Annotated in this window: 64 protein-coding genes, 1 pseudogene and 1 riboswitch (2 of these 66 running past the window's edge); of the genes and pseudogenes, 58 read left to right on the top strand and 7 right to left on the bottom strand. The window is 54.0% G+C overall.

Going from position 1 to position 55,174, the window contains the following annotated elements; genetic code table 11:
* The 22 genes and pseudogenes from JCR24_RS08865 to JCR24_RS08765 form a co-directional block, all read left to right on the top strand.
* Positions 1-738 carry the 3' portion of an acetamidase/formamidase family protein gene (locus JCR24_RS08865; protein WP_033025760.1) on the top strand. The gene continues 168 nt to the left of window position 1, outside the view, so the window shows 738 of its 906 coding nt (coding positions 169-906); its start codon lies off the left edge, out of view; it ends in the stop codon at positions 736-738.
* Positions 739-751: 13 nt separating this feature from the next.
* Positions 752-2,116, top strand: coding sequence for an APC family permease (locus tag JCR24_RS08860; RefSeq protein ID WP_238980476.1), 1,365 nt, complete (start codon positions 752-754; stop codon positions 2,114-2,116).
* A gap of 186 nt (positions 2,117-2,302) precedes the next feature.
* Positions 2,303-2,917 (top strand): PH domain-containing protein, encoded by a 615-nt coding sequence (locus JCR24_RS08855; RefSeq protein WP_238980484.1) that lies wholly within the window; start codon positions 2,303-2,305, stop codon positions 2,915-2,917.
* 160 nt (positions 2,918-3,077) lie between these two features.
* Entirely contained in the window at positions 3,078-3,956 is an 879-nt protein-coding gene (locus JCR24_RS08850; RefSeq protein ID WP_238980475.1) for an IS982 family transposase, read from the top strand.
* 429 nt (positions 3,957-4,385) lie between these two features.
* Positions 4,386-4,973, top strand: a complete 588-nt coding sequence (locus JCR24_RS08845; RefSeq protein ID WP_015375298.1) for a GNAT family N-acetyltransferase — start codon at positions 4,386-4,388, stop codon at positions 4,971-4,973.
* 980 nt (positions 4,974-5,953) lie between these two features.
* Positions 5,954-6,362, top strand: a pseudogene (locus JCR24_RS17545) (IS982 family transposase); the annotation flags it as partial.
* Positions 6,363-6,484: 122 nt separating this feature from the next.
* The gene (locus JCR24_RS08840) at positions 6,485-6,952 is read left to right on the top strand and encodes an NUDIX hydrolase (protein WP_370643323.1); all 468 of its coding nucleotides are present in this window, start codon (positions 6,485-6,487) and stop codon (positions 6,950-6,952) included.
* 69 nt (positions 6,953-7,021) lie between these two features.
* A riboswitch (cobalamin riboswitch) is annotated at positions 7,022-7,220 on the top strand.
* A gap of 141 nt (positions 7,221-7,361) precedes the next feature.
* Complete coding sequence (locus tag JCR24_RS08835; RefSeq protein ID WP_238980474.1) at positions 7,362-8,321, top strand: ABC transporter substrate-binding protein; 960 nt, start codon at positions 7,362-7,364, stop codon at positions 8,319-8,321.
* Positions 8,308-9,342 (top strand): FecCD family ABC transporter permease, encoded by a 1,035-nt coding sequence (locus JCR24_RS08830; protein ID WP_238980483.1) that lies wholly within the window; start codon positions 8,308-8,310, stop codon positions 9,340-9,342. Before JCR24_RS08835 ends, JCR24_RS08830 begins: the two co-directional genes overlap by 14 nt.
* Complete coding sequence (locus tag JCR24_RS08825) at positions 9,339-10,811, top strand: adenosylcobinamide amidohydrolase (protein ID WP_011231747.1); 1,473 nt, start codon at positions 9,339-9,341, stop codon at positions 10,809-10,811. Before JCR24_RS08830 ends, JCR24_RS08825 begins: the two co-directional genes overlap by 4 nt.
* Complete coding sequence (gene cbiB, locus JCR24_RS08820) at positions 10,808-11,782, top strand: adenosylcobinamide-phosphate synthase CbiB (protein ID WP_238980473.1); 975 nt, start codon at positions 10,808-10,810, stop codon at positions 11,780-11,782. Before JCR24_RS08825 ends, cbiB begins: the two co-directional genes overlap by 4 nt.
* Entirely contained in the window at positions 11,739-12,809 is a 1,071-nt protein-coding gene (cobD, locus tag JCR24_RS08815) for a threonine-phosphate decarboxylase CobD (RefSeq protein WP_081130565.1), read from the top strand. Before cbiB ends, cobD begins: the two co-directional genes overlap by 44 nt.
* A complete protein-coding gene (locus tag JCR24_RS08810; RefSeq protein WP_011231744.1) occupies positions 12,806-13,363 on the top strand; it encodes a bifunctional adenosylcobinamide kinase/adenosylcobinamide-phosphate guanylyltransferase in 558 nt (185 codons plus the stop codon). Before cobD ends, JCR24_RS08810 begins: the two co-directional genes overlap by 4 nt.
* Positions 13,360-14,148 (top strand): adenosylcobinamide-GDP ribazoletransferase, encoded by a 789-nt coding sequence (locus tag JCR24_RS08805; protein ID WP_011231743.1) that lies wholly within the window; start codon positions 13,360-13,362, stop codon positions 14,146-14,148. The genes JCR24_RS08810 and JCR24_RS08805 overlap by 4 nt, the downstream gene beginning before the upstream one ends.
* On the top strand, positions 14,106-14,738 hold the full coding sequence (locus tag JCR24_RS08800) for a histidine phosphatase family protein (RefSeq protein WP_014196225.1): 633 nt from the start codon (positions 14,106-14,108) through the stop codon (positions 14,736-14,738). Before JCR24_RS08805 ends, JCR24_RS08800 begins: the two co-directional genes overlap by 43 nt.
* Entirely contained in the window at positions 14,690-15,106 is a 417-nt protein-coding gene (locus tag JCR24_RS08795; protein ID WP_011231741.1) for a bifunctional adenosylcobinamide kinase/adenosylcobinamide-phosphate guanylyltransferase, read from the top strand. The genes JCR24_RS08800 and JCR24_RS08795 overlap by 49 nt, the downstream gene beginning before the upstream one ends.
* 14 nt (positions 15,107-15,120) lie before the next feature.
* Positions 15,121-15,699 (top strand): cob(I)yrinic acid a,c-diamide adenosyltransferase, encoded by a 579-nt coding sequence (locus JCR24_RS08790; protein WP_011231740.1) that lies wholly within the window; start codon positions 15,121-15,123, stop codon positions 15,697-15,699.
* Entirely contained in the window at positions 15,696-16,184 is a 489-nt protein-coding gene (locus tag JCR24_RS08785) for an ECF transporter S component (RefSeq protein ID WP_238980472.1), read from the top strand. The genes JCR24_RS08790 and JCR24_RS08785 overlap by 4 nt, the downstream gene beginning before the upstream one ends.
* On the top strand, positions 16,177-16,893 hold the full coding sequence (locus JCR24_RS08780) for an AIR synthase family protein (RefSeq protein ID WP_238980471.1): 717 nt from the start codon (positions 16,177-16,179) through the stop codon (positions 16,891-16,893). Before JCR24_RS08785 ends, JCR24_RS08780 begins: the two co-directional genes overlap by 8 nt.
* 113 nt (positions 16,894-17,006) lie before the next feature.
* Entirely contained in the window at positions 17,007-17,552 is a 546-nt protein-coding gene (gene sigX, locus JCR24_RS08775; RefSeq protein ID WP_011231737.1) for an RNA polymerase sigma factor SigX, read from the top strand.
* On the top strand, positions 17,530-18,624 hold the full coding sequence (locus JCR24_RS08770; protein ID WP_238980470.1) for a GerMN domain-containing protein: 1,095 nt from the start codon (positions 17,530-17,532) through the stop codon (positions 18,622-18,624). Before sigX ends, JCR24_RS08770 begins: the two co-directional genes overlap by 23 nt.
* Positions 18,625-18,908: 284 nt before the next feature.
* Entirely contained in the window at positions 18,909-19,721 is an 813-nt protein-coding gene (locus JCR24_RS08765) for a histidinol-phosphatase (protein WP_015375285.1), read from the top strand.
* Positions 19,722-19,982: 261 nt separating this feature from the next.
* On the opposite strand, the gene serA is transcribed toward JCR24_RS08765, so the two are convergent.
* From serA to JCR24_RS08750, 3 genes are all read right to left on the bottom strand, one after another.
* Positions 19,983-21,557, bottom strand: a complete 1,575-nt coding sequence (serA, locus tag JCR24_RS08760) for a phosphoglycerate dehydrogenase (RefSeq protein ID WP_012820732.1) — start codon at positions 21,555-21,557, stop codon at positions 19,983-19,985.
* Positions 21,558-21,778: 221 nt separating this feature from the next.
* Positions 21,779-22,282 carry an inorganic diphosphatase gene (locus JCR24_RS08755; protein ID WP_011231730.1) on the bottom strand — a complete coding sequence of 168 codons (504 nt, stop codon included), beginning with the start codon at positions 22,280-22,282 and terminating at the stop codon, positions 21,779-21,781.
* A 164-nt stretch (positions 22,283-22,446) separates the two neighbouring features.
* Positions 22,447-22,695: a ferredoxin gene (locus JCR24_RS08750; protein WP_011231729.1), complete on the bottom strand. Its 249-nt coding sequence runs from the start codon at positions 22,693-22,695 to the stop codon at positions 22,447-22,449.
* Positions 22,696-22,948: 253 nt separating this feature from the next.
* Here JCR24_RS08750 and JCR24_RS08745 point away from each other — a divergent pair, with 253 nt between their 5' ends.
* The 5 genes from JCR24_RS08745 (at position 22,949) to JCR24_RS08725 (ending at position 27,146) form a co-directional block, all read left to right on the top strand.
* A complete protein-coding gene (locus JCR24_RS08745) occupies positions 22,949-23,995 on the top strand; it encodes a YpbB family protein (RefSeq protein WP_014196220.1) in 1,047 nt (348 codons plus the stop codon).
* Positions 23,983-25,506 carry a RecQ family ATP-dependent DNA helicase gene (locus JCR24_RS08740; protein ID WP_238980469.1) on the top strand — a complete coding sequence of 508 codons (1,524 nt, stop codon included), beginning with the start codon at positions 23,983-23,985 and terminating at the stop codon, positions 25,504-25,506. The genes JCR24_RS08745 and JCR24_RS08740 overlap by 13 nt, the downstream gene beginning before the upstream one ends.
* Entirely contained in the window at positions 25,490-26,074 is a 585-nt protein-coding gene (locus JCR24_RS08735; RefSeq protein ID WP_011231726.1) for a CPBP family intramembrane glutamic endopeptidase, read from the top strand. Before JCR24_RS08740 ends, JCR24_RS08735 begins: the two co-directional genes overlap by 17 nt.
* The gene (locus tag JCR24_RS08730; RefSeq protein ID WP_011231725.1) at positions 26,071-26,601 is read left to right on the top strand and encodes a LysM peptidoglycan-binding domain-containing protein; all 531 of its coding nucleotides are present in this window, start codon (positions 26,071-26,073) and stop codon (positions 26,599-26,601) included. The genes JCR24_RS08735 and JCR24_RS08730 overlap by 4 nt, the downstream gene beginning before the upstream one ends.
* Before the next feature lie 98 nt (positions 26,602-26,699).
* Positions 26,700-27,146 carry a YpbF family protein gene (locus JCR24_RS08725; protein WP_011231724.1) on the top strand — a complete coding sequence of 149 codons (447 nt, stop codon included), beginning with the start codon at positions 26,700-26,702 and terminating at the stop codon, positions 27,144-27,146.
* Between the two features lie 25 nt (positions 27,147-27,171).
* On the opposite strand, the gene JCR24_RS08720 is transcribed toward JCR24_RS08725, so the two are convergent.
* The 3 genes from JCR24_RS08720 to JCR24_RS08710 are packed head-to-tail and all read right to left on the bottom strand — an operon-like array spanning position 27,172 to position 28,263.
* On the bottom strand, positions 27,172-27,741 hold the full coding sequence (locus tag JCR24_RS08720; RefSeq protein WP_011231723.1) for a manganese catalase family protein: 570 nt from the start codon (positions 27,739-27,741) through the stop codon (positions 27,172-27,174).
* Positions 27,742-27,775: 34 nt separating this feature from the next.
* Positions 27,776-28,036 (bottom strand): spore coat protein CotJB, encoded by a 261-nt coding sequence (locus tag JCR24_RS08715; protein ID WP_014196218.1) that lies wholly within the window; start codon positions 28,034-28,036, stop codon positions 27,776-27,778.
* Positions 28,033-28,263 (bottom strand): spore coat associated protein CotJA, encoded by a 231-nt coding sequence (locus tag JCR24_RS08710; RefSeq protein ID WP_238980468.1) that lies wholly within the window; start codon positions 28,261-28,263, stop codon positions 28,033-28,035. The genes JCR24_RS08715 and JCR24_RS08710 overlap by 4 nt, the downstream gene beginning before the upstream one ends.
* A gap of 103 nt (positions 28,264-28,366) precedes the next feature.
* Between JCR24_RS08710 and JCR24_RS08705 the strand changes: the two genes are divergently transcribed.
* The 13 genes from JCR24_RS08705 to rpsA all read left to right on the top strand — a co-directional run bounded on the left by JCR24_RS08705 (position 28,367) and on the right by rpsA (position 39,987).
* Positions 28,367-28,759 carry a hypothetical protein gene (locus JCR24_RS08705; protein WP_096224977.1) on the top strand — a complete coding sequence of 131 codons (393 nt, stop codon included), beginning with the start codon at positions 28,367-28,369 and terminating at the stop codon, positions 28,757-28,759.
* A 157-nt stretch (positions 28,760-28,916) separates the two neighbouring features.
* A complete protein-coding gene (locus JCR24_RS08700; protein ID WP_011231720.1) occupies positions 28,917-29,507 on the top strand; it encodes a genetic competence negative regulator in 591 nt (196 codons plus the stop codon).
* Between the two features lie 160 nt (positions 29,508-29,667).
* On the top strand, positions 29,668-30,939 hold the full coding sequence (locus tag JCR24_RS08695; RefSeq protein WP_011231719.1) for a Glu/Leu/Phe/Val family dehydrogenase: 1,272 nt from the start codon (positions 29,668-29,670) through the stop codon (positions 30,937-30,939).
* An 89-nt stretch (positions 30,940-31,028) separates the two neighbouring features.
* On the top strand, positions 31,029-32,021 hold the full coding sequence (locus JCR24_RS08690; protein ID WP_238980467.1) for a YpdA family putative bacillithiol disulfide reductase: 993 nt from the start codon (positions 31,029-31,031) through the stop codon (positions 32,019-32,021).
* Positions 32,022-32,238: 217 nt separating this feature from the next.
* Positions 32,239-33,210: an asparaginase gene (locus tag JCR24_RS08685; protein WP_238980466.1), complete on the top strand. Its 972-nt coding sequence runs from the start codon at positions 32,239-32,241 to the stop codon at positions 33,208-33,210.
* Positions 33,211-33,299: 89 nt separating this feature from the next.
* Positions 33,300-33,977: a glutamic-type intramembrane protease PrsW gene (prsW, locus tag JCR24_RS08680; RefSeq protein WP_238980465.1), complete on the top strand. Its 678-nt coding sequence runs from the start codon at positions 33,300-33,302 to the stop codon at positions 33,975-33,977.
* Positions 33,978-34,072: 95 nt separating this feature from the next.
* Positions 34,073-34,867, top strand: coding sequence for a spore cortex-lytic enzyme (gene sleB / locus JCR24_RS08675; protein ID WP_238980464.1), 795 nt, complete (start codon positions 34,073-34,075; stop codon positions 34,865-34,867).
* A gap of 15 nt (positions 34,868-34,882) precedes the next feature.
* Entirely contained in the window at positions 34,883-36,226 is a 1,344-nt protein-coding gene (gene ypeB, locus JCR24_RS08670; protein WP_238980463.1) for a germination protein YpeB, read from the top strand.
* Positions 36,227-36,380: 154 nt separating this feature from the next.
* On the top strand, positions 36,381-37,049 hold the full coding sequence (locus JCR24_RS08665) for a flagellar brake protein (protein ID WP_238980482.1): 669 nt from the start codon (positions 36,381-36,383) through the stop codon (positions 37,047-37,049).
* 52 nt (positions 37,050-37,101) lie between these two features.
* On the top strand, positions 37,102-37,281 hold the full coding sequence (locus JCR24_RS08660; protein WP_020754079.1) for a YpfB family protein: 180 nt from the start codon (positions 37,102-37,104) through the stop codon (positions 37,279-37,281).
* Between the two features lie 98 nt (positions 37,282-37,379).
* Complete coding sequence (cmk, locus tag JCR24_RS08655; protein WP_033004840.1) at positions 37,380-38,054, top strand: (d)CMP kinase; 675 nt, start codon at positions 37,380-37,382, stop codon at positions 38,052-38,054.
* A complete protein-coding gene (locus JCR24_RS08650) occupies positions 38,051-38,644 on the top strand; it encodes a lysophospholipid acyltransferase family protein (protein WP_011231710.1) in 594 nt (197 codons plus the stop codon). Before cmk ends, JCR24_RS08650 begins: the two co-directional genes overlap by 4 nt.
* 179 nt (positions 38,645-38,823) lie before the next feature.
* Positions 38,824-39,987: a 30S ribosomal protein S1 gene (gene rpsA, locus JCR24_RS08645; RefSeq protein ID WP_011231709.1), complete on the top strand. Its 1,164-nt coding sequence runs from the start codon at positions 38,824-38,826 to the stop codon at positions 39,985-39,987.
* 174 nt (positions 39,988-40,161) lie between these two features.
* Here the strand turns inward: rpsA and JCR24_RS08640 are convergent, their stop codons facing one another.
* Entirely contained in the window at positions 40,162-40,296 is a 135-nt protein-coding gene (locus JCR24_RS08640; protein ID WP_013144883.1) for a YpzI family protein, read from the bottom strand.
* A gap of 125 nt (positions 40,297-40,421) precedes the next feature.
* On the opposite strand from JCR24_RS08640, the gene JCR24_RS08635 reads away from it, so the two are divergent.
* The 18 genes from JCR24_RS08635 to aroB form a co-directional block, all read left to right on the top strand.
* Positions 40,422-41,018, top strand: coding sequence for a YphA family membrane protein (locus tag JCR24_RS08635; RefSeq protein ID WP_238980462.1), 597 nt, complete (start codon positions 40,422-40,424; stop codon positions 41,016-41,018).
* Positions 41,015-41,917 (top strand): YIEGIA family protein, encoded by a 903-nt coding sequence (locus JCR24_RS08630; protein ID WP_011231707.1) that lies wholly within the window; start codon positions 41,015-41,017, stop codon positions 41,915-41,917. Before JCR24_RS08635 ends, JCR24_RS08630 begins: the two co-directional genes overlap by 4 nt.
* Positions 41,907-42,092 carry a capping complex subunit for YIEGIA gene (locus JCR24_RS08625; protein WP_011231706.1) on the top strand — a complete coding sequence of 62 codons (186 nt, stop codon included), beginning with the start codon at positions 41,907-41,909 and terminating at the stop codon, positions 42,090-42,092. The genes JCR24_RS08630 and JCR24_RS08625 overlap by 11 nt, the downstream gene beginning before the upstream one ends.
* Positions 42,093-42,300: 208 nt before the next feature.
* Positions 42,301-43,611, top strand: a complete 1,311-nt coding sequence (gene der / locus JCR24_RS08620; protein WP_013144887.1) for a ribosome biogenesis GTPase Der — start codon at positions 42,301-42,303, stop codon at positions 43,609-43,611.
* Between the two features lie 450 nt (positions 43,612-44,061).
* Positions 44,062-45,096 (top strand): NAD(P)H-dependent glycerol-3-phosphate dehydrogenase, encoded by a 1,035-nt coding sequence (locus tag JCR24_RS08615; RefSeq protein WP_011231704.1) that lies wholly within the window; start codon positions 44,062-44,064, stop codon positions 45,094-45,096.
* Between the two features lie 181 nt (positions 45,097-45,277).
* On the top strand, positions 45,278-45,481 hold the full coding sequence (locus JCR24_RS08610) for a DUF2768 domain-containing protein (protein ID WP_011231703.1): 204 nt from the start codon (positions 45,278-45,280) through the stop codon (positions 45,479-45,481).
* A 17-nt stretch (positions 45,482-45,498) separates the two neighbouring features.
* Positions 45,499-46,221 (top strand): hypothetical protein, encoded by a 723-nt coding sequence (locus JCR24_RS08605; protein WP_011231702.1) that lies wholly within the window; start codon positions 45,499-45,501, stop codon positions 46,219-46,221.
* Between the two features lie 156 nt (positions 46,222-46,377).
* The gene (gene spoIVA, locus JCR24_RS08600; RefSeq protein ID WP_011231701.1) at positions 46,378-47,856 is read left to right on the top strand and encodes a stage IV sporulation protein A; all 1,479 of its coding nucleotides are present in this window, start codon (positions 46,378-46,380) and stop codon (positions 47,854-47,856) included.
* Between the two features lie 773 nt (positions 47,857-48,629).
* The gene (locus JCR24_RS08595; protein ID WP_008879623.1) at positions 48,630-48,902 is read left to right on the top strand and encodes an HU family DNA-binding protein; all 273 of its coding nucleotides are present in this window, start codon (positions 48,630-48,632) and stop codon (positions 48,900-48,902) included.
* A 128-nt stretch (positions 48,903-49,030) separates the two neighbouring features.
* A complete protein-coding gene (gene folE / locus JCR24_RS08590; RefSeq protein ID WP_011231699.1) occupies positions 49,031-49,597 on the top strand; it encodes a GTP cyclohydrolase I FolE in 567 nt (188 codons plus the stop codon).
* Positions 49,598-49,609: 12 nt separating this feature from the next.
* Positions 49,610-49,834, top strand: a complete 225-nt coding sequence (gene mtrB / locus JCR24_RS08585) for a trp RNA-binding attenuation protein MtrB (RefSeq protein WP_011231698.1) — start codon at positions 49,610-49,612, stop codon at positions 49,832-49,834.
* 115 nt (positions 49,835-49,949) lie between these two features.
* Positions 49,950-50,729, top strand: coding sequence for a heptaprenyl diphosphate synthase component 1 (locus tag JCR24_RS08580; RefSeq protein WP_031206406.1), 780 nt, complete (start codon positions 49,950-49,952; stop codon positions 50,727-50,729).
* Positions 50,730-50,733: 4 nt separating this feature from the next.
* Positions 50,734-51,438 (top strand): demethylmenaquinone methyltransferase, encoded by a 705-nt coding sequence (menG, locus tag JCR24_RS08575; RefSeq protein WP_011231696.1) that lies wholly within the window; start codon positions 50,734-50,736, stop codon positions 51,436-51,438.
* Positions 51,439-51,453: 15 nt separating this feature from the next.
* Complete coding sequence (hepT, locus tag JCR24_RS08570; protein ID WP_119877959.1) at positions 51,454-52,416, top strand: heptaprenyl diphosphate synthase component II; 963 nt, start codon at positions 51,454-51,456, stop codon at positions 52,414-52,416.
* A gap of 98 nt (positions 52,417-52,514) precedes the next feature.
* Positions 52,515-52,964: a nucleoside-diphosphate kinase gene (gene ndk, locus JCR24_RS08565; protein ID WP_031213038.1), complete on the top strand. Its 450-nt coding sequence runs from the start codon at positions 52,515-52,517 to the stop codon at positions 52,962-52,964.
* Positions 52,965-53,036: 72 nt separating this feature from the next.
* Positions 53,037-53,807 carry a CheR family methyltransferase gene (locus JCR24_RS08560; protein WP_011231693.1) on the top strand — a complete coding sequence of 257 codons (771 nt, stop codon included), beginning with the start codon at positions 53,037-53,039 and terminating at the stop codon, positions 53,805-53,807.
* Positions 53,808-53,906: 99 nt separating this feature from the next.
* On the top strand, positions 53,907-55,073 hold the full coding sequence (gene aroC / locus JCR24_RS08555) for a chorismate synthase (RefSeq protein ID WP_011231692.1): 1,167 nt from the start codon (positions 53,907-53,909) through the stop codon (positions 55,071-55,073).
* Positions 55,074-55,075: 2 nt separating this feature from the next.
* Positions 55,076-55,174, top strand: partial view of a 3-dehydroquinate synthase gene (aroB, locus tag JCR24_RS08550; protein WP_015375270.1) — the 5' end (the start) only. The gene runs 1,002 nt beyond the window's last position; only the first 99 of its 1,101 coding nucleotides appear in the window; it begins with the start codon at positions 55,076-55,078; the stop codon falls past the right edge of the window.

The raw sequence follows: 55,174 nt of genomic DNA, 5'->3' as shown, positions 1-55,174 counted from the left end.
AATCCGGCGACCGGACCGATCTATATTGAAGGGGCGGAACCCGGTGACATTTTAGCGGTAAAAATTGAACAGATTCGCCTCAAAGGACAGGGGGTCATGGCTGTCGGACCAGGGCTCGGGGTGCTTGGAGACCGGATTCCGCAGTTTGAGGCAAAAATGATTCCAGTAGAAGAAAACCGGGCTATATTTGACGAGCATCTTTCTATTCCATTAAATCCAATGATTGGCGTCATCGGGGTAGCGCCGAGCGGTGAGGATGTGTCGTGCGGGACGCCCGGGCCGCATGGAGGCAATATGGATACAAAGCTCATTACAACAGGGGCAACCGTTTACTTCCCAGTTTTTGTCAAAGGGGCGTTGTTCGCATTAGGCGATTTGCATGCGGCGATGGGGGACGGCGAAATCGGTGTGTCGGGCATTGAAATCCCGGGGGAAGTGACGGTCACCGTCCGGGTGATGAAAGGATATTCGCTCAACCATCCACTGTTGCAAAACGATGATGGCATTGCGACGATCGTCTCGGCCAAAACGTTGGATGAAGCGGTCAAACAGTCGGTTGAGGAAATGGTTGATTTGCTGTTGCCGCATACTCCGTTGACGCTGAACCATTTGACGATGGTGCTTAGCGCTGTCGGTCAGACACAAATCAGTCAAGTCGTTGACCCGCTCGTCACGGCGCGTTTCTTTGTACCGCGATTTGTGCTTGAAGCGTATGGCATCCGCCTGTTTGAGGATTGAGGAGGGAACGGCGATGGCGCAACTTGAAACGAACACATCGGTTGAGTCGCTCGGTTATAAACAGGAATTAAAACGGTCGCTCACATTTGTTGATTTGTTGATTTACGGAATGGTGTTCATGGTGCCGATCGCTCCTTTCGGCATTTACGGGTATGTAGCGCAAGGGTCAAAAGGGATGGTCGCCTTAGCATACTTAATCGGAATGGTGGGGATGATTTTCACCGCCTTAAGCTACGCCAGAATGGCCGAGGCGTTTCCAATCGCTGGTTCCGTGTATTCTTACGCCCAGCGGGGAATGAATGAATATGTCGGTTTTATGGCAGGCTGGGTCATTTTGCTTGATTACATTTTTGTTCCGGCTCTTCTCTATTTGGTCAGCGCTGCTGCCTTAGCCGATATTGTGCCGCAAGTGCCGATTTCCGTGTGGCTCATTCTGTTCATTGGCATGAATACGATCATTAATATTCTTGGAATCGAGATGACGGCCAAAGCGAACAAAGTGATTGTTGTTTTAGAGCTCATCGTCCTTGCAGTGTTTGTGATCACAGGAATGATTGCGATTATAAAAGGCGTCAATGGAGCGCAGTTTACGTTCAAACCGCTGTACGATCCTAATCATTTCAGCGCGGAGACGGTGATGGGGGCGGTGTCGGTGGCCGTCTTGAGCTTCCTTGGTTTTGATGCGGTGTCGACGCTGGCTGAGGAAACAAGGGACGGGAAATCATCGATCGGCAAAGCGATCATTTTCGCTTTGCTCGTTGTCGGTGCGCTTTTCATCGTGCAAACATGGGTCGCCGCTCTCATTTGGCCTGATTATACGACGTTTAAAAACGCAGATGTGGCGTTTTATCAGATTGCGGAGCTGGCAGGAGGACCATGGCTGAAATGGACAACGATCATCGCCACTGCGCTTTCATGGGGGATCGCGAACGCGCTCGTCGCCCAGGCAGCCATCTCCCGCATTTTGTACAGCATGGGTCGCGACCGTAAACTGCCCAGTGTGCTGGCTAAAGTGCATCCGAAATTTCAAACGCCATACGTCAGCACATTGCTTGTCGCTGTGATTTCGCTCATTGTCACGACGGTGTTCGCCTCACAAATTGATAAACTCGCTTCGCTTGTCAACTTTGGCGCCCTGACGGCTTTCCTCTTTTTGCATGTATCAGTGATGAACTATTTCTTGCGCAAACAAAAGAGTAACGATTATATTAATCATCTCTTGTTTCCGCTCATCGGTTTTGTTATCATCGGCTATGTATGGATGAACCTGGACCCGCTCAGCAAAAAGCTAGGATTGATTTGGATCGCGATTGGACTCGTTTATCTGGTCTTTTTGCGACTCACGAACAAAGACTCCCGTCTAAGCGGGGAACTGTAGTTGCTTGTAAGGCCTGACGCCGTCATAAAAGGCGTTGGGTCTTTCGTTTTTTGCCGACGATGAAACATTTTTTCGATCGCGGCGTATTACAGAATGAGGGTACGGCGCCTTGTTAAGGCAAAACGCCGTTCATCCGCCAATAGGCGGGCGCCGATAAAACGTGGAAGGAGCCGGAGGAACATGAGCATGTTTGGAAAAGTCGCCGCCGATGTGCTTGGGCTAAGCGACATCGGCTCGGTTATTCAGCCGAAAGACTACGACAAAGTAGATGCCGATGATTATGTGATGCACGAGGATGGAGAAAAAATCTATTTTCTTATCAAATCGAAATCGGATGAGTATTGCTTCACCAACCGCGCGCTCATTCATCTGGACGGCACGAGCGCTGCGAGCAAAAAACGGACGCTCCGCCGCTACGATTACTATAAGCATCCGATTTCCGACGTGTCGCTCGAAACGGCCGGGACGGTCGATTTGGACGCGGAAATCAAATTTAAAATCGGCCCGCACGCATACTCGATCGATGTGCATAAAAAGCATATCGAGGAACTGAAAGACTTGTATAAATCGCTGCTGGCGATCGCGGAGATTTGCCATGAAAACGAAACGAAGTTCAACTATGCGGAGCGGAGTTTGGAACTGGCGGCCAAGGTGTTGGCCAACATGCGCGGTGACGGCGCCAATGTGTCGGCGGATTTTCAAGCCGTGAATGAATACGCTTTTCGCTGGCTGACGGAAGCGAAAAAGAACTATACAGTCAAAGATTTTGGCTTTGTGTTTGACAAATATATTCAACAGTGACGAGATGAAGGTTGTATCGGGGAAAGACGCCGTGCCAGAGGCGAGGTATCTTTCCTTAACCCGTGGTGCTAGATAAACTTGAGCAAGCATAAAAATAGCCCTTGCTGGCGGATCTCCTGTAGAATGAAAGTGCGACCTGCCATTCGAAAGGAGAATCCCCATGCAAGAGCACTTTCATTTTACTACAGATCGAGCCAAGATTCAAAAGCAATATGCCGCCATTTTCGTTTTTGTTTCTGCCCAACTTTCATGCATTCAGGTGCATCTTCACCGTCGAAATCGCCATTTGGTAAAGCAAGAGGACGCTGTCATCATCGCCATTCATCTTTTAGGAAAGCTGCTCGGTTTTACATCCGAACGGGCATGGCATCGTTTTGTCACGGGAAATTTGTTCACAAACGGCTCGTTTCTTGAACGCTCCCGATACAACCGCCGTTGCCGGGCGCTTGGTTTCGCCATCAAATGGATCCGTCATGAGCTGGCAAAACGCGGTCAACATCATGCCTATGCCGTCGTTGACAGCTTGCCGCTCCCGTTGTGCCATACGGCAAGAATGCATCGCGTCAAACAATTTCAAGAGATGGCAGACATCGGATATTGCGCTTCCAAAAAGCAATGGTACTACGGATTGAAGCTGCACCTTCAAGTGACTGATCAAGGGCTGCCGATGGGATATGTTGTCACCGAAGCGTCTTGTCACGACCGGGTGGCCGCTGAAACCGTCATGACGCAAATTCCACATCCGTATAACTTCGGTGACAAAGGGTATATCAGCCAAACGCTGCGAAAGAAGCTGTACGAAGAGCACCGAGTCGCGTTTTGGACGCCCGTCCGAAACAATCAGCGAATTCGCCAATCGGATGCATGGAAACAATGGATGAAGCGAAAACGTAAAGTGGTGGAAACCGTGTTTTCGATTTTAGTCGATTCGTATCGGATCACCAAGATTCGCGCGAACTCGGTTTCTGGATTTGAAACGGCACTGGATGGTATTTTACTGGCTTACTCACTTGTTGTTCTCGGGCTAGTTGAGCGCTAGCGCTCAACTAGCACCACGGGTTTAAGGTATATAAGCTGTAATAAAGAATTTCCACGGTTTTGTATTAATGTTCAAGCCAGTATATAATGCGAGTATGCCGAGAGTCTGGTGGATAAACACTTTTTTGAATTATATAGATGCAATTTGAAGTTTTCACATTGGTAGCTTTTACTGAGCATTGGATCGACTGTCGAACGACCGAACAACACCGCTTTCAGCCCCATGTATGGGTCTGAGAAGCGGGTGGTTGTTCAGTCGTCCGTCATGCCTTGGCGTGACGGAGGCAAGCAAAGGCTTGCCCTCGACAGTCGAAAAATCGATAAGTGGCTTTTCTGTCAAAGATATGTTAAACGTTTTGGTTGCACCTATATAAGTGTTTTAAGACACAGAAGGAATATTAAAATATAGGTATAGAAAGGGTTGAGGAATTTGAAGATTAAAGATGTATTTGGGGATTTGCCTACACTTACTACTGAACGTTTAATATTAAGAAAATTAACGTTAGATGATGCATATGATTTATTTGATTATGCGTCAAATCCGGAAAACTGCAAATATTTACCTTGGAGACCTCATCATACCATTGAAGATTCAATTCAATTTTTAGAATTTGTAATTAAGTCTTATAAAGAAGGTAGTTTAGCTCCGTGGGGAATCGTTTCAAAAGCAGACAATAAAATGATCGGGACAATTGATATAGTTAAATGGTTACCCAATCATCATAAAGCTGAGATAGGTTTTGTTTTATCGTATAAGTATTGGGGGAAGGGATTAGCAGTTGAAGCGGCTAATAAAATCATTGAATTTGGTTTTGACAAGATGGAATTAAACAGAATTGAGGCATTTGCTATGATTGAAAATGTTCAATCTTTAAGAGTTTTACAAAAGTTAGGGATGCAATTTGAAGGGGTTATGAGAGAACATTGGTATATTAAAGGTAAATTTAGGGATATGGCTATATACTCTATTCTAAAACGAGATTATTTTAAATCAAGGAACGGGTTGCAAAACGCATAACGGATGAATAAAGGGACACAAAAAATCCACTCTTATTGGGAATCATATACAGTTACTAAAAAACTTCAAAGGGGTGACACTATCAAGAGTTCCAATTCTTTGATCGAATACACCGATGAAATCGATCCTCTTTTAGAGGCTTTATTTCGATGCATCGATCAACTTTTTTCTGGAAATACCTTATGTGGCGGGAAGATCACAGGTGTCTAAAAAGGTAATTGATTAAATGTTTATTTTGGAAAACGTGCTTTACGATCGATTCTTTGTAGCAGTTGATGAACATCTTCCGCTGTTTTTGCTATTTTTGATGTATTTATGAGTCTCTCATCTGTCCACCTTTTCAAGGACCAGCCGATGCTTTCAAAAGTAAGAATTTTCTGATGTTCATCATCATCTCTTAAACGATGTATGTGTTTAATCTCTGAAAGTGATCATGGTGGATGGTACGGCCCTTTGAAACATTCTTGTAGTATGATCTCCAAACAAAATGGGTCATTTCAACTCGGTATTACTAGTTTAAAGGTATAAAGAACGGTTGAACAAGTGAGAATTCTTTTTGTTTTCTCGATTAACCGCTGGAATAGTGGAGAAACAAAAGGTGCCTATGGTTATGTGATTGCTGTCTTCTTGAAAACTGGATTTGAAAAGTGTCTGTTTGATCTCCATAATGCGTTGAATGGGTATTTGATCAATTAAAGATTAACGGGGTAGAGCAGCCGCGTTGGTATAGATTTCATTGCTATCTGTTACATGTACAATTATAAATCATTATTGGAAATTTTTAATTTACACTCTATTTTTACCGCGTTATCAATTATAAGAAGAAGTTAAATTCTGAATATATATAAAAAGATATGTATTGCATGATGTTTAGTTACCCGTGGTGCTAGATAAAATCAGACGAGCATAAAAATAGTCCTTGTATGAAAATCTCCTTTTAAAATGAAAGTGCTCATCTAACATTAGAAAGGAGAAATCCCATACAAGAGCGTCTTCATTTTACAACGGATCAAGCGGAAATTCAAAAGCAATATACGGCGATCTTGTTCTTGGTATCAGCGCAACTGTCTGGCGGCTCTAAATGTATTGTAGCGCTGAAATCGTCATTTGTTAAAGCAAGGAAATGGGTCATAATCGCCATTCATATTCTTGGAAAGTTGTTTTGTTTTACTTCGGAACGAGCAGGGTATCAGTATGTCATTGGAAACTTATTCACTAGGGAGATGTTCCCTGAACGCTCTCGATATAACTGTTGTTGTCGGTTGCTCCGTTTTTCCGTTAAATAGAGTTTTTCTAATAGATCCGTCACCAACTAGCGAGGCACGGACAACATCATGCCTATGCTGTTGTGGAGATCTTGTCCCTCTTGCGCTGTGTCATCACGTGAGGCGTTAATGTTCAACTAGCACCACGGATTTTCCTTATTTTTTTCAAGATGGCAGTATAGATGGGGCAGCTGCTTTTTTTCTGCAGGAGAGGGCTAGGATCATTCCGCGATGTAGGAGGAGAGCTTGATGGATAAACACCAACAAGCCATTATCACCGTTTCAGCCTATATTACGAATGACACGGGAGAGGTTTTGCTTGTTAAAAGCTATGACCGCTCCGATACGTGGGAAATGCCGGGTGGACAAGTTGAACCGGGCGAGCCGCTCGATCGGGCCGTTCATCGTGAGGTGCATGAAGAGACTGGCGTTGACATCCGTCTCATTGGGGTCAGCGGCGTGTACTACAATGAAACTAAAAATATCATAAACATTGCATTTAAAGCGACATATGTGAAAGGAAACGTTTTTCCCCAGCCTGAGGAAATTCAAGAGGCGAAGTTTGTGTTGATCGATGAGTCGAATATTGATGAATATGTGACATGGCCGCATTTGAAATCGCGGGTGCTCGATGCGATGAAAAGGGGATGCTCTGTTCCTTATGAAGCATGGGTCATGAATCCGTCTCGATTATCTGCAAGAGTGGGAAGGTGAAGTGCTGTAAATTCATAGTTGTCAAATGCTAAACGCTGCATTATTATAAAAATGTCCATATCCCATAACTGAATCCATTCGCAGCAAGGCGCCGAAAAGGCTTAATAGGGAATCCGGTGGGAATCCGGAGCTGTCCCCGCAACTGTCAATGCGGACGAAATGAAATCGCCACTGTACGGACGGATGGCTTGCGCTGTTTTCCGTACGGGAAGGCTTCAGAGTAGGATGAAGCATGAGCCAGTAGACCTGCCTTGCTTGCCGCAGTTTCCGAATCTTCGGGGGGTGAGACGCGGAAACAGTCGCATAGGGCATTGTTGTGCCCATTGGCGGTCTGTTTCGCGCTCATTCCCAGATTTAGGCGGAATGGGCGTTTTTTATTGTACATACATCACTGAAGGGGGAATGACGGATGAAACGTTGGACATGGCCGGCGGTGGTGGCGGTGTTCTTCCTTCTGGCCGCCGTGCTGGTCGGCTGCAGCGGTGGAGCCAATAGCAACGCCCAGCCAGCGAAAAAAGAAGAACCGAAAACGGAACAAGCGGCGTTTCCGGTGACGGTGAAAGACGGGCTTGGCGAGGATGTCACGATCAAAGCGGAACCGAAAAAGATCGTCTCGCTCATCCCAAGCAATACGGAAATCGCCTATGCGTTGGGGTTGGGCGATAAGATCGTCGGCGTCAGCGATTTTGACAATTACCCGGAAGACGTCAAAACGAAAACGAAAATCGGCGGCATGGAATTCAACGTCGAGAAAATCATTTCGCTCAAACCGGATCTTGTCTTGGCCCACGCGTCAAGCGCCCATAACTCGCGCGATGGCCTCAAGCAATTGAAAGACGCCGGCATCACCGTGCTTGTCGTGAATGACGCGAAGTCGTTCGACGATGTGTATGCGTCCATCGACTTGATCGGCAAAGCGACCGGGACGACAGACAAAGCGAAGCAAGTGATTAAGGATATGAAAGAGAAGCTTGCGCAAATTCAAGAAAAAGCGAAACAAATCCCGGCGGACAAACAAGCGAACGTCTGGATTGAAGTGTCGCCGCCGCCGCAGCTGTATACGGCCGGCAAAGGGACGTTTATGGATGAGATGCTTCAAGTGATTTCAGCGAAAAACGTCGCCGGCAGCTTGGAAGGCTGGCCGATGGTGACGGAAGAAAAAGCCGTAGCCTATAAGCCGGATGTGATCATCACGACATACGGCGGAGCGAAGCAAGTGTTTGCGCGCGCCGCTTGGAAAGACGTGCCGGCGGTGAAAAACAAGCGGGTGTATGACGTCAACACCGACTTAGTAAGCCGCCCGGGTCCGCGCCTTGTCGAAGGGGTCGAGGAACTTGCCAAAGCCATTTACCCGGATGTGTTCAAGTAAAACGTGGATGTATATATTGGCCGTCACGGCGGCCATGTTATCGTTGCTCGTAGGGATATCGACAGGATCGCTGTCGATTCCCTTTTCTTCTATTGTCCGCATTTTGGCGGCTGAATGGTTCGGAGCGGCGCTGCCTCGCCACATTCCGGCTGATTGGGTGCCGATCGTGATGGCGATCCGCTTGCCGCGCGTCGTGCTCGCTTTTTTGGTCGGGGCGTCATTGGCGCTGGCTGGCGCGGCGTTCCAAGGGTTGTTGAAAAATGCGCTCGCCGATCCGTACACGCTCGGCGTCTCGTCCGGCGCCTCGGTCGGGGCGGTGCTCGTCATCTTTCTCGGCTGGCAATGGCCGCTCTTTGGCACGTTCACGTTGCCGATCGTGAGCATTTTATGCGGCATGGCGACGCTTGTCGCCGTTTTGGCGTTCACTCGCGCGGTTGAGCCGCAGCTGTCGGTTGAGACGATCATTTTAGCCGGCATTATCTTCGGCGCGTTTTTCAGCGCGTTCATTTCGCTCATGATCGCGTTGACCGGGGAAGAATTGCGGCAAATCATCTCATGGCTGATGGGGAGCGTCGCGATGCGCGGCTGGAAATACAGCGGGCTTTTGTTGCCGTTTTTTCTCATCGGCGCGGCGGTGCTTCTCGCCAACGGCCGCGAGTTGAACGCGTTTGCTTTTGGCGAGGCGGCGGCGCTTCATGTCGGCGTTGATGTTACGCGCCGAAAAGTCATCATTTTGACGGCGGCGGCGCTGCTCACCGGCGCGGCGGTGTCGGTGTCCGGGACGATCGGTTTTGTTGGGCTCGTTGTTCCGCATATGGTTCGGCTTGTGTGCGGGCCAAACTACCGGGTGCTCTTGCCGCTATCGCTCTTGTACGGCGGGGCGTTTCTTGTGCTTGCCGATGTGGCGGCGCGGACGATCATTGAACCGCGCGAACTGCCGATCGGCGTCATCACCGCGCTGATCGGCGCCCCGCTATTTGCCGTCTTGTTTTTCCGAAAAATGAAGCGAAAGATGGGATGATGATGCTTGAGGTGCGGGCCGTATCGCATCGGTATGGACCAAAGCAAGTGCTTGATCGTGTGACGTTTTCCGTGGAAAAAGGGGAGCTGTTTGGCATCGTCGGGCCGAACGGCAGCGGAAAAACGACGCTGCTGAAACTCATTTGCAAAGAGCTTCCGCTTGCCAGCGGTGAGATCAAGATTCATGGCCAGCCGCTTTTGGCGCTGTCTGCGAAGCAATGGGCGCGGTTTGCCGCCGTCCTGCCGCAGACGGCGGAGGCGGCGCCCGGCTATACGGTGAGAGAAACGGTGGCGCTCGGCCGTTACGCTCATCAGCGCGGCTTGTTTCCGACGTGGACGAAAGAGGATGAAGCGGCGGTTCAAGAAGCGCTTCGTGCGGTCGGCTTGGCTGACAAAATCGATGAGCCGCTTGAGCGGCTAAGCGGCGGCGAGCGGCAGCGCGCCTATTTGGCGCGGGCGCTTGCCCAAAAGCCGCAGCTGCTCTTGCTGGATGAGCCGACGAACCATATGGATGTGAGCGGCCAAGTCCGGCTTTTGGACCGGCTCGCGGAAGCTGCCCGCTCCCGCGATTTGACGGTCGTCGCCGTCTTTCACGATATGAACGTCGCTAGCTTATATTGCGACCGGGTGCTTGTGTTAAAAGAAGGAAAAACAGCGGCGCTTGGAACGCCGACAGATGTGATGACGCCGGCGCTGCTTGAGGAAGTGTTTGCCGCGCCGATTGTGCGTCTGGCTCATCCGGCGGCGGCAAAGCCGATGTTTTCGTTTGTGCCGAAAGGGAAACAAGAAGAATCGTCGGCCGGCGGGCTGCGTTTGTCCTTTCTTGATGACGCCGCTGTTCTGGCCTCCTGCCAGCCGCTTCGCGTCCTGTCCTCGGCATTGATCGGCGCTGGGTTTCAATGGGCGACCCATTTTGTCAACCGCCAAGTCGGGTTGGATTACGATTGCGGCGATGCGGAAGGAGACATGCGCCGCTATTTGGAGCAGCACGGGTTTTCGCCGGAACGAACGATCGGCATGATGACGGCGGTTGACGTCCATGATGCCGTTTGGCTTCAGAAAGAAGGGGAAGCGTTTTCGGTTGCAATCATGACGACCGCTGGCGTCGGCAATGCGGTTGATGCCGCTCGGGCGTGGCAGCATAAGCCGCTTGCGGCAAGGCCGGGAACGATCAATATGGTGATTGTCATTGACGGAGTGCTGACGGAAGCGGCGTTTGTCCAGGCGATGATGACAGCGACGGAAGCGAAGGTAAAAGCGCTCGCCGACTGTTCGGTTTGCGACCTGGAAACAGGGACGCTTGCCACCGGCACGTCGACCGATTCGCTCGCCGTGGCGGCGACGCAAACCGGGCGGACGTTTGCCTATGCCGGAACGGCGACGGAACTCGGGCGCGCGATCGGTCGGCTCGTGTATGAAGCGACGATCGAGGCGCTTGACCGCTACAAGCGGCGGAGGGGGCGGCGATGACGCATTTGTTGGCAATGACGTTGGCTTTGCTGTTGGATGCGCTGCTTGGCGACCCGCGCTGGCTGCCGCACCCTGTGCGCGGGATGGGAACGCTGATTGCGTGGTTGGACCGCCGCTGGAATCAAGGAACAAAGCGGCGGGCGAAAGGGGCGGCGGCCGTGGCGGTCGTGTTGGCCGCCGTCTACGGGTTGTCGGCGTTGGTCGTTTATGTGGGCTACGCGCTGTCCGTGTACGTGGGGGTGGCGATCGAGGCGGCGCTCATTTTCACCACCATTGCGACCAAAAGCCTCGCTGAAGCGGCTGAGGATGTGCGCCGGCCGCTTGAAGCGGGCGATCTTCCCGAGGCGCGGCGGGCGCTGTCGATGATCGTGGGCCGCGACACCGAGCGGCTCGATGAGGCCGGCATCACCCGCGCCTGCGTCGAAACGGTGGCGGAAAATACGAGCGACGGCATCACGGCTCCGCTCTTTTACGCGGCTTTGGGCGGCGCGCCGCTTGCCATGCTGTACCGAGCAGTGAACACGTGCGATTCGATGCTCGGCTATAAAAATGAAACGTATCGCGAATTTGGCTGGGCGGCCGCCCGGCTGGACGATGCGCTCAACTACATTCCGGCGCGGCTGACGGCGCTCGTGATGGTGTTGGTCTGCGGCGGCCGCCGCCTTCGTTTGGCGCTGTCGATCTTGTTTCGCGATGCCCGCCGCCACCCAAGCCCGAACAGCGGCTGGCCCGAGGCGGCGATGGCCGGACTGCTCGGCGTGCAGCTCGGCGGAACAAATACATACGGCGGCATTGTCTCTGAGCGGCCGACGCTCGGCGATCCCGATGTTCCGCTGCGCTCGGTTCATATTCGCCAGGCGGTCGGCATCATGATCAGAACGGTGCTCGCCTTTACGTTATTGCTGCTATGGATCGGGGGGATGATCGTTGCGTTGGCCGGCGCATGGGGCGAATCCGCTCGCGTTGTATGAGCAATGCGGATTGGCCCCTCCGAACGAATACATTGATTTCAGCGTCAATACGAACCCATATCGCCTGCCGCCGTCGGCTTGGCCGAACGGCGAGGAATGGATTCGCTGGGCTGGTGAGTATCCGGATTCGGAAGCGAAGGCGCTCAGGGAGCTCGTTGCCAAGCAGGAGCAGATTCGACCCGGACAAGTGCTGGTGACGAACGGGGCAGCGGAGGCGATTTATTTGTTGGCCGCGCTGCTTGCCGGCCGGCGCGTCGGCATCTTGGAGCCGACGTTTTCCGAGTATCGGCGCGCCTGCCTTGCTTACGGATGCGAAGTCAAGTCTTTGCTGGCAGAGGAAAGCCGCGGTTTTTCGTACGACATTGACCAAGCGGCGGCATGGGCGGCGGAATGCGACGCGGTTTTTTTCTGTCATCCGAACAATCCGACCGGAACCGTGATGCCGGAGCGTGATCTCCGCTCGCTCGTCGCTGCAGCGGACCAAGCGGGGACGTATATCGTGGTGGATGAGGCGTTCTATCCGTTTTGGCGCGGCGGATTTACAGCCATGCGTTGGCTGGATCGCTATCCGCGCCTCATTGTGCTTCGATCGTTGACGAAAATTCATCATCTGGCCGGCGTGCGCCTTGGTTATGTCGCTGCCGACGAGGCGGTGATCGCTTCGCTGAAAACGCATCAGCCGCCATGGAGCACAAACTGCATCGCCCAACAATTGGCGCTTCGTTTCATGGCGATGGAATCGTTTGTCAAGTGGACGAAAGAACGGATCGCCGCCGAGCGGGAGCGCGTGTTTCGGTCGCTGCCGGCCGGCCGGTATGCCGTCTCGCCGTCGGTCGTCAATTTTTACTTGCTGCGTCCGCTCTCCGGACGGACAGAGGATTTGTTTTTCTATTTATTGCAGCAAGGAATCGTCCCGCGGCATACAATGAATTTTCCTGGACTGGACGGACGTTACGTGCGGCTTGCGGTCAAAACGCAGGTGGAAAACGATCGGCTTCTTGAAGCGCTTGCGAGGTGGAGCGGATGATGGTGTTTGTCAGCGGCGCCGCGCGCAGCGGAAAAAGTGAAGCGGCGGAAATATGCGCCATCCGGCTTTCTCGCGGCGGTCGGCTTCACTATATCGCCACCGCGCAGGCAATGGATGAAGAAATGACGGAGCGCATCCGCCGTCATCAAGAGCGGCGCGCGGCGCAGGCCGCGCATTGGACAGTGTGGGAAGCCCCGTTCTCTTCTCAGGAGATTGCCGCTTCCTTGCACCCTGATGATGTTGTTCTGCTTGATTGCTTGACCACATGGCTCGCCCACGAGCTGTTCTTTGGTGAAAATTGGAAAACAGACGCAACCGCTCAAGCTGTTGCTTGCCGCATGCTCGATGAAGTGCGGGCGTGGGCGGATGCCTGCCGTGCGGTCGTGATTGTATCGAACGAGCTGTTTGCCGGGGGTGTTCCGGATGATCCTGGCACATTTCGCTACATGAAAACGCTTGGCTTGCTTCACCAACAGTTGGTCGCGGAAGCGGCGGCCGCCGCGGTCGTTGAATGCGGCCTTCTCCGCGTGAAAAAAGGGCGGTGGCCGGGATGAAGCAAGCATGGAACGGATGGCTGTTGGCGCTGCAGCTGTTTACCACGATCCCGATTCGGCGCTCGATCGCATGGAACGCCGCCCATGTCCGCTGGCTCGTGCGCTGTATGCCGCTTGCGGGGGCGCTGATCGGGGCGCTTTCGGCCGGAGTGTATGCACTCTTTTCCACGTTTTCATTCAGCTCGCCGCTTGTTTGGGCGCTTCTTCTTCTTTGGCTCGGCATTTGGATGGCCGGGGGGATGCACGCTGACGGCTTTATGGATGTGAGCGACGCGTTTTTTTCGTACCGCGACGTCAAGCGGCGGCAAGAGATCATGTCCGATCCGCGCGTCGGCGCGTTTGCGGTGTTGTCGCTTATTTGTTTGTTGTCATTTCGTTGGCTGTTTCTGTACGAATCGCTCCAGACAGGCATTCCGCCGGCGCTGTTCGCCGCCGTTCCGCTGTTGTCGCGGGCCGGGGCTGCCTGGCTTCTTTCCGTCGGCAAGCTGGCAAAGCCGACAGGAATGGCTGCATCGCTTCGCGAATATAGTTCATGGCGTGATGCCATTTGGGCGCTTGGACTCGCTTTTGTATTGCTTTCGCTTCTTTGTGCATCCACCGCCATTTCGGTGCAAACAGGGGCGGCGCTGGCTGCAGCGGCTGTCGTTTTGGCGGCGGCGGCAAAGCCGTGGGCGGAAAAACAGTTTGGCGGCATCACCGGTGATGTGCTCGGCGCGCTGATCGAAGGAGGAGAGACGGTGCTATGGGGCGTCATTTGGCTCTTACACTCATCCGTCATGGGATGACGGAACAAAACCGACGTCGGGCGTATATCGGCTGGACGGACGCGCCGCTTGCGGCCGCGGAGCGCAATCGGTTGTGCCGCTTGCAGCTTGAGCGGCCGTATCCGGTCGACTGCATGGTTACAAGCGACCTTCACCGCTGTCGAGAAACGGCCGCCTTGCTGTTTGGCGGACGCGGGGCAGATTGGTGCACCAGCCGTTGGCGCGAGCTTCACTTTGGCGCTTGGGAAGGAAAAACGTTTGCTGAGCTGGAAGCGGAGCCCGCCTACCGCCAATGGCTTGCGTCGCCCTTTTCTGCGGCGCCGCCCGGCGGGGAGCGTTATGCCGACTTTCAAGCGCGCATCAAACAGGCGCTTGCGGAGACGATTGCTTTCGCTGAGCGGGCGGGCGCCCGTCATGTGGCTGTCATCACCCATGGCGGCCCGATTCGCCTCCTGCTCGAGCAGTATGCGCCCGATGCCCGTTCGTTTTGGGAATGGGAGGTGCCATTTGCCGGCGGATATACATTGGAATCGACGATCGAGCGTTGGAAAGGGGGAGAGCGGTGCATTTCGTTATCGGTGGTGCGTTTCAAGGAAAACGAAAATGGGTGAGGGAACGGTATGGAATAAATGATGGAGTTCATATTGTATGGCATAACGGTTATGTGGAGCCGTATAGGCCGCCGGATGGCATCGAAACGGCAAAAACGGTCGTCTTTGACGGGTTGGAAGCCGCCATCCGCCCCCGTCCGGACCCAGACGAGTGGGAATCCTATTTCCGCGCTTGGCAGCGGTGGGAAGCGGCAGCGCCTAACCGCACGGTCGTTTGGATCGGCACCGATGTGACGCAAGGCGTTGTTCCGGTTGATCCGCAAGAGCGGCGCTGGCGCGACGCCGTGGGAATGTGCTACCAGCGACTAGCTTCCTTGTGCTGCCGCGTCGACCGGCTTTGGTGCGGACTGGCGGAGCAATTGAAATAAGGGGGAGAGGAACAGTGAAATTGTATACGCGAACAGGAGACCAAGGGAAAACGAGTTTAGTCGGCGGGCGCGTGGACAAAGACCATTTGCGCGTCGAGGCGTACGGAACGATTGACGAGGCGAATTCGTTCATCGGATGGGCGCTTGCGTTATTGGCCGGCGATGAACGGTTTCGCGACCTTTGCGCTGAGCTGCAAAAAATCCAGCACGAGCTGTTTGACTGCGGCGGCGACCTGGCCATCGTCAACGGCAAGCTTCCGTATAAGGTGACCGAGGCGATGGTCACATTTTTAGAAGAGCGCATTGATGCGCACGTGCAAGAAGCGCCGCCATTGCAAAAATTCATTTTGCCGGGCGGCTCCAAGGCGGCTGCGGCGCTCCATATGGCGCGTACGGTGGCAAGACGGGCGGAGCGGTGCATCGTTTCCTTGCAAAAAGCGGAGCCGATCAACGATGTTGTGCTCAAATATATGAACCGCCTGTCCGATTATTTGTTCGCCGCTGCCCGGGTCGTGAACGCGCGTTTAGGGGTGAAGGACATCGAGTATGAACGGAGCGCGATTGTGTTCCGCGACAAGGAGGAGAAACAATGAACCGCCGCTTGGCTTGGACGGCCGTTTGTTTGGCGCTTTCGGCGATCGGATCGTTCATCAAGCTGCCGACGTTTGCCGGCAGCATCGCTTTGGACAGCGCACCGGCGCTTGTCGCCGCCGGGGTTCTTGGCCCGCGCGCCGGAGCGGCGGTCGCTGGGCTTGGGCATTTGGTTTCGGCGTTGATCGGCGGTTTTCCGCTCGGCCCAGTTCATTGGTTTGTCGCTCTTGAAATGGCGGGGCTTGGCGCCCTGTTCGCCGTGCTGCATCGGCGGGGATGGAAAATCGGCAACGCTGTCGTCTTTTTCATCGGCAATGCGTTTTTGGCGCCGTTGCCGCTTGCCGTTTCGTTCGGCTGGCCGTTTGTTTTTGCCGTCATTCCGCCGCTTTCGGCAGCCGCGGCGGTCAACGTGTTGATCGCTTTGGCCGTCATGCCGGTTGTCGTCCGGTTGGCGGCGAAAGCGGGGGTGGAGGCGCCGCATGCGTGATGTGCTTTTCCTTCCGTTTGCCGACGGCATGGAGCTCGCCGTTGCGGCCGACGGTTCGGCGGCGGTCGGGGACAAGCCGGGCGATGCGGTGTCCGTCTCGGTGGATGTTGTTGCGTATTTTTCCGCCCGCGTTGCCTTGATGGAATTGTTAAGCGTCGGAGCGGAAGCGAGGGTCGTCGTGCTGCAAAACTTCATCGCTGATGACCGGTGGGAAGCTCTTTGCCGCGGTGTCAGGAGAACGTGCCGCGAGCTGGGGATCGATCTCCCGATCACCGGCAGCACGGAATCGAATTTTCCCACCGTGCAGTCGGCGCTTGGTGTGACGGCCATCGGGACGGTGGCCAACGAACGGAAACGAATCGGCATCACGCCCGAAGAGGCGAAGTTTGCTGTCATCGGCCGCCCGCTCGTCGGCCTGGCCGTGCTTTCGCATCCGGAATGGGTTGCGCCGCTTCCGCTGTTTGTTGAGCTTCTCGCCTCTCCGTCTGTTTATGAGCTCATTCCGATCGGTTCCAAAGGCATTTACTACGAATGGATGCAGCTGTTGGCCGCTAACGGCCGCCAAGGGCGGGCCTGCGCATGCCCGCTTCCGCTCTTTTCCTCCGGCGGCCCGGCGACGTCGGTGCTTGTCAGTTATGATCCAGATGGCGAACGTGAAATCAAAAAGCAAGCCGGCTCTCTCTTTTTTCCACTGCACGTCGAGTGGTAAAAGCCGGCTGCTTTTGGTGAAAAAATCATTCCCTTTTTCGCTCGGACCCGTTATCATGAAGATAATGGGATTTTTTTGTCGTGGTCCATGGAGGAGATAGGGGGAGAGAAACGATGGACCCCGTCTTTGAACAGTTGTATGAAAAGTACCATCATGATTTGTTTAATTTTTTATTCTACATGGTGCGGAATCGAGAGCAGGCCGAAGATTTGGTTCAGGAAGTGTACGTCAGAGTGCTGCGCTCATACAAACGATTTAAAGGGCAGTGCAGCGAAAAAACGTGGCTGCTGTCCATTGCGCGCCATGTGGCCATTGATTTTTTCCGCAAGCAAAAACGCCGACGCCAATGGGCTGGTTCGGCGGAATGGAGCGAGGAACAAATCGGCGCCGACGAGCCGATTCCTGAGGAAATGGCGATTCAAAAAGAGGAGATTCAGCTTATGTACCGTGGTTTGGCGCGCTGCACGGTTGATCAGCGGCTTGTGCTCGTCCTTCGATTCATCCAGTCGCTGTCGATCGCGGAAACGGCGGAAGCGCTCGGCTGGACGGAAAGTAAAGTGAAAACAACGCAGCACCGCGCACTAAAGGCGCTCAAGCAATATATGGAGGAAGAGGCAAAACAGGAGGGGTGGCGGTGTGAAAAAGCTCAATTGGAATGAGCGATGCATTGAACATGGCCTTGAACAGTTGCCCGTCATCAAAGACCGGCGCACGAAAGAAGAAGTGTATGTCCGGCTGGTGCGCGCTCAGCGGATGGCGCGCTGGAAGCGGCGTTGGCTCCCAGCGGTTGCATCGGCGGCCGTGCTTGCATTGGCGGTTTATGCCGGTCCGCATTTTATCGTTCCAACACGTTCGGACAAAAACGAGGCTTCCTCATCCCCTGTTCAGACGCTAGAGGCAGATGGCGCTTCCTCTCACCCAAAAGCGATGATGGCCGCCAGCGAACCGGCGAATGCAGTGGTGATTGCCTTGCCCGATGAGCGAATCGGCCAAGTGGTGCCAGTGTTTGTTCCCCTTCCTGGCCGTTTTGCGCCGAAAGAACGGCTGTCCGCGGCGCTCGGTGAGCTTGCCCGTTCCCCGTTGCGTGAGGCGTCCGCGTGGCTCGACGGTGTGAAGATGGCCCCGGCGGCAGGCGATGGGCGCGTATGGGTTGTTCGCGTTCCAGCGAGCCATCGCGTGTTTGCCGCCAGCCATGAGGAACAGCGCCTCTTTTTCGACGCGGTCATGGAAACAGTGCGGCAGATGGGCGGGCGAAGCATCCGCTTTTTCACTGGGGAGGAGGAGGGGCTCGATTTGCCAGTGTTGGGTCGTCTAAAAACGACAAAAATCAATGAGCAGAAGCGAATGTATTATCAAAACCGCTCCTCCTCCTTCGGCTATCCGGTGCTCATCCCGGCGCCAGGAAGCGCCCGCTCGTTTTCTGAGGCGCTCAAGCAGATGAAAAAATCGACGATCCATGGGCTTGAGCCGGCCATTCCACCAGGGGTGGAAGTTGATTCGGTCGATGTCGATGCGCGCCATGCGACGGTCCGGCTTCATTTGTCCGCTCGGCCAAGCGCGGAAGAAGCGGCGAGCATGGCGGAGGCCGTGCTGCTGACGGCGAAAGAGTTTGGGTTGCTTGACGTCACATTCGAATCGAGCGGGTTATCGACTCTTGGCCCGTATCCGCTTGGGAAGCCGATCAACGTGCCGGCCGGACCGAACGCCGCGTTGCTGGCAACCGGCCCGTAGCCGCCAGCGTGAGCTCTTAGCGGTTTTTTTGTTAATGTTGACGCGAGGCCGTTCTATCGGCGTTCGTTTTGACATAAGACATATATGGTGCGACATAGGCAAGGAGGGATGGAAATGGGCGATGTGATGAGACGCCTCTTGGCGGTGGCTGGCGTGGCGGTATGCGTCGGACTGTTGTTTCTTGTCGGCGCCAACGGATGATTGGATGAATATTCGCAAAACGGTTGTCCTTTCTTGCGGTAATGCGTTATAATGAGAAAAACAGCAGGAGAGGAGAAACGCCGATGTTGACCGATTACCATAACCATTTGGAACGAGGGACGTTGACGCTGGACTATTTGCGCCAGTTCACCGACGAAGCGGCGAAAAAAGGCATCCAGCATTTCGGCATTTCCGAGCACGCGTACCATTTTTACCAAACGAAAAACATTTTGTCCAATCCGTGGGTCGACGCGCGCCGCTGCTACGATATGGACGATTATGTCCGGCTGTTCCACGAAGCGTGGGATGCGGGCCTCGATGTGAAAATGTCGATCGAAATGGATTATACGCCGGGCAAACACGAGGAAATGGCCGCCTTTATCCGCTCATACGAGTTTGACTATGTCATCGGTTCGATCCATTGGGTCGACGATTTCGGCATCGACTTAGCCGAATATCGCCACGAGTGGGAACGGCGCGATTTGTACGATACATACCGCAAATATTTCGATCAAGTCGTGACGCTCGCCGAGTCGAATTTGTTTGACATTATCGGCCACCTCGATTTGGTGAAAATTTTTAAATACGTCCCGGAAGATGAGGAATTTTTGCTTGAACAATACGATCGGGCGACAACAGCGCTCGCCAATTCGAAAACGTGCGTCGAAATCAGCACCGCCGGGCTGCGCAAGCCGGTTGGCGAACTGTATCCGGATCCGCGCCTGCTCCAAATGTGCTATGACAAAGGCATTCCGATTGTGTTGTCGTCCGACGCGCACGTGCCTGAGCATGTCGGCGCCGATTTTGACAAGGCGGTGGAACTCGCCCGCAGTGTCGGCTACACCGAGCTGATGACGTTCTCGAAAGGGGAGCGGAAGGCGGTGCCGCTCGGCTGAACGGAACTGACAAAACACGAGGGTGTCCCAAAAGGATCGGGACACCCTTTCTTAGTATGTAGGCGTAAAACAATCATGAAGAAACGATGCATTGTGTTTGGTTTAAGGAAAAACAACCTTTTGGGTCATGATCATCGCCTTTTCGCAAGAGGGAACTATACGATGCGAATGGCTGCTGTGGGGCTTGCTCGAACGAAAAACGCAGGCTCCTTTCTGGGAAGGCCTGCGTTTTTTGTATGATCTGCCCGCAGAAGCGGGTGGTTACGCTTCGAGCCGCTTCACCGTTTCGATGTCATCAATTTGCGCCAACGCCTGCAATACCTCATCATCAACCGGTTTGTCAAGCGATAAGATCATCATCGCCTTGCCCCCCGCTTCTTGGCGGCCGACTTGCATGGTGGCGATGTTGACATCGTGCGCCCCAAGCACGTTCCCGACTTTGCCGATCATCCCCGGCCGGTCTTGGTGCTGGATATACAGGAGATGGCCTTCCGGGGCAAAGTCGATGGCGACGCCGTCAAAATGGACGATGCGGTCGCCGTAGTTCGGCACGTGCGTCCCTTTGATGGTGAACGTTTTGTTTTCGCCATGGACGGTGAGCGAAATGCAGTTCGCATAGCCGTGCGTTTCATCGGAAAATTTTTCGCCGTATGTGATGCCGCGCTCTTTGGCGACCATGGCGGCGTTCACCTCGTTGACGGTTGAGGCGACGCGCGGCCGCAGGAAGCCGGCGAGCAGGCTGCGGGTGATGTACGTCGTCTCCAGATCAGCGACCGTGCCGGCGTAGGTGACCGACAGCTCTTGCACCGGGATGTTCATAAACTGCGATGCAATCAAGCCGAGCTTCCGGCCTAAATGATAGAATGCTTGAATTTTTTCATAGACGTCTTTCGACAACGCCGGCAAGTTGATCGATGAGGTGACGGGCCGCCCTTCAAAAAAGTGGAGCAGCTCTTCCGCGACTTGGGTGGCGACGTTCAGCTGCGCTTCGACGGTCGACGCCCCTAAATGCGGCGTGACGATCACATTGTCAAACGCTAAAAGCGGATGATCCCCTGGCGGCTCTTGTTCAAAGACGTCGAGGGCGACGCCGGCGACATGCCCGCTTTCCAAGAACGGGATGAGCGCCTGTTCGTCGATGATGCCGCCGCGGGCGCAGTTGATCAAATAGACGCCCTTTTTCGTTTTCGCCAAGTTTTCCGTGCCAAGCAACCCGCGCGTTTCTTTCGTGAGCGGCGTATGAACGGTGATGATGTCAGCCACGGCCAGCACTTCGTCAAGCGAGTGAATCGAGACGCCGAGTTTTTCGGCGCGTTCTTTCGTTAAAAATGGGTCGTACACGTGCACGCTCATGCCAAAGGCGCGCGCCCGTTTGGCGACTTCCGAGCCGATGCGGCCGAAGCCGATGATGCCCAATTTTTTGCCAAACAGCTCGTTGCCGACAAACGCCGAGCGGTTCCACTCCCTCGATTTGACGGAAATGTGCGCCTGCGGGATGCGTCGGACGAGGGCGGCCATCATGGCAAAGGTATGCTCAGCGGCCGAAATCGTATTGCCGTTTGGCGCGTTAATGACGACGATGCCGCGTTTCGTCGCTGCATCGACATCAATGTTGTCGACGCCCACCCCGGCGCGGCCGATAATTTTTAAGTTCGGCATTTTTTCCAATAGTTCTTCCGTCACTTTGGTGGCGCTGCGCACGAGCAAAGCGTCAAAGGTGTGCAATTCCTCTTCCGCTTCGGTTGTTTTCTTTTGCACGATGTCGATCTGCGCCGATGCGCAGAGCGGCGCCAAACCTTCTTCACTGATGGCGTCGGAAACGAGTACGCGAAACACAGTGGGTGCCCCTTTCTGTTTCAAGGATGTTAAATTTCTGATAATTTAACATGCGAAAGCGGTTTCTGTCAATGGGGGAAAAAGAAGTCATACCAATGAAAACGTTTTTTTGAGCAGGAATGTTCGGGGTTTGAAAAAGAAAAGCGCCCATATCAAACGACATGGGCAAAATTGTTCGGAAATAGAAAAACGGCGTCTGGTGAAATGAGATGTTGGACGGATTACTTGTTTTTCTGTTCGTTGTAGCGGGCGATGCATTCGTCGATCAATTTGGCGGCTGCTTCCGGCCCCTCCCATGTGCCGATTTCCGTCCGTTTCCCTTGCAAGTCTTTGTAGCGTTCAAAGAAGTGGGCGATTTCTTTCAGTTTGTGCTGCGGGAGGTCTTCAATCGATCTCACTTCGTCAAAGCGCGGATCTTCGACCGGAACGCCGATCAATTTCGCATCTTCTTCGCCGCTGTCGACCATGTTCAAATAGCCGATGACGCGCGTGTCGATGACGCAGCCCGGGAACGTCGGGTTTGTCGTGATGACCAAAATGTCGAGCGGGTCGCCATCCAGCGCCAACGTATTTTGCAAATAGCCGTATTCAGCCGGATAAAACATCGGTGAATATAAGACGCGGTCGAGCTTGAAAATGCCCCGTTCTTTGTCGAATTCGTATTTGTTTTGGCTCCCGGTTGGAATTTCGATAAACGCTTCGACAATTTTATTTTCGAATGCCATAACCCGTTCCTCCTTTGTTGGTTATGTATACATGAAAACTTGTCCACCCAGCAGGCGCGGCGGACAAGCCAATCTTATTGTAGCACGTTCGTTCAAGATGCGCCACTTGTGATTTCACGCTTGCATCAAAAAACCCTCTTGCCGGCAAGGCAAGAGGGGGAATGTCAGTCGAATTTATTCGGATCGCCGTCAAACGGCTCGTCAGCAACTTTGATCGATTCAGTCGGACAGCCTTCGAAGGCGTCCATCATATCGTCAATCAAAATCTCCGGCACTTCGACGATGCCTTGGTTGTCATCAAGGGTGACGTAGGCAATGCCGTCCTCGTCGTAGTCGTAAATGTCGGGAGCGGCGGCGCCGCAAGCTCCGCAGGCGATGCAAGTCTCTTTATCCACAATCGTATACTTTGGCATAAAAATCGAACCTCCCCAAGTTTATTGGAAACGGACGGGCCATCTCCGTGTTGCCTGCTCGGAAATGAACTTTTCACTTTTAATAATAAGACCGTACGGCCGGCTTTTCAACAAAAAAATCGCTCTCTTGTATTTTTACACATATGCATCTTATTTAGTTTTGTTATCATATGGCGGAACTGTCAACCGATCGATTTTTCTGCCGACCGGTTGGGCGATTTTTGCTACAATAGAGGCGAGGGAGGAACGCAGGATGCGGCATGGCTATGCCTCATTTTTGCTCGCCCATTGCTTGCGCCGCTTCAACGGCGAACGGACGCTGGCGGCGGTGTATCATTTATTTTCGGGAAAAAAATCGGCGCAGACGCTCCAAGACAGCAAATGGTTTCAGCTTGAGCCGCTGTTTGGCACATGGAAGAATGTGACGATGGCGGCGCTCGAGGAAGCGGCAATGGCGCTTGTCGAACAGCGACTCGCTTTATCCGCGAAACAGCGGACATACACGTTGACCGCGGCAGGGGAAGAATGGCTTGCCGAGCAAGCAGCGCTTTTCCCCCGCCATCTGAACGGCTGGCGCTATCATGAGGCGGAACCGCTGTTTTGGCAGCGTCTTTCCTTGATCGGGCAGACATTGTCAAACCTCGTCTATGGGCGGCGTTTTGCACCGATTTGCCGCGACGAGCGGACGCTTCAATGGGTGAAGCAATATTTGCTTGCAAAAGGATCGAGCCAGATGTTGGCCGAGACGCTGTATCAAGAGCTCATCCGGTTGCTTGAAGCGGTTTCGGAAGAGGCGGCGGTGATCTTTACGCTGCGTTTGACGAGCGCGGTCCGCATCGGCTGGACGATGGAGCAAATCGCGGCCTATTTGCAAAAGGACGCGCTCTACGTGCAGTTTCAATTCCGCAACGTGCTTCATTACATCATGGCGGAAGCTGAGGCTGGACGCGTTCCGATGATGGCCGAATTGATGAGCGGACTGACGCCGGCGGTGCTGACACAATCGGCGCAAAAAACGTACGAATGGCTGCGGAAAGGAAAAACGATAGAAGATATTTCCAAGATTCGCCGCTTGAAGCGAAGCACGATTGAGGATCACGTTGTCGAAATCGCTGCCAATGTGTCCGGTTTTTCGATCGCCCCGTTTGTCGACGATGAAAAGGCGGCGGCCATTCGAGCGGCGGCGCAGGCGCTTAGGACGAGGAAATTGAAAGAGATTCGGGAGGCGCTTGATGGCAAAGTCAGCTATTTCGAAATTCGGCTCGTGTTGGCAAAGGAAGTGGGACGTTGGACGAGTTGACGAAAACGCTGCGCATGAAGTTCGGACATGCTTCATTCCGCCCGGGTCAGCGGGAAGTGGCGGAAGATGTGCTTGCTGGGCGCGACGTGCTGGCGATGCTGCCGACCGGAAGCGGCAAGTCGCTTTGCTATCAGCTGCCAGCGTATTTGCTTCAAGGCAGTGTGCTGATCGTTTCGCCGCTTGTGTCGCTCATGGAGGACCAAGTCGAGCAGTTGCGCCGGCGCGGGGAAAAGCGAGTGATTGCTTTTCACAGCCTGCTTGATGCCGAAGAAAAATGGCAGGCGCTCGCTTCGCTTGCGGAGTTTCGCTTTATTTACGCGTCGCCGGAGATGCTGCAGTCGGCAAAATTTTTAACGGCGCTTCGGCGCGTATGCATTTCGCTTTTTGTCGTCGATGAAGCGCACTGCATTTCTCAATGGGGATATGACTTTCGCCCGGACTTTTTAAAGCTTGGGGAGATCCGGCGCGCGCTCGGGGCCCCGCCGTGTTTGGCGTTGACGGCGACGGCGCCGCCCGAGGTGCAGGAGGATATTATTCGCACGCTCGGGATGGATGGCGCCCGCCGCCATATTCATTCCGTCGATCGTCCGAACATCGCCTTGTGCGTGGAGCATTGTTCATCAACGGAGGACAAAGCGGCGCGCTTGGCCGATTATGCCAAGCGTCTCGAAGGCCCGGGAATCATTTATTTTTCGAGCCGTCAATGGGCGGAAGAGATGGCGCGCCGGCTCGAACAGTGCGGCGCGGGGCGGGTCGCCTATTACCATGCCGGCATGGACGGGGAGCAACGGCTACTCGTGCAGCAGCAATTTGTCTACGGTCAGCTTGACATCGTATGTTGTACAAGCGCATTCGGCATGGGCGTGAACAAAGAAAACGTCCGATTTGTGCTTCATTTTCATATGCCGGCCCAGCTCGAGGCGTACGTGCAGGAAATCGGGCGCGCGGGGCGCGACGGAGCGCCAAGCCTTGCTGTGTTATTTTATGCGGACGGCGACCGGGCCATGGCCCAGGCGGTGGCGGAGGCCGAGCTGTTAAGTCCGCGCGAGCTGCGTGAGTGGTGTTGGCGGCTGCCGGAAGGAGCCGGATGGGAAGCGGCGATGGCGACGCTCGAGGATGCCGGATTCACCGACGTACAAAAGCGGCTGTTGGCGTATTTTTTAGAACGGGAACAACGGGCGATGCCTGGTTGGCTGACAGCGGAGGCGAAAGAGCGGCTGTACGGCAGGATGGCAGCCGCCATCGAGGCGCGGCGGCGTTGGAAGCGGAAAAAACTGCAGGAAATGGATGAATGGGTGCACTTGTCTTCGTGTCGGCGTCAAGCGCTTGTCCGCGCGTTTGGCGAGGAGCTGACGGATCAGCAGAATGTCTGCTGCGATCGCTGCGGGCTTTCGCTTGACGGCTATGAACGAGCCGTCCGCCGTCCGGAGGAGGCGCCGGTTCGCCATTGGCGCGAGGAGTTGTGGGACATGCTTTTTGGCGGGGGGCGGACGAATGAAACGGCAAAGTGAACAAATCCGGCAGATGACAGAGCGCGAGCTGCTTTTTCATCTTTATGTAACGCAAGGGTTGCTGCTTCTTGCCGCCGGCGGCTGTTCGCTCTTTTTGTTCGATTGGGCGGAGTGGCGCCGGCTTTGGCGGTTCGATCTCACCGATGTGCTGCTATACGGAGCGGGCGGGGCGGCGCTCGTGCTGGCGGTCGATTTTTTGGCCATGCGCTATTTGCCGGATGATTGGCATGACGACGGCGGGGTGAACGAAAAAATATTCCGCGGCCGCTCGATTCCGCATCTCTTTTTTTTATGTGCGCTCATCGCTGTGACGGAAGAATGGCTGTTTCGCGGTGTTGTGCAGACGCATTGGGGGCTTGGAGCGGCAAGCGTCATTTTTGCTGTGCTGCATGTGCGCTATTTGGAAAAATGGTTTTTGTTTCTGATGGTTGTGCTCATCAGTTTGTTTCTCGGTGCGCTTTACGAACAGACCGGGAGTTTATGGGTGACGGTTGTCGCCCACTTTTTGATCGATGTGGTGCTCGCTTTGCATATTCGGTTGCAGCGGGAGGAAGGGGTGAAGCGATGAAAGGAACACAGGAGCGCCGAGCTGGGCGGCGCTTGCGGATCGATGAGAGCGCGCCGTCCTCGCGCATCAAACGGCGGAGGGAAAAAGAAGAACAAAAGCGAAAATACGTCCCGGCCCGCCTGCTCGTGTTCTTGTTTTTGGCGTTGCCGGCAGTCGTGCTGGCCATCCACCATGTCCAATCGAAGTCCGACACGGTCACAGTCGTTCGTCATGAAGATCAAAGCGGCCGCGAGACGGTGCGCATTATTCAAGACGACGAAGTCAAGAGGACAGAACAGGCGGCCAAATCGAAGCAGAAGAGCGCCGCCGACCGAGGAAGCGTCGGCGGCCGGGAAAAGAAGACCGATGATGAACAAGGAAAAATCATCACCCATGTCGTCGCAGCCAATGAGACGCTCTACAGCATCGCCATGAAATATTACGGCACGCCTGATGCGATCGATCTCATTAAAAAGGAAAACGGCTTGTCGACGGGCCGCCTTCAGCCAGGGCAAACGCTGCGCATTCCGCTTGACGAAAACCATTGAGCGAAACAAAGCATTGTCTGCCGCTCCCCTTTCTTTGTTCTAATGCTGCCTTCTGCGGCATATGATGGACAATAAAAACAGGACAAGGGGGAGAGGAGATGGTCCATTTTCCAGATGAATTTCCCCTCGATGAAGTGGCGAAGGAAATGTTGATGGCCGTCATCGAAAAAAAGAAAAAATGGGAGCGGCTCGAAAAGCGGACGTTGCTCTTGCAGGCGGCCGCGTTTTCCGGTTTGGCCGTTTTCCTGCTTTATCTTTTGGCCAAGGCGGCGGCTTTCGGGACGTGGGGAGAGCGGATCGCCTGGTTTTTCGCTGCGCCTGCCCATGTGTTGATTCTGCTTCTTTTAAGCACCGTTTATTGGGCAGCCGTCTACTACAAAGGAAAAAGCGAAAAGGCGGAAGACGATTTTCACGCCCTCCGCTGTGAGATCATTCAAAAAAGCATCGATTTATGGCAGGACCAAGAACAGTGGAACGGGCGCCATCGGCTGTTTGAATGGATGAAGCGGGAGTATGGCATCAATCTTTATTATGAACAAAGTTGAGCGGGGGTTCCGCTCAGCTGCTGGCTTAGAAAACCTTTTTATGGTTGCGCTCCTCTTTTAAAATTTCCACCGCTTCACGGAACCGTTGGGCATGGATGATTTCCCGCTCGCGCAAAAAGCGGAGTCCGTCGTTTAAATCCGGGTCGTCGCTCATATTGATGATCCACTGATATGTCGCGCGCGCTTTTTCTTCGGCCGCGATGTCCTCATACAAGTCGGTGATCGGGTCGCCTTTCGCTTGGATGTACGTCGCCGTGAATGGAACGCCGGCGGCGTTATGGTAAAAGAGGGCGCGCTCATGGTCGACGTAATGCGGCTCCAGCCCGGCTTCTTTTAGCTGCTCAGGCGTCGCGTCTTTCGTCAGTTTGTACACCATCGTTGCGATCATTTCAAGGTGGGCGAGTTCTTCCGTACCGATGTCGTTTAGCAGCCCGATGACTTTCGGCGGCAGCGTATAGCGCTGGTTTAAGTAGCGGAGCGCCGCTGCCAGCTCCCCGTCTGCCCCGCCGTATTGCTCGATCAAATATTTTGCCAGCCGCGGATTGCACGTGCTGACGCGGACCGGGTATTGCAATTTTTTTTCATAAATCCACATGATCCGTTCCCCCCTTGCGTTCGTGATGGATCGGCTACACTTGCCAAGGCCATGGCGTGTCGTCCCAGTTCCACGGGTAGTTGGAATAGCTATGGCCAAACTGTTCAAGCGGACCATAGGCGGCTTCAAATTGTTTTTTCAGCTGTTTCCGTTTTTTGGCGAGTTGGTTAAATTGTTGAATCGCTTGATAGTCGGTCGGATGGGTGTCCAAGTAGAGTGTCAGTTCGACGAGGGCAAAGTCGACGGCTTGCAGCTCTTCAAGCTGTTCATAATACTCCTTTGGCATTTGTTTCATGAGCCATCACCTTTTGTCTTTGTTTCGTAAGGGCTGTAGTACGGATCGTAAAACACTTGCCAAAGCGTCCCTTTCATCAACGCTTCACGAAGAGGGAATTGCGGCAAGTTGGGCGGCTGGAATCCGACGTATAAGTTTGGTGCGGTGACGTATGTTTTCACGCGGATCGGCGGGCATGGGTCAAACAGGCTTGTATACGGCTCATATTGTTTGCGCGTTGTAAACATGAAACCCCTCCTTTTTTGGCAAAGTTCAGTCTATATTATGATAGAGCAGTACCGTTCATGCCTGTTTGTCATGGCGAATCATGGCAATAATAAGGAGGAAAAAATGGGCCGCCTATGGATGATCGCCTTTGTCGCTGTCTTGTGCACGTATTTGTTTTTTCGCTGGCTGCCGCCCCTTGAGCCGTTTTCCCCAACCTTGTTTTTGACGCAGCTGTTGTTTTCCCCGTTTCGAACATGGCTTGCTTTTGCTTGTTTTTTGCTCGGCGTCGCTGCCAACGGGGCGCTTCTTAGCATCGCTGTAACCGGGACGGTGCGTTTATTGTCCGGCCGGCGGCTCCGCTTAGGCCAATGGTTGCTCAGCTTGGCGGCGCTCGGCCATTTTTATTGGGCGTTTCAGTTCCATTGGCGGCTGGCGGCGCTTTTTTTCGTTTTTTCCTTTTTTTATGGTATGATGACGTTGAGAAGCCGCCAGACGATGCCGCATCGCTGGCCATGACAGGAGGAAGTATGCTGATCGGGGAGCAACCGAGAAAAAATGCTTGTCTAAAACGGGGAAAACGATGTAAACTCATTAATAACAACAAACGAACCAATTGCCGCTTGCGTCATACAATAACGGTAAGAGATGGCTCTGTAGGTAAGGAGGGGTGCCGATGCGTCTTGAGCGCTTGACCCACAACAAAATCAAAATTTTCCTGACGTTTGACGATTTGCTGGACCGCGGGTTGACGAAAGACGATTTATGGAAAGATACGTTTAAAGTCCATCAGCTGTTCCGCGATATGATCGAGGAAGCAAGCGAAGAGCTCGGTTTTGAAGTGAACGGATCGATCGCGGTCGAAGTGTACTCTTTACCGGCGCAGGGCATGGTCGTTATCGTTACGAACGAAGGCGACTACGACGACATGGAAGAAGAATTCGCCGACGATTATATCGAAATGCAAGTAACGCTCGATGAGAGCGATGACATATTTTACGAATTCCAAACGTTTGAAGATGTCATCCAGCTCGCTCATCGCCTGCATGCGGTCGGCTGCCTCGACGGCACGCTTTATTCCTATCAAGGCCGCTTTTACTTGCATGTTCCCGAAGAGCCCCCAATTCCGCTCGACAACTTTGTCGCCTTGCTGGCCGAGTTTGGCAACCCGGCTACGATAACGATACATCGTGTGCAAGAATATGGGAAGCGGCTGATTGAACGCCGCGCGATCGAACAGCTCGTTCGTTATTTCCGCGCCAATTAAAGGTATAGAAAGGCTCCTTGAAATGGACAAGGAGTCTATTTTTTTGCGCCAACTGTTCGACGCCGCTTCGCCATTTTTCCTTTGCATCCGGCCACAGAAGGTGTATACTATGACATGAAAGGCGACAAATTATTATAGCGAGCTTATAGGAGGTTTACGTATGGCAGCCGATAAGCATACGGAAGAGAAAGAACAACAATACGACGTGCTGGCGTCGACACAAATTGTTATACATAGAGCGTTGGAAAAGCTCGGCTACCCGGAAGAAGTGTATGAGCTGTTAAAAGAGCCGATCCGCGTGTTGACAGTCCGCATTCCGGTGCGCATGGACGACGGGTCGGTGAAAATTTTTACCGGCTACCGCGCGCAGCATAACGATGCGGTCGGTCCGACGAAAGGCGGCGTGCGTTTCCATCCTGATGTGACGGAACGAGAAGTGAAAGCGCTGTCGATTTGGATGAGCTTAAAGTGCGGCATCGTTGACTTGCCATACGGCGGCGGCAAAGGCGGCATCGTCTGCGACCCGCGCACGATGTCGTTCCGCGAGCTCGAGCGGCTAAGCCGCGGCTACGTGCGCGCCATCAGCCAAATCGTCGGACCGACAAAAGACATTCCGGCGCCGGATGTGTTTACGAACTCGCAAATTATGGCGTGGATGATGGATGAGTACAGCCGAATTCGCGAGTTTGATTCGCCAGGGTTTATCACCGGGAAGCCGCTTGTCCTCGGCGGTTCGCACGGCCGGGAAACAGCGACGGCCAAAGGAGTGACCATTTGCATCCGCGAGGCGGCGAAAAAACGCGGCTTGTCGCTCAAGGGAGCGCGCGTCGTCGTTCAAGGGTTCGGCAACGCCGGCAGCTATTTGGCCAAATTTATGCACGACGCCGGGGCGAAAGTCGTCGGCATTTCCGATGTGTACGGCGCGCTGTACGACCCGAACGGGCTCGACATCGACTATTTGCTTGAACGGCGCGACAGCTTTGGCACGGTGACGAAGCTGTTTAAAAATACGATTTCGAATCAAGAGCTGCTTGAGCTCGATTGCGATATTTTGGTGCCGGCGGCCATCGAAAACCAAATTACGGCCGAAAACGCTCCGCGCATTAAGGCGAGCATCGTCGTCGAGGCGGCGAACGGGCCGACGACGCTTGAGGCGACGGAAATTTTGACGCAGCGCGGCATTTTGCTCGTTCCGGACGTGCTTGCAAGCGCTGGGGGCGTGACTGTGTCGTACTTCGAATGGGTGCAAAACAACCAAGGTTACTATTGGACGGAAGAAGAAGTGGAACAGCGGCTTGAAAAAGTGATGGTCAAAGCGTTCAACAACGTGTATGAAATGGCGCAGACGCGCCGCGTCGACATGCGCCTTGCCGCCTACATGGTCGGCGTCCGCAAAATGGCGGAAGCGTGCCGGTTCCGCGGCTGGGTGTGAGGCGAGCAAGCGCCGATGTTTGCAAGCTTTGGTGAAATCCCCTATCATAAGATAGGGGATTTTTTGCTTCATGCGAGGTGGCAAAAACGATGAAAGAGGAGAAAATCATTATTGTCGGCGGCGGTCCGTGCGGGCTGGCGGCGGCGATTGCTTTGCAAGACGCCGGATTTTCGCCGCTGGTGATCGAGAAAGGAAACATCGTCCATTCGATTTACCGTTTTCCGACGCATCAGACGTTTTTCAGCACGAGCGACCGGTTGGAGATCGGCGGCGTGCCGTTTATCACGGAAAACCGGAAGCCGACGCGAAATCAAGCGCTCGCTTATTACCGGGAAGTCGTGGTTCGCAAGCAAGTGCGCGTCAATACGTTTGAAGAAGTGAAAACCGTCAAGCCGCAGGAAGATGGAGCATTTCTTATTGAAACGACAAAAGGGACGTACCGCGCGCAGTACGTCGTCATCGCCACCGGCTATTACGACCATCCGAACTATATGAACGTGCCGGGGGAAGAGCTGCCGAAAGTGATGCATTACTTTAAAGAAGCGCATCCGTACTTCAACACCGACTGCGTTGTCATCGGCGGGAAAAACTCGAGCGTCGACGCGGCGATGGAGCTTGTGAAAGCTGGGGCGCGCGTGACAGTGCTGTATCGCGGCAACGAGTATTCGAAAAGCATTAAGCCGTGGATTTTGCCGGAGTTTGACTCTCTTGTGAAGAAAGGCGTCATCCGCATGGAGTTTCGCGCACATGTGAAAGCCATTACCGAAGATGCGGTCGTGTATGAAGTGGACGGGGAAACGAAAACAATCAAAAACGACTTTGTGTTTGCCATGACCGGCTACCATCCGGATCATCGCTTCTTGATGAACATCGGGGTGCAGATCGACCCGGAAAGCGGCCGGCCGCATTATGATTCAGAGACGATGGAAACAAACGTGCCGGGGGTGTTTATCGCCGGGGTGATCGCCGCTGGCAACGATGCGAATGAAATTTTTATCGAAAACGGCCGCTTCCATGGAGACGCTATTGCCGCCTGCATCGTCAAGCGCGAACGGGAGCGGGCAGCCAAGCAGCTGCAGTAGCGCTTCGTGGCCAATATATCGACTGGCATATGACGGCATGACCTCCTCGAACAATGAACGCTTTGCGGGCAAATGACATTTGCCCGCCGGCGTTCTTGTTCGAGGGAAGAGGCAGAAAAGCTTGTGTTCAGCCATATCATTCTTTGTTTTTTAGTAAAATAATGGATCATCAACAATCGTGTCATGATGCGAAAGCGAGAAAGCGAGGGTGGCTTGCGTGACGAAACGGAAAGTGGTGCTCCTGACAACCGGCGGCACGATTGCGAGCAAGCGAAACGAACGATCCGGCCGCCTGCGGGCCGGGGCGCTAAGCGGTGAAGAACTCGCGGCGATGTGCCATTTGCCGAAAGAAATTGAAATCATCGTGGAAAGCGTATTTCAATTGCCAAGCATGCATTTGACGTTTTCGCATTGGCTTGAGCTAAAAAAACGGATTGAGGCGCATTTCACCGATCCATCCGTTGATGGCATCGTCGTCACTCACGGAACCGATGCGCTCGAAGAAACGGCCTATTTCCTGGATTTGACGATCGATGACCTGCGGACGATCGTCGTCACTGGTTCGCAGCGGGCGCCGTCTGATTTGGGCAGCGATGTATACATCAACATCCGCCATGCCATTTACGCCGCGTGCGCCGAGCCGTTGCGTGGGGCGGGGACGGTCGTTGTGTTCAATGAACGCATTTTTGCCGCGAAATACGTGAAAAAAGAACACGCCTCGAACATTCAAGGATTCAACGCTTTCGGCTTCGGCTATTTGGGCATCATTGACAACGATGAGGTGTACGTGTACCAAAAGCCGATCCGACGCGAATATTACAAGCTTGTGCGCCCGCTTCCGCCGGTGGACATTGTGAAATGCTACTTGGAGGCGGACGGCAAGTTCATTAAAGCGGCTCGAGAAAGCGGCGTCGCTGGCATTGTGCTCGAAGGGGTCGGCCGCGGGCAAGTGGCGCCAAAAATGGTCGATGAAATCGTCAAAGCCATCGAAGCGGGGATCAAAGTCGTGGTGACGACGAGCGCCGAGGAAGGGGCGGTGTATACAACGTACGATTACCCCGGCAGCGCCTACGATTTGCATAAGAAAGGGGTTATTCTTGGCAGCGACTACGATGCGAAAAAGGCGCGCATCAAGCTCGCTGTCGCTCTTGCTGCCGACGCCGCCGTTGATGGCTTGTTCGCTTATTAGGCAACAAGCGGCCCAGCAATTCCTCTTTTTTTCTCCCCTGTTTCGTGGTACGATGAAGGTAAAAATGCCAAAAGAAACGGGGATCGAGGATGTTTTCGTTGATTTCCGCCGGCGTCGCCCCCGGGGTGGCGCTGCTTAGTTATTTGTATTTAAAGGACGAGTATGAGGCTGAGCCGCTTTCGTTTGTGTTGCGCATGTTTTTGTTCGGCGTCTTGCTTGTGTTTCCGATCATGTTCATCCAATACGTGCTGTCGGCAGAAGGGATCGTCGCGTCGCCGGCCGCCGAGGCGTTTCTTTCCGCTGCGCTCCTTGAGGAGTTTGTCAAATGGTTTGTCGTTTATTTTTTTGTGTATGACCACGACGAATTTGACGAGCCGTATGACGGCATTGTGTACAGCGCCAGCGTCTCGCTTGGGTTCGCGACGCTGGAAAACATTTTGTACTTGTTGGCCAACGGAGTGGAGACGGCCATTGCCCGGGCGCTTTTGCCGGTGTCCAGTCATGCGCTCTTTTCCGTCATCATGGGGTTTTATTTCGGCAAGGCGAAGTTTGCCGTAAAAAAGCGCCGCTATTATTTATGGGCGTCGTTTTTGTTGCCGTTTTTCCTTCATGGCGTCTATGACTGGCTGCTGCTCGCCAAAGAGCGTTGGGGCTATTACATGGGTTTGTTTATGCTCGCCTTATGGTGGGCGGCGTTGCGCAAAGTAAAACAAGCGAAAGGATACGCCCGCCCTCAAGCGGTGCCGCCTGTGAAAAGCCAAGCGTAAAAGCTTTGGCTTTTTTTTTTCTTTTTTTCGCATAAAAAAGGGAAACGGAAGGAAAATAAGGGTAAAAACGGTGAGTGTTGACGGGAGGTTCACATATGGCAAGAAAATGGGTTCTATTCATCGCATTGGCTGTTTGGACATGCATTTACCCATCAGGCCATGCTTTCGCGTTTTCCCCGCAAGTGATTCAGCGTGGCGCGGTTGGCGACGATGTCATTGAATTGCAGGCGCGGCTACAGTATCTCGGCTTTTACAACGGAAAGATTGACGGCGTGTTCGGCTGGCGAACGTATTGGGCGCTGCGCAACTTTCAATACGAATACGGGCTGCCGGTCGATGGTCTGGCCGGCCCCAAGACGAAACGAAAGCTCGTGAACGCATCGAAATATTACGAGTCGTTTGTGAAAGAGCAAATCCGTCAAGGAAACGAGTTCACCCATTACGGCGGCATTCCGCTCAGCCAGCAGGTGAAAAAGCGCGGCGGAGGCGGCAGGCGAACGGTGAAAACGACAGCATCCAATGTGCCGAAAGGGTTTTCGCAAAATGACATTCGACTCATGGCGAATGCTGTCTACGGCGAGGCGCGCGGTGAGCCGTACATCGGGCAAGTAGCCGTCGCGGCCGTCATTTTGAATCGGCTCGAACACCCGTCGTTTCCGGACACGGTTGCCGGGGTGATCTTTCAGCCTGGGGCGTTCACCGCAGTGACCGACGGACAAATTTGGCTGACGCCGAACGAAACGGCGAAAAAAGCGGTGCTTGATGCGATCAACGGCTGGGACCCAACCGGCGGAGCGATTTACTACTTTAACCCAGCCACGGCGACGAGCGCTTGGATTTGGAGCCGCCCGCAAATCAAGCGGATTGGAAACCATATTTTTTGCAAATAAAAGGAGGGAGACGAGATGGTGCGAAACTTACTGATTGCAGCGCTTGTCGTCGCTGTCGTCGGCACTGGTTACTGGGGCTACCGGGAGCATCAGGAAAAAAACGCGATCTTAATTCATGCGGAAAACAATTACCAGCGCGCGTTCCACGATTTGGCCTACCAGATCGATTTGCTGCATGACAAGCTTGGAGCGACGCTGGCGATGAATTCGCACGCCTCATTGTCGCCGGCGCTCGCCGAAGTGTGGAAAATCGCATCTGAAGCCCATTCCGATGTCGGCCAACTGCCGCTGTCGCTTTTGCCGTTTAACAAGACGCAAGAGTTTTTATCGAAAATCGGCGAGTTCAGCTACCGGACGGCCGTGCGCGATTTGGAAAAAGAGCCGTTGACCGAAGAAGAGCACAAGACGCTCGAGGCGCTGTACAAAAGCGCCGGCGCGATCCGCCAAGAATTGCGCAACGTGCAGCATTTAGTGCTGGAAAACAATTTGCGCTGGATGGACGTCGAACTGGCGCTGGCGACGAACGACGAGAAAGGCGACAACATCATTATTGACGGCTTAAAAGCGGTGGAGAAAAATGTTGATACATTCTCAAGTTCGTCCGAGTTCGGCCCGTCGTTCATCGGCCTGGCCAACGAGGAAAAAGGGTTCGTCCGCGCGAAGGGCCGCCCGGTTTCCAAAGATGAAGCAAAGCGGATCGCACGCGATTTTCTCGGCTTGAAAGGAACGGAGAAGATCAAGGTGACGGAAAGCGGCAAAGGGGCCGACGAACGCTTTTACAGTTTGACGATTCACGATCCGAAAACAAAAGGCGATATTTACATGGATATAACGAAAAACGGCGGCTATCCGATTTGGGTGTTAAACAGCCGGCCGGTTGGCAAACCGACGATCAGCCTGCATGAGGCGGCCAACCGCGGAATGGCGTTTTTGAAGCGGCACAAATTCACCGGGTTTGAGCTGTATGACAGCACACAGTACGATAACGTCGCCGTGCTCACGTTTGTGAAAAGCGAAAACGGCGTCCGCATTTACCCGGAAGCGATCCAAATGAAAGTGGCGCTTGACAACGGCCATGTCGTCGGCTTTACGGCGCGCGACTATTTGTCATCGTCCATTCCGCGTCCGTTGCCGAAACCGGCGATCACTGCCGAAGAAGCAAAGAAAAAGTTGAATCCGCATCTAAAGGTAATGGAACAGCGCCAGGCGGTCATTATGAACGATTTGCAAAAACCGGTGCTTTGCTATGAGTTTTTAGGAACGCTTGGCGATGAAACGTATCAACTGTTCATTAACGCCGCAACCGGCCTTGAAGAAAAAGTCGAGAAGCTTGAAAGCGTGGAGCCGAATTACAGATGAAAACAAAGGGAGGAAAAGCTGGGGCTGTCGGCTTTTCCTCTTTTTTTGGTCAAAGGCAGCCGGACGGTATGGTATAATCGTCATGGGACATCATGCGGATCGGCGAAACGATCGCCGGTTCGGCAGCTGACTGAAAAGGGGAAAAGGGACCATGATGATCAAAATCGGAGATTCGATCCGGCTTGAGCCGTCGGACGGCTCAGCGCGGCAATACCGAAGCAAAGCGCTCGCTGTTGCTGACGGGGCGGTTCATATCAGCTATCCGATCGATGAACAGAATGGAAAAACCGTTTATTTGTTGAACGGGATGCAGTTTAAAGCGACTTTTGTCGGACAAGACGGCGGTTTATACATGTTTGATACCGAAGTGAAGGGGAAAATCCGCGATCCGTTGCCGATGGTCGTCTTGGCTTACCCGGGCGAGGAATACGTCGTGCGCATCCAGCGCCGCCGTTATGTACGGGTGAAAGCGAATGTCGATGCGGCCGTCCATCCGTCTGACAGCGAGTTCGCTCCGTTTACGACGATGACGGTGGATATCAGCGCCGGCGGCGCCGCCCTCCTTGTGCCGTCGGCGCACGCTTCGCTTCTTCGCCCCGGCATGGCGGTCGAGCTTTGGCTCGTGTTGGCGATGCGCTCCGGCGAATACCATTACGTGCAAACGAAGGCGTCGATTGTGCGCATGGCTGATGACGAGCGTGGCATGGCGAAAATGTCGGTGGAGTTCACAGACGTCGCCCCCCAAGACCGCGTCCGGCTCATTCGCTACAGCTTTGAACGGCAGCTTGAAGAGAGAAAATGGGAGAATGAACAGAATAAATGAGCTGGGCGCGTGGAATACTGCTAGAAAAAGTGGGAAGCAGGAGGCTTGCGCCATGAAACGGATCGAACAGCTGTTGTGGAAGCTTGTCGTCATCCAGGCGATTTGTTTGCTAGTCGCCCAATGGCTTGTGTTGTACACGAAAGCGCCCTTGTATATCGGCAAGGTGTATGAATACGAAGGTGTAGCCAAGCCGGAAAAAACGAAAACAGTTGAAACGGCCGTCGACCGTTGACGGCGGATATGGTACAATGAACATGGAGACATGCAGGGTTTTCCTGCATTTTTCTTTGTGCACTCATCAAGCGATTTTCGGTAAAGCAGGAGGAAATGATGAAACGACGAATCAGCATCGCGATCGACGGACCCGCCGCGGCGGGGAAAAGCACGGTCGCCAAACGGATCGCTAGGCGGCTTTCCTACGTATACATCGATACCGGAGCCATGTATCGAGCGCTGACGTACCGGGCGCTTGCATGCGGCGTCGACATCCATGATGAGCAGGCGCTCCTGTCGCTGCTTCGCGATACATCGATTGAGTTGAAACCGTCGCCGCATGGACAGATCGTCCTAGTCAATGGCGACGATGTGACCGACATCATCCGCGGTGAGGCGGTGACGAATGCGGTGTCGCTTGTTGCGAAGCATCCGCTTGTGCGCGAGGAGATGGTCGCCCGCCAACGCGCCTTGGCGGAAGGGGGCGGCGTCGTCATGGACGGGCGCGATATCGGAACGCATGTGCTGCCAAACGCCGAAGTAAAAATTTTCCTGAAAGCTTCGGTCGAGGAGCGGGCGCGGCGCCGGCATGAGGAAAATCTTGCGCGCGGCTTTCCATCCGATCTTGAAAAGCTGAAAGAAGAGATCGCCCGCCGCGATCGGCTCGATTCAGAACGAGAGACAGCGCCGCTTCGCAAGGCGCCGGATGCGGTGGAAATCGACACGACATCGCTGTCGGTTGAGGAAGTGGTGGAGCGGATTATGGAGATTGTCAACGAAAGGATTGGATGACGGTGGACTTTTATTCATTCGCCAAGGGGATCGTCAAGGGAGTGCTCACCCCTTTTTACCGCATTCAAACGATCGGGATTGAACAATTTCCAAAGGAAGGCGGCGTGCTTCTTTGCGCCAACCATATCAGCAACCTAGATCCGCCGGTCATCGGCATTACGGCGCCGCGGCCGATTCGGTTTATGGCGAAAGAAGAGCTGTTTCGTGCTCCGGTCGTGAAAACGCTCGTCAAAAGCTTGCATGCCTTTCCGGTCAAGCGCGGCATGAACGACCGCCAGGCGCTGCGCACGGGGCTTGAGGTGCTGAAGCAAGGCGAAGTGCTCGGCATTTTTCCGGAAGGGACGCGCAGCAAAGACGGCCGGCTGAAAAAGGCGTTGCCCGGCGTTGGCTTTTTCGCTTTGCGCACCGAGGCCGCCGTTGTCCCGTGCGCCATTGTCGGCCCGTACCGTCCGTTTGTGCCGCTTAAGGTTGTGTACGGAGCGCCGATCGATATGGCGCCGCTGCGCGCGCGGAAAGCGAGCCCGGAAGAAGCGGCCGATTACATTATGGATCATATCCGCCGGCTGCTGGAAGAGCATCAGCGGGCATGAAAGGAATATGCTGTTCGAGGCATCCCTTCCGCCGCCTCCATGAGCATTATAGTACATGTTGATTGAGAAAATATGGTATACTAACTAGAAAAGCGTCCTTATTTTGCCGACAGCCGGCCGCGGCCTCGGCGCGAGGCGCGCTTTTGACAGTTGTCAGTCGATGAAGGAGGGTTTTTGCGATGACAGAAGAGATGAATGTGCAAGTCAATGTGTATGAAGTGGGCGATATCGTCCGCGGCAAAGTGGTGAAGCTTGAGGACAAGCAAGTGCTGGTCGAGGTGGAAAACAGCAAGCAAAGCGGCATCATTCCGATCAGCGAGCTGTCGAACTTGCATATTGAAAAACCGAGCGATGCCGTCGCTGTCGGCGATGAAGTGACGGCCAAAGTCAAAAAAGTGGAAGAAGGAAAAGACGGGGAAGAAGGGTTGCTCATTTTATCGAAAAGAGCGGTGGACGCCGAGCGGGCGTGGGAAGATCTTGAGCGCAAATTTGCAAGCGGCGAAACATTTGAAACCGTCATTAAAGACATCGTCAAAGGCGGTCTTGTCGCCGATGTCGGAGTGCGCGGCTTCATCCCGGCGTCGCTTGTCGAGCCGCATTACGTCGAAGATTTTTCCGATTATAAAGGAAAAACGCTCGCCGTGAAAGTCGTCGAGCTTGACCGCGAGAAAAACCGCGTCATTTTGTCGCATCGGGCGGTCGTTGAGGAAGAACAAGCGCGGCAGCAAAAAGAACTGCTCTCCCGCCTTGAGCCGGGGCAAGTGCTCGATGGCGTCGTCCGCCGCATTGCCGATTTCGGCGTCTTTGTCGATGTCGGCGGGTTTGATGGGCTCGTACATATTTCCCAGCTTTCCCATACGCGCGTCGCTCATCCGTCGGAAGTGGTGAAAGAAGGCGATGCGGTGAAAGTGAAAGTGTTGGCTGTCGACCCGGAACAAGGCCGCCTGTCGCTGTCGATCAAAGAAGCGCTGCCGGGCCCATGGGAAGGCCTCGGCGAAAAAGTGAAACCGGGTGATGTCGTCACCGGGACGGTGAAACGGCTCGCTTCATTCGGCGCGTTTGTGGAAGTCTTCCCAGGCGTCGAAGGATTGGTGCATGTGTCGCAAATCGCCAACCGCCGCATCGGCTCGCCGCATGAAGTGCTGAAAGAAGGCGACGTGGTGAAGGCGAAAGTGCTCGACGTCAACGAAGCGGATCACCGCCTTTCCCTCAGCATCCGCGCGCTGCTTGAGGAAGAGGCGGCCGCGCCGGCTGAGGACTACAGCCAATACACAAGAACGTCGGAAACGCGCGGCTTCCAGCTCGGCGAAGTGATTGGCGAGCAGCTGAAAAAATTAAAGTAATGTAGAGCCGCAAGATCAACTAGCTGGCAAAACAAAGCGAAAGCTCCCTTCTGTCCGATGGCTTGAGCCATCTGGACGGAGGGAGCTTTTTTGCTTGATTCATTGCAGTAGGGTGCGGCTGTTGCTCGCATCGGGACAAGGGCGGCCGCAAGGGAAGATAAGGACCGCTTTTTCTTAATGGCGGTTCCGTTCCCGCGCTTCCTCCGGCGTGTCGAGCCGAGCCGCTCCTTTATAGGAGAGGGACTGATCCCGGTCTGACTCGACGCGCCGCGATTGCTTCAGCTTTTTTTCCTGTCGATCTTTTCCCATTTCGCCATGGCTCCTTTCTGCTTCGGTACAGCGATCATTTTTACTATGAACGAATGCTGTTTTTTCTATACGGGAATGAACGTTCATAAAAGATGACATAATGAACATAATAAGGAGTGGAAAAGATGGAAGGAGCTTATTTTTATTTCTTTTTTTGGGCGTTATGGATTGCAGCGACATTTTTGATGAAAAAGACCGTCGAGCGGACGAAGCTGGCTGCATTTTCGCTTTTCATGATCAGTTCGGCCTCGATGACGGTGAAGATCAGTTCCATTCATATGGCGGCGTCCTTTTTTGTGCTTTTTTTCTCCTCTTGTTACGTGGCGGTCACACAGCGGCCATGCGGATGGCTGCGGATGGCGCTGTCAGCGTCCGGCTTGGCGTTTGCCTATGCCGCTTTTCGTCTGCTTGCCTTGTTTGATCCGGTCTGGATTTGGCTTGATGGCCAATGGATGCTTGGCTGGTGGATGGCCTTGATCAGCAGTCTGTTCCACCGCCGCATATCCGCCCGCCTTCTTTGTCTGGCGCTCGGCGGCTGTCAAGGGGAAGTGGTGTACGCCATGTCCATCTTGCGCATGGCGCCGGGTTATGTGCTTGGGTCGTTTTCCTTTTTGGATGCGCTCGCCATTAGCGCATCATCTTTGCTCGTTTGGGAATCGATCCGCTTCTTCTCGCTGCAGCTTGAGGAAAAACGGCCTGTAAGGAGGACGAGGCAGCCGTGAACGAATACACGTTTCCGATTTTATACGGTGTTGCCGCTGGGGTGTTGACGCGGATTTATTTGTTGCGCACCGATTACCGGCAATACCCGACGTATTTGCACGGTCGGACAATCCATATCGCCTTAGGGGCCATTGCCGCCGGCTTGGGAACGGTCGCCGTGCCGGCGATTATGGAAAAAGAGTTCGCAGCGATCACGTTTTTGGCCTTGGCCGCCTCACAATTTCGCGACGTACGCAATATGGAGCGCAATACGTTGAACGAGTTGGATCAGTATGAGCTGGTGCCGAGAGGAAAAACATACATCGAAGGCATCGCGATTGTGTTTGAAGGGCGGAACTATTTAGTCATTTTCGTCTCCTTTTTATCGACGCTCTTTTATTTAGTATGGGACATTTGGGCCGCGCTTGCCGCCAGTATCATCGGCCTTATGACGGCGCGGCGGTTTATGAGCGGAAGCCGGCTGAAAGACATTGCCGAGGTCCAATATGTCAAGCCGCATTTTGAAGGGGCAGGGCTGTATGTTGACAACATCTATATCATGAACATCGGCTTGCCGGCGCGGCGCGAAGAAATTTTGCGCTATGGAATGGGGTTTATTTTAACGCCGAAAAATTTCAACGCCCGCACGACGATCGCCAATCTTGGGCAGCGGCAGGCGATTTTGCATGATGTATCGACCGCCCTCGGCATTTACCGCGACTCGGGAACGCCGGCGCTCGTGCCGCTCGCCAAGCGCGATTTGAATGACGGACGCGTCGGCATTTTTATTTTGCCGCAAGTCGAGGATGTCGAGAAGGCGAAGGCTGTCATCGAAAACGTGCCGGTGCTTGAGAGCGCCATCCGCATGCCGAAGAAACGGCGTTGGAAGCGGAAGGGGTGGAGCGGCGATGACGCATGAAAAAATAATTTTGGCCGTCATTACGATGAACGGCGGGCGCGTCGCCGGCGGTGCGCCGATCTTTATTTGCCAAACTAAAGAGGAAATGGAACAGATCGCCGCGAATTTAGAGGCGATTTTGGATGGCATCGCCCATGAAGTGGGCGAGGGGCTTCTTATTATCGTCAAACATTAGTTGTTGAGCGTTTCGCTTTTTGATAAAATAAAGCAGTTGTAGCCTACCCTGGTTCATCGCTAAAAGATGCACTTGATTGGCAAAAAGTCATTTCCTTCCTAGCCTCGCAGTCAAGTGCCCTTGGCGTTGATGGACCGATGCCCTTCCGAAAAGGGCGTTTTTTTTCAGCGACAAAGGTAAGGAGAAAACGAAGATAAAGGGTGGTAGCATGGCAAATCCAGTCGTGGCCATTGTCGGCCGTCCAAATGTAGGAAAATCGACGATTTTCAACCGTATTGTCGGGGAACGCATTTCCATCGTCGAAGACGTGCCTGGAGTGACGCGCGACCGCATTTACAGCCGAGCCGAATGGCTGAACCATTCGTTTTATTTGATCGATACCGGCGGCATTGACATTGGCGACGAGCCGCTGCTTGTGCAAATTCGCCAGCAGGCGGAAATCGCCATCGATGAGGCGGATGTCATCATCTTTATGACGAACGGCCGGGACGGTGTGACTGCGGCTGATGAAGAGGTGGCCAAGCTGCTCCGCCGGTCGAATAAGCCGGTTGTGCTCGCGGTGAACAAAATCGACAATCCGGAAATGCGTGATTTGATTTACGACTTTTACGCTCTGGGCTTTGGGGAGCCGTATCCGATTTCCGGAGCTCATGGGACAGGGCTTGGCGATTTGCTTGATGCTGTTGTCCGTCATTTTCCAAAGGGCGGTGGACAAGAGTATGAAGAAGACGTCATTAAGTTTTGCCTCATTGGCCGGCCGAATGTCGGCAAATCGTCGCTTGTCAACGCCATTTTAGGTGAGGAGCGGGTCATCGTCAGTGACATCGCCGGTACGACGAGGGACGCCGTCGACACCTCATTTGTGCGCGAAGGGCAGGAATATGTTATCATTGATACGGCAGGGATGCGCAAACGAGGGAAAATTTACGAAAGCACGGAAAAATATAGCGTCTTGCGCGCGTTAAGGGCCATTGAGCGCTCGGACGTCGTGCTTGTTGTGTTAAACGCTGAGGAAGGCATCATCGAGCAGGACAAAAAAATCGCCGGATACGCGCATGAAGCGGGTCGCGGTGTCATTCTTGTCGTCAATAAATGGGATGCGATTGAAAAGGACGACAAAACGATGGTCGAATTTGAGCGGAAGATTCGCGATCATTTTCCGTTTTTGGACTATGCGCCGATTTTGTTCGTATCGGCGAAAACGAAGCAGCGGCTGCATAAGCTCTTGCCGCTCGTCCGGCTTGTGAGCGACAATCATGCGATGCGCGTCCAGACAAATGTGCTCAATGAAGTCATCATGGATGCGGTGGCGATGAATCCGACGCCGACGCATAACGGGCGGCGTCTGAAAGTTTATTACATGACGCAAGTCGCCGTCAAACCGCCGACGTTTGTCGCGTTTGTCAACGACCCGGAACTGATGCATTTTTCATATGAACGGTTTTTGGAAAACCGCATCCGCGATGCATTCGGTTTTGAAGGCACGCCGATTAAAATCATCGCCCGCCCGCGGAAATAAGAAAAGCGGAGGCCGCGCGCCAAGCTCCCGAGGCAAAATGTTCTCCGCGCCGAGAAGTGCTTGCACTTCGAGGGCGGAGGTTATTTTGCGGAAGGGAGCTAGCGGCCGCAGCTAGACAGGAAGAAAAGCGGAGGCCGCTTGCCCATCGGCGACACGCGCTGCGGGGCCCGCGAGGAGGCTGTTGCCGCCGCAGAGGGACACGCAGCGTCGCAAGCCGATAGCGGCCGCAGCTAGACAGGAAGAAAAGCGGAGGCCGCGCGCCCATCGGCGATACGCGTTGCGAGGCCGGCGAAGAGGCTCGAACCAAGGAAAGCTTGGTTCTGTGTGGGTGGTGTCACAGGAGCGTAAGCCATGTGTCGCCGCCGCGAAAGTCGGACGAACAGGAGCGAAGAGGCGGCGCGATTGCTATTTTTCAAGGTTGCGACAATCGGATAAAGGAAGTGGAAAACGATGGAGAACATCGCCGTATTGGGGGCTGGAAGCTGGGGAACGGCGTTGGCGCTCGTGCTGGCTGACAATGGGCACCACGTCCGGCTCTGGGGTCATCGGACCGAGCAGATCAGCGAAATCAACGAAAAGCGGACAAATGAGAAATATTTGCCAGGCGTTCGCCTGCCGGACGCCATTATCGGCTATGACGACCTTTGCGCTGCGCTTGACGGCGTTGCGATCGTTGTGCTCGCCGTGCCGACTAAAGCGATCCGCTCGGTGCTTGCGGACGTGCGCGCCTGCTTGGCCAAGCCGATCACCATTGTTGCCGTCAGCAAAGGAATCGAACCAGGGACGCATAAGCGGGTGTCGGAAATGGTCGCCGAGGAAATGGGGGAATGGCTTGCAGATGTTGTCGTTCTCTCCGGGCCGAGCCATGCCGAGGAAGTCGTGCTCCGCCACCCGACGACCGTGGCGGTATCGTCGCCAAATATGGAAGCGGCGCGCCGCATTCAAGACATCTTTATGAACCATCACTATTTTCGCGTGTATACGAACCCGGATTTAATCGGCGTCGAAGTCGGCGGGGCGCTGAAAAATATCATCGCCTTGGCCGCTGGAATCAGCGACGGGCTTGGCTATGGGGATAACGCCAAAGCGGCCCTCATCACGCGCGGGCTCGCCGAGATTGCCCGCCTCGGCTGCGCCCTCGGCGCTAATCCGTTGACATTCGCTGGTTTGACGGGAGTCGGCGATTTGATTGTCACGTGCACGAGCGTCCATTCCCGCAACTGGAGGGCCGGCTACATGCTCGGCCAAGGAAAAAAGCTGGACGAGGTGCTTGAGAGCATGGGGATGGTCGTCGAAGGGGTGCGAACGACAAAAGCCGCCTATGAGCTGGCGAAAGAGCTTGGTGTGAAGATGCCGATCACCGAAGCTCTCTATGACGTATTGTTTGCGGGAAAAGACCCGAAAGAGGCGGTCGATTCGCTCATGGCGCGCGGAAAAAAAGAGGAAATGGATGACTTAAACAACATTTTTGCCGAACAAGAATGATGAAAATAGGCCAATGGCGGTACAAGTCGTCTTCGTTCTGCATACAATATGGCGAACCATCATCGGCTTGAGCTTCCGGAAGGGTATGAGGGGATGCTGAAGTAAAGAAAGCCCCGCTTTACTTCAGCTTTTTTTTTGCCAATGCTATAATGATAGTTGTCGAAAAAAAGGAGGAGCGTCCATGTCACCGGCGTTAGCGAAAATGTGGATCGCCATCGCCTCGATGGTGTTTATGTTTATTTCCGTCGGCTTCATTTACTTAAGCCGCTACAAAGTCAAGATGAAATGGCTTCGCTTTCTGTTGGCGCTCGTCGCCTACATTCTTTTGATTTTCGCCGGCATCATCATCATTTTCGTCGTATTCAGCGGACCGACACCGCAATAGGCAAAAAGGTGGGAAAGATGAAACGAATCGCTCGCTTGTTGTTGTCATGTATATGTTTGGCGCTGCTTTCCGGCTGCTTGTATCCACAAGAGCGGCTGAAACAAAACCAAATTCCTTACAAAGACCAAGTGGCGGCCGTCCAATCGGCGGTGGATGAGTACCGGAAGGCGACCGGCGGGCTTCTGCCGATTAAAACACGCGACATGAACACGCCGATGTATTTGAAGTATCCAGTCGATTTTCAAAAGCTCGTTCCCCGCTATATGCAGGAGCCGCCGGGAAACGCCTATGAAAGCGGGGGCGTCTTCCAGTATATGATCATCGATGCGGAAACGAACCCGACGGTCAAGCTGCTTGATCTGCGCTTAGCCGAACGCATCCGTGATCTGAAGCTGCGGCTTAGCATGTACACGGACAAGCATAAATATCCGCCGTTTCAAGACGTCGTTGCGCCGGGCGTATTTACGCTCGATTACAAAAAGCTCGGCTATAAAGAGCCGCCTTATGTCGTCAGCCCGTTTTCCGGCAACAACTTGCCGTTTGTCATCGACGGGAATGGAGAAATTTACATTGACTACCGTTCTGATTTGTATGCGGCGTTGAAAAAATATCCGCACCACTACAAGCCGGGTGACGATATTCGCCCGATTTTGACCGACCATTCGCTGTTTGTGCCGGCGTATTCGTTGCCCTATACGATCGACGCCAAGACGAATGAACCGATTTTTTTTACAAAATGAGTCATCTTCCCTTCTCTAGGAAAATACATTCTAGAGAAGGGATTTTTTCTATTTTAGTCATAACCGAATCGGACAACATCATATGCATATAGTGTCCGACTATGCTAGCTCATTCCACTGTTTCTTATAACGACCGAAGGACTGGAGGGGAGTTATTTGGAAAAGGTCGATATTTTTAAAGATATCGCCGAGCGGACCGGCGGCGACATTTATTTAGGGGTCGTCGGCGCCGTCCGCACCGGAAAATCGACGTTTATTAAACGGTTTATGGAGTTGGTCGTGATTCCGAACATTAAAAACGAAGCCGATAAAGCGCGCGCCCAAGATGAACTGCCGCAAAGCGCCGCCGGCAAGACGATCATGACGACAGAACCGAAGTTCGTGCCAAACCAGGCGGTGACGGTGAAAGTGGATGAGGGGCTTGAAGTCAACATCCGTCTTGTCGACTGCGTCGGCTACGCCGTGCCCGGCGCAAAAGGATATGAAGACGAAAACGGGCCGCGGATGATCCACACGCCTTGGTATGAAGAGCCGATCCCGTTCCAAGAGGCGGCGGAAATCGGGACAAGAAAAGTCATCCAAGAACATTCGACGATTGGAGTCGTCATTACGACGGACGGCACGATCGGGGAAATTCCGCGCCAAGACTATGTCGAAGCGGAAGAACGGGTCATTAGCGAGCTCAAAGAAGTCGGCAAGCCGTTCATTATGATCGTCAACACCGTTCGGCCGCACCATCCGGAAACCGAGGCGCTTCGCCGCGAGCTCGCCGAAAAGTACGACATTCCGGTGCTCGCCATGAGCGTGGAAAGCATGCGCGAAGCCGACGTGTATAACGTGCTTCGTGAAGCATTATATGAATTCCCGGTGCTTGAAGTGAACGTCAACTTGCCGAGCTGGGTGATGGTGCTGCGCGAAGATCATTGGCTGCGCGAAAGCTATCAAGAAGCGGTGCGCGACACCGTCAAAGACATCAAACGGCTGCGCGACGTCGACCGGGTTGTGCAGCAGTTTGCCGAGTACGATTTCATCGAAAAAGCGGCGCTTGCCGGCATCGAAATGGGGCAAGGGATCGCCGAAATTGACTTGTATGCACCGGATGAGCTGTACGATCAAATTTTAAAAGAAATCGTCGGCGTCGAGATTCGCGGCAAAGACCATCTGCTTCAGCTCATGCAAGACTTCGCCCATGCGAAAGCGGAATATGACCAAATCGCCGACGCGCTGAAAATGGTCAAACAAACCGGCTACGGCATCGCTGCGCCCGCTTTGTCTGACATGAGTCTTGACGAACCGGAAATCATCCGCCAAGGGTCGCGCTTTGGCGTCCGTTTGAAAGCTGTGGCGCCGTCGATTCATATGATCAAAGTTGACGTCGAATCGGAGTTTGCACCGATCATTGGCACGGAAAAGCAAAGCGAAGAGCTCGTCCGCTATTTAATGCAAGACTTCGAAGACGATCCGCTGTCGATTTGGAACTCTGACATTTTCGGCCGCTCGCTCAGCTCCATCGTCCGTGAAGGCATCCAAGCGAAACTTGCGCTCATGCCGGAAAACGCCCGCTACAAGCTGAAAGAAACGCTTGAGCGCATCATCAACGAAGGCTCCGGCGGCCTCATCGCGATTATTTTATAGAAAAGCGGAGGCCGCGCGCAAGCTCCCGAGGCAAAATGTTCTCCGCCCGCAGAAGTGCTTGCACTTCGAGGGCGGAGGTTATTTTGCGGAAGGGAGCTAGCGGCCGCAGCTAGACAATAAGAAAAGCGGAGGCGCCGAGATTAGCTCTCGAAGCCAAATGTTCTTCACCCGCAGGGGGTGCTTGCACCCCGAGGGGGAAGGTTATTTGGCAGAAGAGAGCTAGGCGCCGCAGCTAGACAGAAAGAAAAGCGGAGGCCGCGCGCAAGCTCCCGACAAGGGAGCTTTTTTTGATGCCATTTTTTCAGTTGCTAAGCGGCAAAGGGAAAAAATCGCCAAAACCCTTGAGAAATCAGGATTGGCACTTGATTATAGGCATGGCGTTATGGTAATCTTTTATCTGAAATCGTTGTTTTGGTGAAATATGCCTAAAATTGGCCGTTTTTGCGAAAAAAGATGTTGAATTTCCGCGGTCAATTGGTTAAGATTAGGCATGTCACCGCCTGTTGGCGGGAAGAAGGCGGCTTTCCTCGCCCTTGGCTTCGTTTGCGCCCGGCGAAAACAGGAGGAGCCCAAACTGTTGGGAAGGGGCTTCAGCCGGCGGCATAGGCGCATCTCCTGCGGACTGTCGCGAGGCAAACATAGAATGATTGGCTGCGCCGGCGCGGCGCGCGGGCCTTCTTGCCGCTGGAATTGGATGTCTATGTATAGAAAAGCAGAAAAGTGTGCACAAATGGTAGTAAACAAGACCAGCCCCTTGGGAGGAGGTGAATGGCATGAACAAAACGGAATTGATCAACGCGGTCGCTGAAACAAGCGGTCTTTCCAAAAAAGATGCGACAAAAGCCGTTGATGCGGTGTTTGATTCGATTACAGAAGCGCTGCGAAAAGGCGATAAAGTGCAATTAATCGGTTTTGGAAACTTTGAAGTGCGCGAGCGCGCCGCCCGGAAAGGACGCAACCCGCAAACGGGCGAAGAAATGGAAATTCCGGCAAGCAAAGTTCCTGCATTCAAACCGGGCAAAGCATTGAAAGATGCCGTCAAGTAAGCCTACATAGCAGGAGCGCAGGAGGGAAGGGCAGGTGATCCACCGGCCCTTCTTTTTTGTTTTTTTTGGCTCCCTATGCTAGAATCGGATTACATGCAGCTTTTATGATGCAGGAGGATGTTGTTTGTATGCCAGAGATCAATTTTGCGCAAATTGAATATGCGGTCCGCCTCATTCTTGAGGCGATCGGGGAAGATCCAAACCGCGAAGGGCTCGTCGATACGCCGAAGAGGGTGGCGAAAATGTACGCCGAGGTGTTCGCTGGGCTGCAGGAAGACCCAAAGCAGCACTTTCAAACCGTATTCAGCGAGGAACATGAGGAGCTTGTGCTCGTCAAAGATATTCCGTTTTATTCGATGTGCGAACACCACTTAGTGCCGTTTTTTGGCGCTGCCCACGTCGCCTATATTCCGCGGGAAGGGAAAGTGACCGGGCTGAGCAAGCTCGCTCGAGCCGTTGAGGCGGTGGCGCGCCGCCCGCAGCTGCAAGAGCGCATCACGGCAACGATCGCTGATTCGATCGTCGAGGCGCTTGAGCCGCATGGGGTGATGGTCGTCGTTGAGGCGGAGCATATGTGCATGACGATGCGCGGGGTGAAAAAACCGGGGTCCAAAACAGTGACGACAGCGGTGCGCGGCGTGTTTGAAACAGATGCCAACGCCCGCGCTGAAGTGCTTTCGTTAATCAAAGCGTAAGGAGGGAAGAGGATGTACACAAACAGCGATTTTGTCGTCATTAAAGCGCTCGAAGACGGGGTGAACGTCATCGGGCTGACGCGCGGCGCGGACACAAGATTTCACCATTCGGAAAAGCTTGACAAAGGCGAAGTGTTGATTGCTCAGTTCACGGAACATACGTCGGCGATCAAAGTGAGAGGAAAAGCGTATATTCAAACGCGCCACGGTGTGGTTGAATCGGAAGGGAAAAAGTAAACCAGCAAATTTCTAGCAAACTAGAGCGTTTTCGACAAAATTATGTTATAATTGAGTCCGTCATGGCGGTGCGGATATTTTTTGGGGGACAAGGGTGAGAAGAGTGAATGACATCATGGTGAAATTGTCGTCATTGAAGGAACAAATCGAACGGCTGCTTGACCATCCGTATTTGCGCGCGCATGTGCCGGCGCCGGCTGTTGATGAAGACCGGCTGCTGCTTTCGCTGTCGATGATGACTGATGCTCCGGCGGCGCCAAATGAGCCGGACCGGTGCATCATCGCCATGATGCTCATGCAAATCGCCCTTGACACCCATGATCAGGTGACAGACCGCGGCGGCGATTTGCGGACGCGGCAGCTTGTCGTTTTGGCCGGCGACTTGTACAGCGGGCTTTATTACGACTTGCTGGCGCGCTCGGGCGATGTTGCGCTCATCCGTTTGTTCGCCGAAGCGGTCCGCGAGATTAATGAGCAAAAAGTGCGGCTGTATGAAAAAAAGGTGGAGCGGATCGAGACGCTGTTCGCCGCGGTCGGCACGATCGAGTCGGCGTTGCTTGCGAAGCTTGCCGAGCGCATCGGGGCGCCGCAATGGGGGCGATTTTCCGGCCATTACTTGCTGTTGCGGCGCTTGCTGCTCGAGCAGGAAGCGTTCGTCCGCACGGGGTCATCCATGCTGTTTGAGCAAATGGCGCATATCGCCTTTCCATGGGCCAAAGGGCTGACGAAAGAACAAAGGCGGCATTTGCTTCGCCTTTGCGAGCGTTATATTGACCATTGCAAGGAAGCGCTGCTGGCGGCGAATTTGCCGATGAACGACCTGCTGCGGTTTCGCATGGCGGAACTTGCCGGCGGATTTCAAGCCATCGTCAAAAAGTCGGTGGAAGAAGGGTAGAACGATGCATCAATCGAAAGAAGAGCGAGTCCATCGCGTATTTGAAAAAATTTCTGCACATTATGACCGGATGAATTCTGTCATCAGCTTCCGCCGCCATTTGAAATGGCGCGAAGACGTCATGCGGAGGATGAATGTGCAAAAAGGGAAAAGGGCGCTCGACGTTTGCTGCGGAACGGCCGACTGGGCGATCGCGCTGGCTGAGGCGGTCGGGCCGGAGGGGGAAGTGTACGGCCTTGACTTCAGCGAAAACATGCTGAAAGTCGGCGAACAAAAGGTGAAGGCGCGCGGCCTCGGCAACGTCAAGCTCATTCACGGCAACGCCATGCAGCTGCCGTTTCCCGACAATTCGTTCGATTATGTGACGATCGGCTTTGGCTTGCGCAACGTTCCTGATTATATGACAGTGCTTAAGGAAATGCACCGCGTCACCAAGCCGGGCGGCATGACCGTCTGTCTGGAAACGTCGCAGCCGACGTTGTTTGGTTTCCGCCAGCTTTACTATTTTTATTTTCGGTTTATTATGCCGCTGTTTGGCAAGCTGTTGGCGAAAAGCTATGAGGAATACTCGTGGCTGCAGGAATCGGCGCGCGAATTTCCAGGGCGGGACGAGCTGGCCGAGATGTTCCGCGAAGCCGGTTTCGTCGATGTCGAGGTCAAACCGTACACGTTCGGCGTAGCGGCCATGCATTTAGGCTATAAACGATGAGTCAAGGTGAACACCATGAAGTTAAAGGCGATGTATTCGTTTTTAAGCGATGATTTGGCGGCGGTCGAAGAGGAGCTGGAGCGGACGGTCCGATCCGAATACGGGCCGCTCGGGGAAGCGGCGCTCCATTTATTGCAAGCGGGCGGAAAGCGGATCCGTCCCGTTTTTGTCTTGCTGTCCGCCCGCTTTGGTCATTATGATTTCGAACGGATTAAACATGTAGCCGTAGCGCTCGAACTCATCCATATGGCATCGCTCGTTCACGACGATGTCATCGATGACGCCGACGTGCGGCGCGGCCGGCCGACGATCAAGGCGAGATGGAGCAACCGCTTTGCCATGTATACAGGCGATTACCTCTTCGCCCGTTCGCTTGAGCGGATGGCGGAGCTTGACAGCCCCCGTGCTCATCAAGTGCTGGCGAAAACGATCGTTGAAGTGTGCCACGGGGAAATCGAGCAAATCAAGGATAAATACCGATTTGATCAGCCGCTTCGCACGTACTTGCGGCGCATCCGCCGAAAAACGGCGCTATTGATCGCCGCCAGCTGCCAGCTTGGCGCCCTTGCCGCCGGCGCGCCGGAGGCGGTGGCCAACCAGCTGTATTGGTTCGGCCATTGCGTCGGCATGTCGTTTCAAATTACCGATGACATTCTCGATTTCACCGGCACGGAAGAGCAGCTCGGCAAGCCGGCTGGAAGCGACTTGCAGCAAGGAAACGTCACCCTCCCCGTGCTGTATGCCCTTTGTGATGAACAGGTGCGGGCAAAAATTACGGCCGTCAACGCGGACACGGATGCCGAGGAGATGGCGGCGGTGCTAGCGGCCATTAAACAGACGGACGCCATCGAACGATCGTATGCGCTAAGCAATCGCTATTTGGAAAAGGCGCTCCGCCTGCTTGGCGAGCTGCCGGCCAACGAAGCGCGCACGCTGCTTCATGATCTCGCCCTCTACATTGGGAAAAGGGATTATTAGCGCTTTCAAGGACGCTGTTGCCAACGGCGGAAAACAATGATACTATGATGGGTGGGAATCCGTTTCCCAGTACATACGACAGTAGAGGTGGAGAGCGAATGGCAGAACGGACATTCATCATGGTGAAACCGGACGGGGTTCAGCGCAATTTGATCGGCGAGATTGTCGCCCGTTTTGAAAAAAAAGGCTTCCAGCTTGTCGGCGCGAAGCTGATGCAAGTGTCGCGCGAGCTCGCCGAGCAACATTACGCTGAACATAAAGAGCGCCCATTTTTCGGCGAGCTTGTCGACTTTATCACCTCGGGGCCAGTGTTTGCAATGGTGTGGGAGGGCGAGAACGTGATCGCCGCCGCCCGGCAAATGATGGGGAAAACGAATCCGCAGGAGGCTGCCCCTGGCACGATCCGCGGCGATTTCGGCTTGACGGTCGGCAAAAACGTCATCCACGGCTCCGACTCGCTGCAAAGCGCTGAACGCGAAATCAGTTTGTTCTTTAAAGAAGAAGAGCTCGTCAGCTATTCGAAACAGATCAATGCATGGCTGTACTGATGCGAAGACCGGCCGCCATTCGGCCGGTTTTTGCCGTTTTTGTACATTGACAGGAGAGAGGAACAGGCGACGATGGACGATTATGCGCAGTTCATTGCCAAAGTGAAGCGAAAAACAGGCATTGACTTATCGCTATATAAGGAAGCCCAGATGAGGCGGCGTTTGGCGTCGTTGTACATGAAAAAAGGGCTAAAGAGCTTTGCCGAGCTGTTTGCAGCGATGGAGAAAGAGCCGGCGCTATGGCATGAATGCTTGGATCGGATGACGATCAACGTCTCAGAGTTTTACCGGAACGCCAAGCGTTGGGAGGTGCTTGAGCACACCATTTTGCCGCGGCTATTGGCGGAAAACCCGCGCCCGAACGTGTGGAGCGCTGCCTGCTCAACCGGCGAGGAGCCGTATACGCTCGCGATGGTGCTCGCAAAACGATTGCCGCTTCACCGCGTGTCGGTGTTGGCGACCGACATTGACGATAATGCGCTCGCCCGCGCGCGCCTCGGTTTGTACAGCGAACGGTCGCTTGTAGAGCTGCCCGAGGAAATGAGAAAAAAGTTTTTTACGAAAGAAGGCGAGTATTATAAAATAGACGAAAAGATTAAACAAACGGTCAAGTTTCAAAAACACAACTTGCTCGCGGATCCGTTTCCGCGCAACATGGATTTGATCGTCTGCCGCAACGTGCTCATTTATTTTACGGAAGAGGCGAAGCGGATGCTGTATCGCAAATTTCACGACGCGCTCCGGACGGGAGGCGTGCTGTTTGTCGGCAGCACCGAGCAGATTTTCAATCCCGGCCTGTACGGTTTTGAAGTCGAAGAGACGTTTTTTTACCGAAAAAAATAGCTCGCGCCGGCTTCTTTTTTTCCTGAAACTATTTTCATTTTTCGAATTTATGATATATTTTTACTTAAACGCGTTAAAGACCTGAAGGGAGAGACAAACATGCGGTATTTGACGGCAGGGGAATCGCATGGGCCGCAATTGACGGCCATTTTGGAAGGAGTGCCGGCCGGGCTTGAGCTGCGCGCCGAGCACATCAATAAAGAGCTGGCGCGCCGGCAAAAAGGATACGGACGCGGCCGCCGCATGCAGATTGAAAAAGATGAAGTGAAAATCACAGGCGGCGTTCGGCACGGGAAAACGCTCGGCTCGCCGATTGCGCTCGTTGTCGAGAATCGCGATTTTAAACATTGGCAAACGATTATGGCGGTTGAGCCGATTGATGACGAAGCGGAAGTGAAGCGGAAAGTGACGCGTCCGCGCCCAGGGCATGCCGATTTAAACGGCGCCCTGAAATACGGACATCGCGATATGCGCAACGTGCTGGAGCGCTCGTCGGCGCGTGAAACGACGGTGCGCGTGGCGGCTGGAGCGGTGGCAAAACGCATTTTGGAGGAGGTCGGCATCCGCGTCGCCGGGCATGTCATCGAAATCGGCGGCGTGCGCGCAAAGAAGCTCGATTATCGTTCGCTTGAAGAATTGCAGGCAGTGACGGAAGAATCACCGGTGCGCTGCTTTGACCCGGAGGCGGGGCAAAAAATGATGGAAGCGATCGATTGGGCGAAGAAAAACGGTGATTCGATCGGCGGCATCGTTGAAGTGATCGTTGAAGGTGTTCCGGCCGGAGTGGGCAGCTACGTCCATTACGACCGAAAGCTTGATGCGAAAATCGCGGCCGCGATCGTCAGCATCAACGCGTTTAAAGGCGTTGAATTCGGGATCGGCTTTGAGGCGGCGCGCCGCCCGGGAAGCGAAGTGCACGATGAAATCATTTGGAGCCCAGAACAAGGCTTTTCGCGCCGGACGAACCGGGCGGGCGGCTTTGAAGGCGGGGTGACGACCGGGATGCCGATCGTCGTGCGCGGAGTGATGAAGCCGATCCCGACGCTGTACAAGCCGCTTCAAAGCGTGGATATCGAGACGAAAGAGCCGTTTGCGGCAAGCATTGAGCGATCGGACAGCTGCGCCGTGCCGGCGGCGAGCGTTGTCGCTGAGGCCGTTGTCGCCTGGGAAGTGGCGGCGGCGATCGTTGAGCAGTTTGGGCAGGATCGGATGGACTTGATTAAGGAAAATGTGGAACGCGCCCGCCGCTATGCAAAGGAGTTTTGACGATGATCGAACGGACGATTGAAACGGCGACGAAGCGCTATCCGCTTCTTTTGGGCGATGGGGCGGCCCGCGTGCTGCCAAGCTTGCTTCGGTCGCTCTCC

Origin of the sequence: Geobacillus sp. YHL (assembly GCF_022341265.1) — a bacterium.
In the GTDB taxonomy this organism is placed as follows: Bacteria; Bacillota; Bacilli; order Bacillales; family Anoxybacillaceae; genus Geobacillus; species Geobacillus thermoleovorans.
This window is presented reverse-complemented; position numbering and strand designations above follow the sequence as displayed.

Bases quoted from the DNA above. Each gene is read 5' to 3' on its own strand.
- JCR24_RS08860 (WP_238980476.1), top strand. From the start codon at position 752: ATGGCGCAACTTGAAACGAACACATCGGTTGAGTCGCTCGGTTATAAA.
- JCR24_RS08855 (WP_238980484.1), top strand. From the start codon at position 2,303: ATGTTTGGAAAAGTCGCCGCCGATGTGCTTGGGCTAAGCGACATCGGC.
- JCR24_RS08850 (WP_238980475.1), top strand. From the start codon at position 3,078: ATGCAAGAGCACTTTCATTTTACTACAGATCGAGCCAAGATTCAAAAG.
- JCR24_RS08835 (WP_238980474.1), top strand. From the start codon at position 7,362: ATGAAACGTTGGACATGGCCGGCGGTGGTGGCGGTGTTCTTCCTTCTG.
- JCR24_RS08830 (WP_238980483.1), top strand. From the start codon at position 8,308: ATGTGTTCAAGTAAAACGTGGATGTATATATTGGCCGTCACGGCGGCC.
- JCR24_RS08825 (WP_011231747.1), top strand. From the start codon at position 9,339: ATGATGATGCTTGAGGTGCGGGCCGTATCGCATCGGTATGGACCAAAG.
- cbiB (WP_238980473.1), top strand. From the start codon at position 10,808: ATGACGCATTTGTTGGCAATGACGTTGGCTTTGCTGTTGGATGCGCTG.
- JCR24_RS08810 (WP_011231744.1), top strand. From the start codon at position 12,806: ATGATGGTGTTTGTCAGCGGCGCCGCGCGCAGCGGAAAAAGTGAAGCG.
- JCR24_RS08805 (WP_011231743.1), top strand. From the start codon at position 13,360: ATGAAGCAAGCATGGAACGGATGGCTGTTGGCGCTGCAGCTGTTTACC.
- JCR24_RS08800 (WP_014196225.1), top strand. From the start codon at position 14,106: ATGGGGCGTCATTTGGCTCTTACACTCATCCGTCATGGGATGACGGAA.
- JCR24_RS08785 (WP_238980472.1), top strand. From the start codon at position 15,696: ATGAACCGCCGCTTGGCTTGGACGGCCGTTTGTTTGGCGCTTTCGGCG.
- JCR24_RS08780 (WP_238980471.1), top strand. From the start codon at position 16,177: ATGCGTGATGTGCTTTTCCTTCCGTTTGCCGACGGCATGGAGCTCGCC.
- sigX (WP_011231737.1), top strand. From the start codon at position 17,007: ATGGACCCCGTCTTTGAACAGTTGTATGAAAAGTACCATCATGATTTG.
- JCR24_RS08765 (WP_015375285.1), top strand. From the start codon at position 18,909: ATGTTGACCGATTACCATAACCATTTGGAACGAGGGACGTTGACGCTG.
- JCR24_RS08755 (WP_011231730.1), bottom strand. From the start codon at position 22,282: ATGGCATTCGAAAATAAAATTGTCGAAGCGTTTATCGAAATTCCAACC.
- JCR24_RS08750 (WP_011231729.1), bottom strand. From the start codon at position 22,695: ATGCCAAAGTATACGATTGTGGATAAAGAGACTTGCATCGCCTGCGGA.
- JCR24_RS08745 (WP_014196220.1), top strand. From the start codon at position 22,949: ATGCGGCATGGCTATGCCTCATTTTTGCTCGCCCATTGCTTGCGCCGC.
- JCR24_RS08735 (WP_011231726.1), top strand. From the start codon at position 25,490: ATGAAACGGCAAAGTGAACAAATCCGGCAGATGACAGAGCGCGAGCTG.
- JCR24_RS08730 (WP_011231725.1), top strand. From the start codon at position 26,071: ATGAAAGGAACACAGGAGCGCCGAGCTGGGCGGCGCTTGCGGATCGAT.
- JCR24_RS08725 (WP_011231724.1), top strand. From the start codon at position 26,700: ATGGTCCATTTTCCAGATGAATTTCCCCTCGATGAAGTGGCGAAGGAA.
- JCR24_RS08720 (WP_011231723.1), bottom strand. From the start codon at position 27,741: ATGTGGATTTATGAAAAAAAATTGCAATACCCGGTCCGCGTCAGCACG.
- JCR24_RS08715 (WP_014196218.1), bottom strand. From the start codon at position 28,036: ATGAAACAAATGCCAAAGGAGTATTATGAACAGCTTGAAGAGCTGCAA.
- JCR24_RS08710 (WP_238980468.1), bottom strand. From the start codon at position 28,263: ATGTTTACAACGCGCAAACAATATGAGCCGTATACAAGCCTGTTTGAC.
- JCR24_RS08705 (WP_096224977.1), top strand. From the start codon at position 28,367: ATGGGCCGCCTATGGATGATCGCCTTTGTCGCTGTCTTGTGCACGTAT.
- JCR24_RS08700 (WP_011231720.1), top strand. From the start codon at position 28,917: ATGCGTCTTGAGCGCTTGACCCACAACAAAATCAAAATTTTCCTGACG.
- JCR24_RS08695 (WP_011231719.1), top strand. From the start codon at position 29,668: ATGGCAGCCGATAAGCATACGGAAGAGAAAGAACAACAATACGACGTG.
- JCR24_RS08690 (WP_238980467.1), top strand. From the start codon at position 31,029: ATGAAAGAGGAGAAAATCATTATTGTCGGCGGCGGTCCGTGCGGGCTG.
- prsW (WP_238980465.1), top strand. From the start codon at position 33,300: ATGTTTTCGTTGATTTCCGCCGGCGTCGCCCCCGGGGTGGCGCTGCTT.
- sleB (WP_238980464.1), top strand. From the start codon at position 34,073: ATGGCAAGAAAATGGGTTCTATTCATCGCATTGGCTGTTTGGACATGC.
- ypeB (WP_238980463.1), top strand. From the start codon at position 34,883: ATGGTGCGAAACTTACTGATTGCAGCGCTTGTCGTCGCTGTCGTCGGC.
- JCR24_RS08665 (WP_238980482.1), top strand. From the start codon at position 36,381: ATGATCAAAATCGGAGATTCGATCCGGCTTGAGCCGTCGGACGGCTCA.
- JCR24_RS08660 (WP_020754079.1), top strand. From the start codon at position 37,102: ATGAAACGGATCGAACAGCTGTTGTGGAAGCTTGTCGTCATCCAGGCG.
- cmk (WP_033004840.1), top strand. From the start codon at position 37,380: ATGAAACGACGAATCAGCATCGCGATCGACGGACCCGCCGCGGCGGGG.
- JCR24_RS08650 (WP_011231710.1), top strand. From the start codon at position 38,051: ATGACGGTGGACTTTTATTCATTCGCCAAGGGGATCGTCAAGGGAGTG.
- rpsA (WP_011231709.1), top strand. From the start codon at position 38,824: ATGACAGAAGAGATGAATGTGCAAGTCAATGTGTATGAAGTGGGCGAT.
- JCR24_RS08640 (WP_013144883.1), bottom strand. From the start codon at position 40,296: ATGGGAAAAGATCGACAGGAAAAAAAGCTGAAGCAATCGCGGCGCGTC.
- JCR24_RS08635 (WP_238980462.1), top strand. From the start codon at position 40,422: ATGGAAGGAGCTTATTTTTATTTCTTTTTTTGGGCGTTATGGATTGCA.
- JCR24_RS08625 (WP_011231706.1), top strand. From the start codon at position 41,907: ATGACGCATGAAAAAATAATTTTGGCCGTCATTACGATGAACGGCGGG.
- der (WP_013144887.1), top strand. From the start codon at position 42,301: ATGGCAAATCCAGTCGTGGCCATTGTCGGCCGTCCAAATGTAGGAAAA.
- JCR24_RS08615 (WP_011231704.1), top strand. From the start codon at position 44,062: ATGGAGAACATCGCCGTATTGGGGGCTGGAAGCTGGGGAACGGCGTTG.
- JCR24_RS08610 (WP_011231703.1), top strand. From the start codon at position 45,278: ATGTCACCGGCGTTAGCGAAAATGTGGATCGCCATCGCCTCGATGGTG.
- JCR24_RS08605 (WP_011231702.1), top strand. From the start codon at position 45,499: ATGAAACGAATCGCTCGCTTGTTGTTGTCATGTATATGTTTGGCGCTG.
- JCR24_RS08595 (WP_008879623.1), top strand. From the start codon at position 48,630: ATGAACAAAACGGAATTGATCAACGCGGTCGCTGAAACAAGCGGTCTT.
- folE (WP_011231699.1), top strand. From the start codon at position 49,031: ATGCCAGAGATCAATTTTGCGCAAATTGAATATGCGGTCCGCCTCATT.
- mtrB (WP_011231698.1), top strand. From the start codon at position 49,610: ATGTACACAAACAGCGATTTTGTCGTCATTAAAGCGCTCGAAGACGGG.
- JCR24_RS08580 (WP_031206406.1), top strand. From the start codon at position 49,950: ATGGTGAAATTGTCGTCATTGAAGGAACAAATCGAACGGCTGCTTGAC.
- menG (WP_011231696.1), top strand. From the start codon at position 50,734: ATGCATCAATCGAAAGAAGAGCGAGTCCATCGCGTATTTGAAAAAATT.
- hepT (WP_119877959.1), top strand. From the start codon at position 51,454: ATGAAGTTAAAGGCGATGTATTCGTTTTTAAGCGATGATTTGGCGGCG.
- ndk (WP_031213038.1), top strand. From the start codon at position 52,515: ATGGCAGAACGGACATTCATCATGGTGAAACCGGACGGGGTTCAGCGC.
- JCR24_RS08560 (WP_011231693.1), top strand. From the start codon at position 53,037: ATGGACGATTATGCGCAGTTCATTGCCAAAGTGAAGCGAAAAACAGGC.
- aroC (WP_011231692.1), top strand. From the start codon at position 53,907: ATGCGGTATTTGACGGCAGGGGAATCGCATGGGCCGCAATTGACGGCC.